The 49,250-nt window shown below is 64.1% G+C and carries 45 protein-coding genes and 1 tRNA gene; 12 read left to right on the top strand and 34 right to left on the bottom strand.

Annotated elements, in window-relative coordinates; genetic code table 11:
- The 3 genes from ACK41X_RS05265 to ACK41X_RS05255 form a co-directional block, all read left to right on the top strand.
- Positions 1 to 836 (top strand): hydantoinase/oxoprolinase family protein (locus tag ACK41X_RS05265; RefSeq protein ID WP_409719987.1); only part of this gene is annotated, 836 nt, incomplete at its 5' end.
- Positions 833 to 2,968, top strand: coding sequence for a hydantoinase B/oxoprolinase family protein (locus tag ACK41X_RS05260; protein ID WP_409719985.1), 2,136 nt, complete (start codon positions 833 to 835; stop codon positions 2,966 to 2,968). The genes ACK41X_RS05265 and ACK41X_RS05260, both read left to right, overlap by 4 nt.
- A complete protein-coding gene (locus ACK41X_RS05255) occupies positions 2,965 to 4,785 on the top strand; it encodes a CocE/NonD family hydrolase (RefSeq protein WP_409719983.1) in 1,821 nt (606 codons plus the stop codon). The genes ACK41X_RS05260 and ACK41X_RS05255 overlap by 4 nt, the downstream gene beginning before the upstream one ends.
- Before the next feature lie 139 nt (positions 4,786 to 4,924).
- Here the strand turns inward: ACK41X_RS05255 and ACK41X_RS05250 are convergent.
- A tRNA-Lys gene (locus tag ACK41X_RS05250) sits at positions 4,925 to 5,000 on the bottom strand.
- An 803-nt stretch (positions 5,001 to 5,803) separates the two neighbouring features.
- Between ACK41X_RS05250 and ACK41X_RS05245 the strand changes: the two genes are divergently transcribed.
- Entirely contained in the window at positions 5,804 to 6,847 is a 1,044-nt protein-coding gene (locus ACK41X_RS05245) for a TAXI family TRAP transporter solute-binding subunit (RefSeq protein ID WP_409719981.1), read from the top strand.
- A gap of 202 nt (positions 6,848 to 7,049) precedes the next feature.
- Complete coding sequence (locus ACK41X_RS05240) at positions 7,050 to 9,065, top strand: TRAP transporter permease (RefSeq protein ID WP_409719979.1); 2,016 nt, start codon at positions 7,050 to 7,052, stop codon at positions 9,063 to 9,065.
- 82 nt (positions 9,066 to 9,147) lie between these two features.
- Here ACK41X_RS05240 and ACK41X_RS05235 read toward each other — a convergent pair whose 3' ends face one another.
- The 11 genes from ACK41X_RS05235 to ACK41X_RS05185 form a co-directional block, all read right to left on the bottom strand.
- Positions 9,148 to 9,564, bottom strand: a complete 417-nt coding sequence (locus ACK41X_RS05235) for a Spy/CpxP family protein refolding chaperone (protein ID WP_409719977.1) — start codon at positions 9,562 to 9,564, stop codon at positions 9,148 to 9,150.
- Between the two features lie 163 nt (positions 9,565 to 9,727).
- A complete protein-coding gene (locus ACK41X_RS05230; RefSeq protein ID WP_409719975.1) occupies positions 9,728 to 12,013 on the bottom strand; it encodes a spermidine synthase in 2,286 nt (761 codons plus the stop codon).
- Positions 12,014 to 12,133: 120 nt separating this feature from the next.
- Positions 12,134 to 13,735 carry a 2-isopropylmalate synthase gene (locus tag ACK41X_RS05225; RefSeq protein WP_409719973.1) on the bottom strand — a complete coding sequence of 534 codons (1,602 nt, stop codon included), beginning with the start codon at positions 13,733 to 13,735 and terminating at the stop codon, positions 12,134 to 12,136.
- Positions 13,736 to 14,111: 376 nt separating this feature from the next.
- Positions 14,112 to 15,023, bottom strand: a complete 912-nt coding sequence (locus tag ACK41X_RS05220; RefSeq protein ID WP_409719971.1) for a polyphosphate kinase 2 family protein — start codon at positions 15,021 to 15,023, stop codon at positions 14,112 to 14,114.
- 205 nt (positions 15,024 to 15,228) lie between these two features.
- Complete coding sequence (locus ACK41X_RS05215) at positions 15,229 to 15,921, bottom strand: NUDIX hydrolase (protein ID WP_409719969.1); 693 nt, start codon at positions 15,919 to 15,921, stop codon at positions 15,229 to 15,231.
- Positions 15,921 to 16,814, bottom strand: a complete 894-nt coding sequence (locus ACK41X_RS05210) for a PhzF family phenazine biosynthesis protein (RefSeq protein WP_409719967.1) — start codon at positions 16,812 to 16,814, stop codon at positions 15,921 to 15,923. Before ACK41X_RS05210 ends, ACK41X_RS05215 begins: the two co-directional genes overlap by 1 nt.
- A gap of 97 nt (positions 16,815 to 16,911) precedes the next feature.
- Positions 16,912 to 17,763 (bottom strand): pyridoxal kinase PdxY, encoded by an 852-nt coding sequence (gene pdxY, locus ACK41X_RS05205; protein ID WP_409719965.1) that lies wholly within the window; start codon positions 17,761 to 17,763, stop codon positions 16,912 to 16,914.
- 70 nt (positions 17,764 to 17,833) lie between these two features.
- The gene (locus ACK41X_RS05200) at positions 17,834 to 18,850 is read right to left on the bottom strand and encodes an ABC transporter substrate-binding protein (protein WP_409719963.1); all 1,017 of its coding nucleotides are present in this window, start codon (positions 18,848 to 18,850) and stop codon (positions 17,834 to 17,836) included.
- 103 nt (positions 18,851 to 18,953) lie between these two features.
- Positions 18,954 to 19,745 (bottom strand): ABC transporter permease, encoded by a 792-nt coding sequence (locus ACK41X_RS05195; RefSeq protein WP_409719961.1) that lies wholly within the window; start codon positions 19,743 to 19,745, stop codon positions 18,954 to 18,956.
- On the bottom strand, positions 19,742 to 20,593 hold the full coding sequence (locus ACK41X_RS05190; RefSeq protein ID WP_409719959.1) for an ABC transporter ATP-binding protein: 852 nt from the start codon (positions 20,591 to 20,593) through the stop codon (positions 19,742 to 19,744). The genes ACK41X_RS05195 and ACK41X_RS05190 overlap by 4 nt, the downstream gene beginning before the upstream one ends.
- A gap of 81 nt (positions 20,594 to 20,674) precedes the next feature.
- Entirely contained in the window at positions 20,675 to 21,169 is a 495-nt protein-coding gene (locus ACK41X_RS05185) for a DUF2165 family protein (protein ID WP_409719994.1), read from the bottom strand.
- A 63-nt stretch (positions 21,170 to 21,232) separates the two neighbouring features.
- Between ACK41X_RS05185 and ACK41X_RS05180 the strand changes: the two genes are divergently transcribed.
- From ACK41X_RS05180 to ACK41X_RS05160, 5 genes are all read left to right on the top strand, one after another.
- On the top strand, positions 21,233 to 21,478 hold the full coding sequence (locus ACK41X_RS05180) for a hypothetical protein (protein WP_409719957.1): 246 nt from the start codon (positions 21,233 to 21,235) through the stop codon (positions 21,476 to 21,478).
- A 1-nt stretch (position 21,479) separates the two neighbouring features.
- A complete protein-coding gene (locus ACK41X_RS05175) occupies positions 21,480 to 22,268 on the top strand; it encodes an ATP-binding cassette domain-containing protein (protein WP_409719955.1) in 789 nt (262 codons plus the stop codon).
- Positions 22,268 to 23,809, top strand: coding sequence for an ABC transporter permease/substrate-binding protein (locus ACK41X_RS05170; RefSeq protein WP_409719953.1), 1,542 nt, complete (start codon positions 22,268 to 22,270; stop codon positions 23,807 to 23,809). The genes ACK41X_RS05175 and ACK41X_RS05170 overlap by 1 nt, the downstream gene beginning before the upstream one ends.
- A gap of 110 nt (positions 23,810 to 23,919) precedes the next feature.
- Complete coding sequence (locus ACK41X_RS05165) at positions 23,920 to 25,644, top strand: thiamine pyrophosphate-binding protein (RefSeq protein WP_409719951.1); 1,725 nt, start codon at positions 23,920 to 23,922, stop codon at positions 25,642 to 25,644.
- 5 nt (positions 25,645 to 25,649) lie between these two features.
- Positions 25,650 to 26,198, top strand: coding sequence for a carboxymuconolactone decarboxylase family protein (locus ACK41X_RS05160; RefSeq protein ID WP_409719949.1), 549 nt, complete (start codon positions 25,650 to 25,652; stop codon positions 26,196 to 26,198).
- A 52-nt stretch (positions 26,199 to 26,250) separates the two neighbouring features.
- Here the strand turns inward: ACK41X_RS05160 and ACK41X_RS05155 are convergent, their stop codons facing one another.
- The 10 genes from ACK41X_RS05155 to ACK41X_RS05110 all read right to left on the bottom strand — a co-directional run bounded on the left by ACK41X_RS05155 (position 26,251) and on the right by ACK41X_RS05110 (position 35,646).
- Positions 26,251 to 27,198: a tripartite tricarboxylate transporter substrate binding protein gene (locus ACK41X_RS05155; RefSeq protein WP_409719947.1), complete on the bottom strand. Its 948-nt coding sequence runs from the start codon at positions 27,196 to 27,198 to the stop codon at positions 26,251 to 26,253.
- Between the two features lie 138 nt (positions 27,199 to 27,336).
- Positions 27,337 to 28,356 carry a ketol-acid reductoisomerase gene (gene ilvC, locus ACK41X_RS05150; protein ID WP_409719945.1) on the bottom strand — a complete coding sequence of 340 codons (1,020 nt, stop codon included), beginning with the start codon at positions 28,354 to 28,356 and terminating at the stop codon, positions 27,337 to 27,339.
- 139 nt (positions 28,357 to 28,495) lie between these two features.
- Entirely contained in the window at positions 28,496 to 29,245 is a 750-nt protein-coding gene (locus tag ACK41X_RS05145; protein WP_409719992.1) for a sulfite exporter TauE/SafE family protein, read from the bottom strand.
- A gap of 93 nt (positions 29,246 to 29,338) precedes the next feature.
- A complete protein-coding gene (locus ACK41X_RS05140; protein WP_409719943.1) occupies positions 29,339 to 29,809 on the bottom strand; it encodes an RrF2 family transcriptional regulator in 471 nt (156 codons plus the stop codon).
- Positions 29,802 to 30,110, bottom strand: coding sequence for a type II toxin-antitoxin system PemK/MazF family toxin (locus tag ACK41X_RS05135; RefSeq protein WP_409719990.1), 309 nt, complete (start codon positions 30,108 to 30,110; stop codon positions 29,802 to 29,804). Before ACK41X_RS05135 ends, ACK41X_RS05140 begins: the two co-directional genes overlap by 8 nt.
- Positions 30,047 to 30,505 carry an AbrB/MazE/SpoVT family DNA-binding domain-containing protein gene (locus ACK41X_RS05130; protein WP_409719941.1) on the bottom strand — a complete coding sequence of 153 codons (459 nt, stop codon included), beginning with the start codon at positions 30,503 to 30,505 and terminating at the stop codon, positions 30,047 to 30,049. The genes ACK41X_RS05135 and ACK41X_RS05130 overlap by 64 nt, the downstream gene beginning before the upstream one ends.
- A 92-nt stretch (positions 30,506 to 30,597) precedes the next feature.
- Complete coding sequence (locus ACK41X_RS05125) at positions 30,598 to 31,194, bottom strand: LysE family translocator (RefSeq protein WP_409719989.1); 597 nt, start codon at positions 31,192 to 31,194, stop codon at positions 30,598 to 30,600.
- A 32-nt stretch (positions 31,195 to 31,226) separates the two neighbouring features.
- Positions 31,227 to 33,056: a heavy metal translocating P-type ATPase gene (locus ACK41X_RS05120; RefSeq protein WP_409719939.1), complete on the bottom strand. Its 1,830-nt coding sequence runs from the start codon at positions 33,054 to 33,056 to the stop codon at positions 31,227 to 31,229.
- A gap of 139 nt (positions 33,057 to 33,195) precedes the next feature.
- Entirely contained in the window at positions 33,196 to 33,747 is a 552-nt protein-coding gene (gene ilvN, locus ACK41X_RS05115; protein WP_409719937.1) for an acetolactate synthase small subunit, read from the bottom strand.
- Positions 33,748 to 33,885: 138 nt separating this feature from the next.
- Positions 33,886 to 35,646, bottom strand: coding sequence for an acetolactate synthase 3 large subunit (locus tag ACK41X_RS05110; RefSeq protein ID WP_409719935.1), 1,761 nt, complete (start codon positions 35,644 to 35,646; stop codon positions 33,886 to 33,888).
- 307 nt (positions 35,647 to 35,953) lie between these two features.
- Between ACK41X_RS05110 and ACK41X_RS05105 the strand changes: the two genes are divergently transcribed.
- Positions 35,954 to 36,811 (top strand): RMD1 family protein, encoded by an 858-nt coding sequence (locus ACK41X_RS05105; RefSeq protein ID WP_409719933.1) that lies wholly within the window; start codon positions 35,954 to 35,956, stop codon positions 36,809 to 36,811.
- A gap of 69 nt (positions 36,812 to 36,880) precedes the next feature.
- On the opposite strand, the gene ACK41X_RS05100 is transcribed toward ACK41X_RS05105, so the two are convergent.
- Positions 36,881 to 37,972, bottom strand: a complete 1,092-nt coding sequence (locus tag ACK41X_RS05100) for a caspase family protein (RefSeq protein ID WP_409719931.1) — start codon at positions 37,970 to 37,972, stop codon at positions 36,881 to 36,883.
- A gap of 54 nt (positions 37,973 to 38,026) precedes the next feature.
- Complete coding sequence (gene miaA / locus ACK41X_RS05095; RefSeq protein ID WP_409719929.1) at positions 38,027 to 38,935, bottom strand: tRNA (adenosine(37)-N6)-dimethylallyltransferase MiaA; 909 nt, start codon at positions 38,933 to 38,935, stop codon at positions 38,027 to 38,029.
- 14 nt (positions 38,936 to 38,949) lie between these two features.
- Between miaA and serB the strand changes: the two genes are divergently transcribed.
- Entirely contained in the window at positions 38,950 to 39,849 is a 900-nt protein-coding gene (gene serB / locus ACK41X_RS05090; protein ID WP_409719928.1) for a phosphoserine phosphatase SerB, read from the top strand.
- 177 nt (positions 39,850 to 40,026) lie between these two features.
- Here the strand turns inward: serB and ACK41X_RS05085 are convergent, their stop codons facing one another.
- The 10 genes from ACK41X_RS05085 to ACK41X_RS05040 form a co-directional block, all read right to left on the bottom strand.
- Positions 40,027 to 41,574, bottom strand: a complete 1,548-nt coding sequence (locus ACK41X_RS05085; protein ID WP_409719926.1) for a Do family serine endopeptidase — start codon at positions 41,572 to 41,574, stop codon at positions 40,027 to 40,029.
- Between the two features lie 187 nt (positions 41,575 to 41,761).
- Positions 41,762 to 41,947, bottom strand: a complete 186-nt coding sequence (locus ACK41X_RS05080) for a DUF2065 domain-containing protein (RefSeq protein ID WP_409719924.1) — start codon at positions 41,945 to 41,947, stop codon at positions 41,762 to 41,764.
- A gap of 24 nt (positions 41,948 to 41,971) precedes the next feature.
- Positions 41,972 to 42,913 carry a protease modulator HflC gene (gene hflC / locus ACK41X_RS05075; protein WP_409719922.1) on the bottom strand — a complete coding sequence of 314 codons (942 nt, stop codon included), beginning with the start codon at positions 42,911 to 42,913 and terminating at the stop codon, positions 41,972 to 41,974.
- A gap of 9 nt (positions 42,914 to 42,922) precedes the next feature.
- On the bottom strand, positions 42,923 to 44,086 hold the full coding sequence (gene hflK / locus ACK41X_RS05070; RefSeq protein ID WP_409719920.1) for an FtsH protease activity modulator HflK: 1,164 nt from the start codon (positions 44,084 to 44,086) through the stop codon (positions 42,923 to 42,925).
- 84 nt (positions 44,087 to 44,170) lie between these two features.
- Positions 44,171 to 44,725, bottom strand: a complete 555-nt coding sequence (locus tag ACK41X_RS05065; RefSeq protein WP_409719918.1) for a dihydrofolate reductase — start codon at positions 44,723 to 44,725, stop codon at positions 44,171 to 44,173.
- Entirely contained in the window at positions 44,722 to 45,516 is a 795-nt protein-coding gene (locus tag ACK41X_RS05060; RefSeq protein ID WP_409719916.1) for a thymidylate synthase, read from the bottom strand. Before ACK41X_RS05060 ends, ACK41X_RS05065 begins: the two co-directional genes overlap by 4 nt.
- A 146-nt stretch (positions 45,517 to 45,662) precedes the next feature.
- The gene (locus ACK41X_RS05055; RefSeq protein ID WP_409719914.1) at positions 45,663 to 46,649 is read right to left on the bottom strand and encodes a tripartite tricarboxylate transporter substrate binding protein BugD; all 987 of its coding nucleotides are present in this window, start codon (positions 46,647 to 46,649) and stop codon (positions 45,663 to 45,665) included.
- Between the two features lie 163 nt (positions 46,650 to 46,812).
- Positions 46,813 to 48,321 carry a tripartite tricarboxylate transporter permease gene (locus ACK41X_RS05050; RefSeq protein ID WP_409719912.1) on the bottom strand — a complete coding sequence of 503 codons (1,509 nt, stop codon included), beginning with the start codon at positions 48,319 to 48,321 and terminating at the stop codon, positions 46,813 to 46,815.
- A 6-nt stretch (positions 48,322 to 48,327) separates the two neighbouring features.
- Positions 48,328 to 48,816 carry a tripartite tricarboxylate transporter TctB family protein gene (locus tag ACK41X_RS05045; RefSeq protein ID WP_409719910.1) on the bottom strand — a complete coding sequence of 163 codons (489 nt, stop codon included), beginning with the start codon at positions 48,814 to 48,816 and terminating at the stop codon, positions 48,328 to 48,330.
- A 143-nt stretch (positions 48,817 to 48,959) separates the two neighbouring features.
- A partial coding sequence (locus tag ACK41X_RS05040; protein ID WP_409719908.1) for a chromate transporter occupies positions 48,960 to 49,250 on the bottom strand: 291 nt, incomplete at its 5' end.

Below are 49,250 nucleotides of genomic sequence, written 5' to 3'. Positions count from 1 at the left end.
TGACCGAGGCGGCCTGGGCGATCCGCCAGATTCTCGACAGCAAGATGGCCGATCTGTTGCGCCGCATGACCATCGAACGCGGCTACGATCCGCGCGACTTCACGCTGCTGGCCAATGGCGGCGCTGGCCCGTCGCATGCCTGGGTGCTGAGCGAGGAGTTGGGGCTCAACAGTTTCATCGTGCCCGCTGCGGCGACCGCCGAATCCGCCTACGGCACCGGCAATTCCGATCTCGGCTTCACGGCTGAGCGTCCGGCCTATGCGCGCATCTCGCCTGGCGCGATACCCACCGCAGTCCAGCTTGCGCATGTGACCGCTGCACTGCAATCGGCGGTTCAGGAGGTGAAGGCCAATCTCGCGCTGGCCGGGCCGAAAGGCGGCATCAAGATCGAAACGTTCATTGCCATCAAGTTCCGCGGCCAGACCAATCATCTCGACATTGGATTCGAGGGCGACGACTTCACAATCGACACGTTCCGCACCGTCGCGGCGACATTCGAACAGCAATACGAGACGCTGTTCGGCCGCGGCGCGGCGTTCTCGAATGCCGGCTATGAACTGATCTCGATCCGCGCGATGGGTACCGGCGCCCTGCCGCCGCCGGCGCTCGCCACCAAGGGCGAGCGCTTCGAGCCGCGCGGCACGCGGCCCGTGGTATTCCGCGAGGCCCGGCGCTCCGTCGACACCGCGATCTACCGCACCTCATTCCCGAAAGAGGGAGAAGCCGCACAAGGCCCGGCCATCATCGAGTTTCCCGGCCAGAGCGTGGTCGTTCCGCCGGGAGCAAATGCAAAGTCCGATCGCTTCGGCAACATTCATGTGAGGCTCGCACAATGAGCGAGATCGGCGCTGTTACATTCGAGGTTATCCGCAATCGCCTTGTCGCGATTTCCGAAGAGATGCGGATCGCACTGCAAGCCGTCTCCGGATCGCCGACCGTCACCGAGGCATCGGACTTTTTCACCGGCCTGTTCCTGCCGAATGGCGCCGTGGTGTCGATGGGCTTCCAGGTGTCGTTCCAGGCCCCGGTCTGCGGCCAGGTCATCCGGCATATCAACGGCAAACCGCAGCTCAAGGTGAAAAGGGGCGACATCTTCATCGGCAACGATCCCTATATCGGGGCTCTGCACCAGAACGACGTGCAGATGATCGGCCCGATCTATGCGGGGGACGAAATCATCGCCTGGGCCGGGGTGGAAGCTCATGAAACCGATGTCGGCGGCATGGATTTCGCGAGCTGGTGCCCGAAGGCGAAGGAAGTCTGGCAGGAAGGCATCCGCATCCCCTGCGTGAAGCTCGTCGACCAGGGCGAAATCCGCGAAGACGTGCTGGAGATGATCGTCACGGCATCGCGCCTGCCCGATCAGCTCGGACTCGATATCCGCGCCTTCATCGCCACCGTGAATGTGGCGAACCGCAGGGTCGGCGAACTGGTCGAGCGCTATGGCGCGAAGGTCGTGACCGAGGTGATGCGCCGCATGATCGCCTCGTCCGAGGCGCGGTTGCGCGCCCGCCTCAAGGAGTTGCCGGACGGCACCGTGCATGCCGCCGACTTCATCGAGCATGACGGCCACCAGAACATTCTTTACAAGATCGACTGCAAGGCGACAAAGAAGGGCGATACGCTGACGCTCGACTTCTCGGGCTCGAGCAGGCAGGCGCCGGGCTTCATAAACGCGACCCGCTCCGGCCTTGTTGGCGGCTGCGCCGGCGGCATTCTCACGACGCTCGGCTTCGACATCCAGTGGAATCAGGGTCTGCTCGATCCGGTCGAGATCGTGGCGCCGGATGGGCTGATCTGCACCGCGCAATTCCCCGCTCCGGTCGGCTCGGCGACGGTCGAGTCCATCTGGTCGGTCAGCAATGCGGTAATGGCGGCGCTGAACAAGCTGCTCGCGACCTCGCCGAAGTACCGGCATCGCGCCCAATGCATCAGCGACGGCTGCATGGCGACCTTCAATCTCGGCGGCATCAATCAATATGGCGAGCCGTTCGGGCTGCATCTGATGGACCCCCTGGCCGCGGGTTCCGGCGCTTTTGCCAGCAAGGACGGCATCGATGCGGGCGGCCCGATCACCTCGCCGGTCTCCTGTATTGCCGATGTCGAGCGCAACGAGCAGGTGGTGCCGCTGTTCTATCTGCATCGCAAACTCACGCCCGATACCGGCGGCGCCGGCAAATTCCGCGGCGGTCTGTCCGCCGAGGTTGCACTGACGCTTGGCGGCATCGAGAAGGCGATGGCCCTGATCATGACCCATGGCGCGGAGTCGCCGAACACGGCCGGTCTTTCCGGCGGCTGGCCGGGCTCGACCGTGGTGCAGTCGATGGGCTGGGGCGCGATCGAGGGCGGGCTGCTCAATGATGGCGGCAGATGGGAGCGCTTCGGCCCAAAGCCAGGCCTGATGCCGATGACCAATCGCGATGTCTTCTCGGTGATCTGGCAGGGCGGCGGCGGCTGGGGCGATCCGCTGGAGCGCGAGGCAGCGGACGTCGCACGCGATGTCGCATCCGGCGCCGTCAGCGTGGAGACCGCGCGTGAAATCTACGGCGTCGTGGTGAATGGCAAGGGCGCCGACGAGGCCGCGACCGAGCGGCAGCGCGAAGCGATCCGCAAGGCCAGGGTCGGCAATTTCGATACCGATCCGGCCAAACGCAGCGCCGCACAGCCGGTCGCGTCCCTGAGCGAGGGCCTGTTCGTGGTGCAAGACGAACGCGGCACCCATGTCGTGAGCCGCGCCGGCTACATCCTTGCGACCAACTCGACCGCGTGGCGCAAGGGCGCAAAATCCGTCACCTTCGAAACGCTCCCGGAACGATACCGCATCGACCTGCATGCCGATTTGTGCTGCACGGTGCATTACTGCCCGGCGAGCGGGACGCAGCTTGCGGTCGACTTCCATCGCAAGGGCGAGCCGCCGGCCGACGATCTCGTCCTCGACCTCAAGACCCTGCCGGAACTGGCCGCATGAACAATGTGCCTAATCCATTCCTGACCGCGGCCGGCGACGATTTGCCGACACAATATGACCGGCCGCCGGACTTCGACGGATTCATCGAAGAACGCGACGTCAGGGTGCCGATGCGCGATGGCGTGCATCTGTCGGTCGACATCTACCGACCCGAAACCAAGACGAAGCTTCCGGCGCTGCTCGCCTTCGCCATCTACAACAAGGATTTGCAGGGACCGGATGTCGCCGAGGCGCTGACGCCGCAGCCGTCATGGGCGCCGCTCTGGACCGGCTGGCTGGAAGCTGGCGACACGCGCTTTCTCACCTCGCGCGGCTATATCCATGTCATCGGTGCGCCACGCGGTATCGGCAAGTCCGAAAGCGGCGGCTCACGCGAATTCGACAGCTACGATCTGATTGAATGGATCGCCAAGCAGCCTTGGTGCGACGGCAATGTCGGTATGATCGGCATCTCCGGATTCGGCGCCGAACAATTCAATGTCGCAAAGCAACAGCCGCCGGCGCTCAAGGCGATTTTTCCGTTCGACCCGCGCGGCGCCTACGGCACCCTCGGCAGCTTCCGCGAGGAATATCACGGCGGCGTGCTGCATCTCTTCCGCTATCTCCTGTCGATCAATCTGGTCGCCCACCAGAACAAGGGCCAGCCCGGCGCATTGCCTCCGGAGCGTGAGGCGCTCTGGCGCGAGGCAATGGCCAATCCCGACTTCAAGATCTATCCGCATGTCTACAACATCCTGACCCAGAAGGGTCAGCATCTACCCGCGATCTTCGACTTTCTCATTCATCCCTATGACAAGGAGGAGATTGTCGAGAAGGCGGAAGCCGATTTCGGGAAGATCAAGATTCCCGCCTATACCGGCTCGGGCTGGTACGCCTACGGCTACAAGACGCATCTGAACGGCGCGCAGAACTGGTTCCGCAATATCGACGTGCCGAAGAAGCTCGCTTTCGGCGGACCCTCGCATCTGGAACGGCCCTTCCGGTCCTTTCATCAGGAGATCTTGCGCTGGTACGACCATTGGCTGAAGGGCATCGACACCGGCATCATGGACGAGCCCCCGGTGAAATACTGGGTCATGGGCGCGAATGAATGGCGGTACGGCCAGGACTGGCCGCTGCCCGAGACGCAATGGACCAAGCTCTATCTTTCGAGCTGGGGACGGCTGCGGCCGCAGCCCTTCCTTCCGTCGAGCACCGACGGGCGGCTCGCGCCCGACGCCTTCGTGCAGATGCCGCTCACCCAGACCACCGAGGTGCAGCGCCTGCGCTATATGAGCGAGCCGCTGCCGCAAGACACGCTGATCGCCGGCCCGATCGTCCTCACCCTGTTCGCCGAGATCGATCAGGACGACACCAACTGGATCGTGGTGCTGAGCGATGTCGGCCCCGATGTGTCCGTGCGCACCGCGCGCGAGGGCGAGCGCAACGTGCCGCGCGATCTGCCCGAGCGCGAACTTACTCGCGGCTGGCTGAAAGCCTCGATGCGCGAACTCGATCCGAAGCGATCAAAGCCCTGGAAACCCTGGCACAAGCTGACCCGCGCCGCGAAAAAGCCGGTCGTGCCGGGCCAAGTCACCGAATATCAGATCGAGCTGATGGCGACCGCAAATATGTTCAAGGCCGGGCATCGCATCTGCCTCGACATTACCAGCCTCGACGTGCCGACCGGCGTCGGCGGCGCCACCAACGTGGAATATATCCCCTATCACATCTGTTCGAGCCGCACCGTGCTGCACAAGGTGCATCACGACGCGCGGCACCCCTCGCATCTGCTGCTGCCGGTGATTCCTGTCAGCGAAAATCCGCAGCCCCGCTGACCAGCCGCAAGCAGCGATCTGGCTGCCATTCAGGGCAGCCGCGGTCCGCGCGGCAGCTCTTGACGTGAGGAGCTGCGGCGCCCCTGCCGGAAAACGGGACGTCGCGCGGTTGCGCGAATTGTGACGAACTTCCTAAGATTGGTGGGTGTACAAGGATTCGAACCTTGGACCCGCTGATTAAGAGTCAGCTGCTCTACCAACTGAGCTATACACCCGGGCCACTTACTCGCCGTCAGGCGAAAGCGGGGCTCGTTTAGCAAAGCCGCCCCGCGCTGTCCAGCAACGCCATCGCCCGCTCCTTAATATCCTTCGAGCGCTCTTTGTGACGCGGGGTACGGCTGTCGACAGCCCTTCCGACAGAACCGGCCAGGGTACCGGCCGTCGGCCTGGCCAGCGCTCGCCTGACCCGCCTTGGCTCAAGCGCGCTTATGATAGGGCGGCAGACACCTGACGCTGCGTCGGCACGGTTCGGCAAGCCGCCACCGGAGGCTACCGGCCCGCGCCGCAGGGCACAAAATAGAAAGGCCGCCGGGCGGGGGAACCCGGCGGCCTCCGGTTAGGCGGCGATCGGTGGGGGCTGGGGGGCTTGAATGACCGCCGCTTCCGTAGCTCAGAGCGCGCTTTTGCTCAAAATCCCCTTGCTCAGAGCGCCCGCATGTTCACATGCCCTTATGTCACACGCCCTTGTTTGCATACTGGCCGGTCGCCATGCGGCTTGAGCTCGCCCTGCGCGCCGGTATTGCCCGCGCCCCCAGAACTCCCGAGGGCCGCGGTTCGACACCTGAAACTCACGTTAAGTAAAGCGCTCGCAGACCGTGCTTCAACTTAAATATCGGACAGGTTCGAGCCGAGACCGCCGCGCGATACGCGGCGAATTGCCACCTCAACCTCGGCTTTTGCGCCTCGGCGGCTTTCTCGGCTACACTTGTCCAATCACCGGAGGAACTCCGGCACGCCGGGCAACCGGAACAATAAGAAACCGGATCACCGGAACGATAAACAGACAGGGAGAAACGCAATGCAGCAGATGAAACCCAGGCATTGGCTGGCGCTTTCGGCGGCCGGATTCGCAGCGGCCATCATGGCGACGGCCGTTCCGGCTCAGTCGCAGGAGCGCAAGTCGATCCGCTGGTCCACGTCGAGCGTCGACTCGTATGGCTACAAGGTCGCTGCCGCGATGACCAAAATCGCCGAAGAGGCGCTCGGCGGCGAATATACCGTGACCGTCAACCCCTACCCCGCGACGACGGCGGCGATGAAGGCTGCAATGGATGGCAATGGCGAGATCGGCTACACCGCCGATGTCGGCATGACCCAGCTCTATGCCGGCGAGGGCGGTTTCAAGAACTATACACCGGGCAAGGGCAAGCTCGTTCACACTTGGTATGCTTATCCGATGGAATCCTTCATGGCAGTGCCTGCCGACAAGGCGGCACAATTCAAATGCCTGAAGGATCTGTCCGGAAAGCCGACCTTTTTCACGCCGGCCGGCTTTATGAACTGGCTGAATTTCCAGCGCATGTACAAGGCGCTGGGTTACGACTTCAAGCATGTCCAGATCGATCCGAAGACACAGTCCGACGCGCTGAAGGGCGGCACGATCGCAGCCTCTGTGGCCTACACCACCTCGGGCGCTTCGCTCGCGCCGTACTGGAAGGAGACCGAGGTCCGCATGGATGTAACCATCGTCAATCCATGCCCGGACGAGATCGAAAAATTGAAGGCCGCCGGCCTATCGATCACCGATGTCAGCCCGAAGGTGTTTGCCAAGGATGTCGGCGTACAGAACATCCAGGGAGTGCCGATCCTGTTCGCCTATAACATGCGCGCGGATATGCCCGAGGATGTGGTCTACAGGCTGCTCAGCGCATTCTACAAGAATCGGGATGCGCTGGCGAAGCAGGACGCCGGCTTCACGCCGCTCGCCAAGGACTTTGTCGGAATGCAGGTGGCCGGTATCAATGCCAATCCCGACATTCCGGTCCATGCCGGCCTTGCCAAGTTCCTCAAGGAACACAACGCTTGGAACGACAAGTGGAAGATCGCAGCCAGCGGCAGCTGATTGCTGACTGACGACACTGCGGGGGCGAGGCGGATGCGCGGGCAGGCGCATTCCCTCGCTCTTGTCGCATCCGGCGCGAGGGAACGAACGGCGGCGCAGCCTTCCGCGCGAACGTGAGGGCAGGCCCCGTCAGGCGCGGGCAACCGCAACCACAAACTTTTAAAAGAACAAGAAGCGTCTTGCCTACGAGAGGGGACGGGCAATGCGATCGGCAATAGCGACGAGGCTCAAGGGGCTCAACGGCCCAATCCTGCTTTTCTCGACCGTCCTGCTGGTATGGCTGCTTTGGTATTTCTACACCGGCTATGGCGGTCCGCAGGAACTCGCCTCCCGTCTGATCCCGGTCGCGGTGATCCTGCAGATACTGATCATGTATCGCGGCGGCTATTTCTACAGCTGGCTGCCGGCACGCGTGAACGATGTTCTTGTCGTTATCTACATCGCCATTGCGCTCTATGCGTTCTGGCATTTCTGGTGGGAATTCGAAGAGATCGCCATATATCGCCAGGGGTCTTACACAACACAGGATTACATCGCCGGCCTCACCATGTTCCTTCTGGTGATGGAGCTGTCGCGCCTCGCGCACCCTGCTTTGTTCTGGATCAACCTGACGCTCGTTCTCTACACGATCTATGGCTATCTCAGCCCCTTCGACTTCTTCTGGCATCCCGGTACGACATTCTATCGCGTCGTCACGTCCAGCACCGTCGAATTGTCGACCGGAATCTACGGCATCTACGGCCAGCTCGCGCTGACGCTGATCGCGGCGTTCCTGCTGCTTGCAGCGGCGGCGCGCGGATTCGGCGCCCAGAGCGCCATGATCAACGTGATGCGGCGCCTCGCCGGACGCTCGCGCCAGATGGTGCCGCAAACCGCAGTGATGGGCTCGCTCGCGGTCGGCACGATTTCGGGCTCCGGGTCGGCCAATGCGGTGGTGGTCGGCTCCATTACCATTCCGCTGATGAAACGCTACGGCGTCCCGGGCACGTTTGCCGGTGCGGTCGAGACCTCGGCGTCGATGGGCGGCCTGCTGATGCCGCCGCTGATGGGCGTCGGCGCATTTCTGATGTCGGAATTTCTCGGCGTGCCTTATTGGGACGTGGTGGCGCGCGGCTTCACGCTCGCCATAGTCTATTATCTGTGTCTTGCGCTCGCGATCTACCTGATCTGCGTGCGCATCCTGCCGCGCGACGAAATTACGCCGCCCGTTGTCGTGACCTACGATCAGGCGAAGACCTCAATCTTCTTCATCTCGGTGCTCTTCCTGATCTTTCTGATGGGCTATGTCGGCATCGGCGAATTGCGCGCCGCCCTGTTCACCGCAGGCTTCATGTTCGCGGTGCTGATGCTGGCCTTTCTGTATTTCAAGTATGTGCTGAAAGACCCGAACGTCGCAGAGGAATCGCTGTTCGAGAATATCTGTCTCAGCATCGAGACACATGGCGACATGACGTCCTATCTGACGCTCCTGTTGGCTACGCTCGGCATCATGATCGGCCTGTTCACGGTGACGGGCTTCATCAATCGCATGGGCGCGACGCTGCTCGATCTCGGAGCCTGGAACATCCTGGCGATGATCGCCATGGCCTATATCTTCGGCTGGCTGGTCGGCGCCGGACTGCCGCCGACCGCGACCTATATCATCGGGGCCGTCATCATCGTGCAGCCGCTGGTGAGCCTCGGCGTCAACCCATGGGTCGCCCATTTCTTCGTGTTCCTGATTTCGGTCTGGGGCGAGTTGTCGCCTCCGACATCGCTGACCGCCGCCGTTTCGGCGCGAATAGCGGAAGCATCCTTCATGAAGACGATGTGGGAGGCGCTGAAGATCTGCCTGCCGCTCACGTTGATGACCTTCGCGATCTTTACCCGCTCCAACATGGTCGTCACCACCGGCTGGAGCCAGTTCGTGGATTCCGTGCTGGTGCTGATCGGGACATCGGGGACGGCCTTCGCGATGTTCGGACGCACAACGACCGTGAAGCCGCTCGACTGGCTGATCCGGATCGTCATTGCCGTCGTGTCCTGCGTGGTGCTGTTCCACCCCAATGACACTGTTGCGCTCTGGACTGCACCGCTCTGCGCAATTCTGGTAATCGTCGGCATCATCCGCCATGCCAGCGTCGCTCCGCCCGAGGCGATGCCGGATTTGCCCGATCCCGGCGACACGTCCGGAAACCTCGACACACTGGTGGCCGAGGCCAAGCGCGATTTCGGCTGAGGCCCGCGCGAAGAGGCGCAAACGAAAAGGGCGGCCTTCGATCAGGCCGCCCTCGCCCCACTCCCCCGCAGGAAACCGCGGGTTACATCAGGCGTGCGGCCAGCCGGCCGAACCCCATCGCGCGCGCCAGCGAAACGGCCTCGCGCTTCTGCTCATCGTCGAGCGAATTCACCAGCGGCCTCGCCGCCGACGCCAGCCGTCGCAGCGCGGCGGCGCTCACGGCCAATTCGGTCGCCCGCGCGCCGACACCGCTGAAGAAGCCGGTTTGGCCGGATGCGTCCGCGACCTGCTGCCGGTCCCCCTCGCTGACAATTGCGCGGAGTGCGGCCTCAACGCGGGGCCAATGCTTTTCCTGTTCCGGCGTCAGACGCAGCGCAGCCTTGAGGCGGGCAATCCCGGCCTCCATCCGTGCACTCGGCTCTGCAAAGGCCGGACGAGAGGTTGCGGTTACGGAAATCAATGCCAGCGCCAGCAGGCCGGCGCCTAACGCCTTCCACATTCTTGATGTCCCCGAATGTCTTGAATTGCTGCATTGCGGGGTAGCGCAGGACGGCGCAGGCGGCAATCAGGAACCGGCGCTCGATGGTTAAATATCGATCAAAATATCTTTCGGAATCCGACACTTAATGCGGCATTCGTGGGGCACACGCCACGCTCCGGCCCTACTCCGGCGAGCTCCGCTTGCCGAAGCGCAGGCGCCAGATCGCCGCCAGGATATTCGAGTAATCGTCGGTCCAGGCGGTGACCGACCCATCCGCAACCTGAGGCCGCCACTCCGGCCGAGCGGACAAGATGCGGATATCCTCCGGCCTGCGCGCCACCACAGCGACCACCGAGGCGGCGTACATGTTGCGCTCATGGTCTTCCGGGCGGACCGTCGCATCGCGGCGGACGATGGTGGTCAGGCCGTGCGCCGCGCCGACCTCGGCGATCACGCTTGCGAGCTCCAGATAACGGTTGGAAATATGGAAGGCGATCGCGCCGCCCTCGTTGAGCCTGGCCAGATATTGGCCCAGCGCCTCCCTGGTCAGGAGATGCACCGGAACCGCGTCGGATGAGAACGCGTCGAGCACGATCAGGTCGAATCGTCCAGGCTCTTCGGCCAGTGTCAGCCGCGCATCCCCGAGAACAATGTCTTCCCCACCCCCGCATTCCGACAGGAAGCGGAACTTCGCAGGATCGCGCGCGATCCGCACCACCACGGGATCGATTTCGAAGAAGCGCCAGCGCTCGCCGGCTCTGGCGTGACACGCCATGCTGCCGCTGCCGAGTCCGACCACCGCGACGGCACCGAGCGTGCCGTTCCGCTCGCGCATCGCAGCGATGGTTTCGGCGATCGGTCCGCGCTGATAGTAATAGGTCAGCGGCTCCGGCCGTCCGGTATCCGGGGTGCCGTCGTCGTTCGTCAGGCGCTGGACGCCGTGCAGCGTGGTGCCGTGAAACAGCAGACGGAAGCGGCCGTCGGTGGAATCGGCAATCTTGTGCACACCGAAGAAGCTGCGCGCCGTTTCCGCCTGCACGAAGCCGGGCCGGTACAGCGCGGTCGCAACCAGCACCAGCGCCGTGGCAAGCGCAGCCCTCATGCTGTCGCGGGCATTCAGAAGGATATAGCCCGCGGCCAGGATCAATCCGATCTTCCAGGCCACCGCGAGACCGGGCGGGATTTGCAGGCCCATCACATAAGGCAAGAGCAGCAGGGCGAGCAGCGCGGCAAACACCAATCCGCCGCGCAGCCAGGCTCGCGCACCGTTGTCGAAAGAGCCGGGCCGGCACAGTAACGCAAGCACCATCAGGACCGGGTATTCCCACACATCGGGGAAGACATAAGGCGCAAGGAGCCCGGCGAAGATGCCGCCGAGCACGCCGCCGACCGATATCCAGAGGTAGAAGCCGGTCAGATAGCGCGCATCCGGCCGCTTCAGGTAAAGCTCGCGGTGGCAGATCATCGCCGTGACTGCGAGCAACGCGAGGTCCAGCGCCAGAACCAGCAACCAATATTTGCTGTGCCCACCGAACATGCCGATAGCAAGCGGTGCAATCAAGAAGGGCTGCAGCCGCACCATGAAGCGATGCGTCGCCACCCCGCCCGCGCGGAACGTGAAGATGAAAGTCGCGAGGAAGATCGCAAGCGGGATTACCCAGAGGAACGGCGCGGAGGCGATGTCGGTCGAGATATGCGAGGTCACCGCGATCAGCATCGCCGACGGCACGAACGCCAGCGCGATCCAGGCCGCGATGTCGCGAAGCGATGGCGCGGCGCCCCGCACCTCTTCGGCGCCAGCCGACACAGGCCGCATGGTCGCGGCCATCATGGCGCCGGCGACTGCGATCATCGCCATCAAAAGACCGAAGCCGGAGCTCCAGGCGAGGGATTGCGAGCGCAAGGTCAGAAAGGGCTCGATCAGTACCGGGTAGGCCAGGAGCGCAACGAAAGAGCCGAGATTGGAGGCGCCATAGAGAAAATACGGATCACTGGCCTGCGGATGGCCGGTGCGCGCGAACCAGGCTTGAAGCATCGGCGCATTCGCCGCGACCGCAAAAAACGGCAGCCCGATCGAAAGACCGAACAGCCCCATCAGCCACAGTGCTTCGCCTTCGGCCGGAGGCTTGCCAAATCCGGACGCAAGCCCGAGCGGCAGCGCGAAGAGAGCCAGCGCGAACACGCAAAGATGGATGCAGGCCGCGACACGCGGGTCGAACCATTTCGTCAGACTGTGCGCATAGGCATAGCCTGCGAGCAGCATGGCCTGGAAAAACACCATGGCCACCGACCAGACGCCGGGCGAGCCGCCAAGCAGCGGCAGCACCATCTTGGCGAACATCGGCTGCACCGAGAACAGGAGCAGAGCCGACAGGCAGATGGTCGCCGCGAAAACCGGCAAGGTCAGGCCGATCAGGGAGAGCACCCCCGCGGCCCGCCCGCTGTCGCTGCGTTCGATTGCTGTCATGTGAAGCCCGCCGCCGTCCTAAAGGCGGCAAACTGCCAGCTCAGCCTTAAGATTATGCTGACCGACTTGCTTAAACTTGCGTTGCCCGGATGCGTTCAAAACGCACCCGGGTCAATCGGCTTAGCCCACATCCATCGAATGAATGCGGCGGCGGCCCTCTCCGGAGCGGCTCTGTTTGCTCATCAGTTTGTTGAGCGCGCCGAGATAGGCCTTGGCCGAGGCAACCAACGTGTCCGGATCGGCGCCGCGCGAGGTCACCGAATAATCGTCCTGGGCCAGGCGGACCGACACCTCGGCCTGCGCATCGGTGCCCTCGGTGACGGCATGGACCTGATACAGCTCCAGCACCGCCTCGTGCGGCACGATCGCCTTGATGGCGTTGAAAATGGCGTCGACCGGACCGTTGCCTGTTGCCTGTACCGTCTGCTGGCGGCCGTCGATGTCGAGTTCGAGCGTCGCCGATTGCGGACCCCGGGTGCCGGCGATCACCGTCAGCGAGGTCAGCTTGATGCGATCGTGCTCGTGCGCGATCTCCTCGTCGACCAGCGCCTCGATGTCCTCATCGTAGATGTGCTTCTTGCGATCGGCCAGCGCCTTGAAGCGCACGAAGGCGTCTTCGAGCTGGTTCGAGGACAGCTTGTAGCCCAGCTCTTCCAGCTTGTGCTGGAAGGCGTGGCGGCCCGAATGCTTGCCCATGACCAGCGAGGTCTGTTTCACGCCGACGCTTTCCGGCGTCATGATTTCGTAGGTCTGGGTATTCTTCAGCATGCCGTCCTGATGGATACCGCTCTCGTGGGCGAACGCATTCCGCCCGACGATCGCCTTGTTGTATTGCACCGGGAACGAGGTCGCGGCCGAGACCAGCTTGGAGGCGCGCGTCAGCATGGTGGCGTCGATGCCGGTCCAGAACGGCAAGACGTCGTTGCGGGTCTTGATCGCCATCACGATCTCTTCCAGCGCCGCATTGCCGGCGCGCTCGCCGATACCGTTGATCGTGCATTCGATCTGGCGGACGCCGGCGCGCGCTGCGGCCAGCGAATTGGCCACCGCCATGCCGAGATCGTCATGGCAATGCGCCGAGAAGATCGCCTGATCGGCATTCGGCACACGCTCGCGCAGCATGGCGAACAGGGCGAAATATTCTTCCGGCACGGTATAGCCGACGGTGTCCGGGATGTTGATCGTGGTGGCGCCGGCCTTGATGGCCGCCTCCACGCAGCGGCACAGGAAATCGTGGTCGGTGCGGGTGCCGTCCTCGGCCGACCATTCGACATCGTCGGTATAGTTACGGGCGCGCGTCACCTGCGCGATCACCATCTCGTAGACTTCGTGCGGCTCCTTCTGGAGCTTGTATTTCATGTGCACCGGAGAGGTAGACAGGAAGGTATGGATGCGCTTGCGCGCAGCCGGCTTGATGGCTTCGGCACAGCGGTCGATGTCTTTCGGCGCAGCCCGCGACAGGCCGCAGACCACCGCGTTCTTGGTGCGCCGCGCGATCTCTTGCACGGCGGCAAAATCGCCTTCGGAGGCAATCGGAAAGCCGGCCTCGATGACGTCGACGCCCATCTCGTCGAGCAGGGCCGCGACTTCGAGCTTTTCGTCATGGGTCATGGTGGCGCCGGGGCATTGCTCGCCGTCGCGCAAGGTGGTGTCGAAGATGACGACCCGGTCCTTATCGGAACGGGTCTCGACACGGGTATCGGCGGTTTTGGCCGTGGTCATGAAATGAAGGTCCTTGTCTCGTCCTGCGCCGCTGCCGGGCGCCAATTCAGGGTTTCCGTCTGCCGACCCCTGAGCGCCCAGGCAAACATGCCCAGCCGGCCCTCAGGGGCGCCTAAGGAGCAGAAGACCGCCGAGAATGAGGGCAGCACCCGGCCGGGCCATGGCGGCCCCCGGTTTCGTCGCGCGATGGACGTCCTGCGCGGACATGCTGAAAACCCTCGAAAAGCAGAACGTTACGGTGCCACAGCCATGCTTAACGCGATGTTAACCGGTGGCACTGGCAGGGGCCTTTTAGCGGAGCTGGTGCGGTTTGCGCAAGCGGTCTCCCCGCCCAGCATCGGCCAGAATCCCGAAGGCGTGGGCGCAGCCCTCGCTCTCAGCCCTTCTTGCCGTTTTTCTTCTTCTCCGGCAGTTCCTGCGCCAATGCCGCCCGCGCCTCCTTCAGTTCGCTGCGCGTGGCATCGCTGACCTGCGGATATTGCAACGCGAGGTTCTCGAGCCCCTCGACCAGGGCCGAGGCCACGACCAGCCGGGTGAACCATTTCTTATCCGCCGGCACCACGAACCACGGCGCATGCGGGCGGCTGGTCTCGCGGATCGTCTCCTCATAGTAGCGCATATAATCGTCCCAGCGCGCGCGTTCGGCGACGTCGCCCATATTGAATTTCCAGTTTTTGGCCGGATCGTCGATGCGCTCCAGGAAGCGCTTCGCCTGCTCGTGCCGCGAGACATGCAGAAAGAATTTCAGCATCAGCGTGCCGTTGCGCGCCTGGTACTTTTCGAAGGCGCGTATGTCCTCAAAGCGTTCCTTCCAGATGTCCTTGCCGACGAGTTGCGGCGGCAGCTTCTGCTTCGCGAGGATTTCCGGGTGCGCGCGCACCACCAATACCTCCTCGTAATAAGAGCGGTTGAAGATACCGATACGGCCGCGTTCCGGCATCGCGATCGTGGTCCGCCACATGAAATCGTGGTCGAGCTCGTGCGAGGTCGGCGCCTTGAACGAATAGACCTGGCAGCCCTGCGGATTGACGCCCGACATGACATGCTTGATGGCGCCGTCCTTGCCGGCGGCATCCATCGCCTGGAAGATCGCGAGCACCGCCCAGCGATCCTGGGCATAGAGCATGTCCTGCAGCTGCGAGAGCTTCTCGATGCTCTCGCGCAGCATCTCGCGCGCTTCGTCCTTCTCGATGGCAAGACCGGCGCAGTCGCCCGGATCGATGTCCGACAGGCGGAACCTGTCCGGATTGTCGATGCGGTATTTGCGGGCGAGGGCTTCGATCTTCATGGCTGGTGTCCCGGTTCCGACGCTTGTATCCCTTCTCAACAGGTATTCTTACAAGCGTCGGAACCAAAGGGACACCAGCAACTATTCGAGTCTGGTGCGGCGTTCGATTTGACGTTCCTACGATCGACTTGCCGCCAATGCTTGTAGGAACGTCAAATCCGCTGCACCACCACTTCACTGCGGGGCGGCGCATTTGACAAGCCCATCAGCGTGCTGCGCTGCGCAAGAAGGTCTGGATGAAGCCGGGCATCGCCGGATGGATGTCGCCCGGCCCCCGCGCGACATGGACCTCGGCCAGCTCCGGATCGGGTTCGCTCGCGATATGCCCGCGAATTCTTTCGCAAAGCGCCGCAGCCGGTTCGCGCGCGCGCATCGGCTTCAGCAGCGCGACCAGCGGACCCGCAAGGATGCAATGCCAGCCGGAATCGATATCGAATTGAGCGGCATCGAGACCGGTCTCCTCCTGCACTTCCCGGCGCACGCTGGCTTCGAGATTGACCCACGCGCCTTCGACATCGTTCAGGTCCGGCGTGCCGCCGGGAAAATAGATTTTCCCCGCATTCATGGTGCCGTTGCTCATCACGCCCATGACGAAGGCGCCGTCCGATCCCTGCAATGCCCCGAGCGCGAAGCAGTTGCGCACGCCATCGTCCGCAAAGCCGAAGTCGCGCCAGGCCATGAAACTTGCGAAATCGGTCTCGAAATAGCGCGCGCGCAGGCAATCGCCGTCGATGTCCTGCGCATGCGTCAGCAGAACGCGGCCGTTCCACATGCCGGGCTTGATGCGGCGCGTGGCTTCGAAATGCGCGTCGATCGCTGCGCGCTGGGTGCGGGCAAAGTCCCAGTCGAAATCCGCCACCGCAAGATCGAGCCGCTCGATGCGAAGTATGTCAGCCATCATGCCTCGATATGGCCGTCGCTGACGAGAATGGCGCCGCCGCCGATGGTGGCGCGGGTGAGCATTCCGCCCTCCATCGTCATCCCGAGTTCGATCTGGCTCGGCCGGCCCATCTCGTAGCCCTGCTCGACGACAAAGCGATGCTCGCCGTCGGCAGGACGCGCGGTCTCCGCGACCACACCGGCGAAGGCGGCAGCGGCCGCCCCGGTTGCGGGATCCTCCCGGATGCCCAATCCGGGCGCGAACATGCGCGCATGAAAATGGTGGCCGGGCTCGGCGGTCTCGCCGCAATAGAGATAGACGATCGCGCGGCTTTCCCTGCCGAACACCGCCTCGAAGTGCTGCGCAGGTTCGGCCCGGCCGATGGCGTCGAGATCGCGCACGGGCACAAAATGCGCAGGCACCCCGGCGGACCAGCGCGACGGCGCGCCGAAGCCGATTTCATCCTCCTTCAGCGACAGTGCCGCAGCCGCCTCTGCCGCCGCAACCGGGATGCCGACAGGCTCGGGCAGCCTGGGCAGGACAAAGCTGGCGCGACCGCGATCCTTGCCCTGCGCCTCGACGCTGCAATGGACAAGGCCGACGGCCTCCTCCAGCACAAAATCGTGCGCGCCGCGATTGTAGCCGCTCATGCAGCCGAGCAGCACCGCGGTGCCGACGGTCGGATGTCCGGCGAACGGCAGTTCCGCCGCGGGCGTGAAGATGCGCAACGCGGCGCGGTTGTCGGGATCGGCGGGTGCCGTGACGAAGACCGTCTCGGCGAGATTGAACTCGCGGGCGATCGCCTGCATCGCGGCCTTGTCGAGGCCGTCGGATTCCAGCACCACCGCCAGCGGATTGCCGGCGAAGCGCTGTTGCGTGAACACGTCGAGGGTGACGAAGCGGCGGCGCATCGACCGAGGTCTCCATTCTGCGCTCATTCCCGCGAAGGCGGGAATCCAGCGCAAGGACTCTGGGTCCCGCCTCCGCGGGACCGAACGCCAGAGTGCTTTAGCCCAACATCTCCGCTTCGAAAATCTCCGACGGTGCGACCAGTTCCTCCTGCGCCTCGACCAGCAGCATCTCCCGGGCACCGCGCACCTGCGTGCGTTTCAACACCCCGAACAGCGACGAACCCGCGCGCGACAACGCTTCGCCGGCAGACCCGCTGCGCAAAAGATGCGCAAAGAACAGCGCCGCAATGGTATCGCCCGCACCATTCACCATGATCGGCAGGCGCGGCGTGCGCAGGCGAAACGCGCCGTCCGGCCCGGAGGCAAACATGTCGATGGCATCGTCCGGGGTCTCGTCAGTCAGCACCGACGTCACCAGCACGGTGCCGATCCCCGTTGAATGCAGCCAGTCGACCGCGGTCCGCATCCCTTCCATGGTGCCGGAATCGAGACCTGTCAGCACACCCAGTTCAAACTGGTTCGGACAGACGACGTCGGCCGCTGCAAGCGCATGGAGGCGCATGAAATCGGGAATGCCTTCGCGCACATAGATGCCGCTTTCGGCGTCGCCAATCACCGGATCGCAGCAATATTTCGCGGCCCGATTGGCGCGCTTGACCCGGGCAACGGCGTCCAGGATCGCCTCCCCGATGTCGGCGGAGCCCATGTAACCGGAGATCACGCCGTCGCACGCGGCGAGCGCTCCGCGCTCCGCGATGCCGGTCACCACATCGCGGATCAGCGCAGCGCCGAACACCTCGCCCTTCCAGCTCTCATAACCGAGATGGTTGGAGAATTGCACGGTGTGGACCGGCCACACCTCGACGCCGATCCGCTGCAGCGGGAACACCGCCGCGGAATTCCCGACATGGCCATAAGCGACGTGGGACTGGATGGAGAGGAGATTCATGGTGAGCCGCACATTATCCGCAGCTCACCCCTCCCCGCAATGCGGGGAGAGGAAGAACGTTTGCGGGAGACTACTTCGCCTTCAGCGCCTGTTCGACGAATTTGTTGGTGTAGGTCTTCGACAGGTCGATCTTGGCTTTCGCCACCGCTTCCGACGACTGGCTGAACACGTCGAGCACAGCTTTCGCACCCTTTGGGTCCATCAGGCCGGTGCGCGAGTACATCGGCAGCGTGGCCTTCAGCGCCTCCAGATACAGCGTCTTGTCGGCGCCGATCAGTTCGGGCGGCATTTTCGCCATGATCTCTTCCGGCGAATGCTTGTGAATCCAGTTCAGCGTGTTGACGATCGCCGTGGTCAGCGCCTGCGCCGCCTTCGGGTTTTTCTCGATCCAGTCCGCCTTGGTGTAAAGCGCCCCGCCCGGATATTCGCCGCCGAACACCTCGAGCGTATCCTTTTCCGAGCGCGTATCGGACAGAATGCGCAAATCCTTGTTGCGGCCCTGCAGCTGCGTCACCGCCGGATCGAGCATCACCGCGGCGTCGACCGAGCCCTGCTCCATCGCCGCAACGGCGGTCGCGCCAAGCCCGATGCCGATCACACCGACCGAGCCGGCGTCGACACCGTTCTTCTTCATGAGGTAATTCAGGAAGTAATGCGTCGATGAACCCGGAGCGGACACACCCACCTTCTTGCCGGCAAGATCCTTGATCGAGGTGATACTCGCAGTCTGCTTCGGCGACACCACCAACACGAGGCCGGGATAGCGGTCATAGACCACGAAGGATTGCAGATGCTGGCCCTTGGCGGCGAGATTGACGCAATGGTCGAAATAGCCCGACACCACGTCGGCCGAGCCGCCGAGCACCGCGGTCAGCGCCTGCGAGCCACCCTTAAAGTCGACCATCTCGACATTGACGCCAGCCTTTTCGTATTCGCCAAGCTGCTTGGCCAGCACGGTCGGCAGGTAGCACAGGCAGCTCGCGCCGCCGATGGCGATCGTGACCTTGGACTGCGCGAAAGCCGCACCCGACATCAGCGCCAGCGCAAACATCGACGCGGCGAGCCGCCCGAAAAGCCGAGCCGTCATGAAAGTCCTCCCGTACGGATTGGCGGCCTTTGGCCCGGCCGCATTTGATGGTTCAACGATAAAACACTGCGCCCAGCCTGCAAAGTCCGGGCGTGCACCAGGGTTAGGTCCGCGTATCCGCCGCGGCCGGACGCCAGACCAGCAGGCGCTTTTCAACCAGCGTCACAATGCCGTCGATCACGATGACGAAGGCGGCGAGCACGAACATTCCGGCGAACACGCCTGCAATGTCGAAGGTTCCCTCCGCCTGCAGGATCAGATAGCCGAGGCCTGCCGCGGAACCGAGATATTCGCCGACCACCGCGCCGACCACGGCAAAGCCGACCGAGGTATGCAGCGAGGAGAACATCCAGGACAAGGCCGAGGGCCAATAGACATGGCGCATCAATTGCCGCTCGTTCATGCCGAGCATCCTGGCATTGGCGAGCACGGTCGGGCTCACCTCGCGCACGCCCTGATAGACGTTGAAGAACACAATGAAGAAAACCAGCGTGACGCCGAGCGCCACCTTCGACCAGATGCCGAGCCCGAACCACAGCGTGAAGATCGGCGCCAGCACGATGCGCGGCAGCGCATTGATCATCTTCACATAGGGGTCGAAGATCGCCGCGATCAGCGGCTGGCGCGCGAACCAGAAGCCGACCAGAATGCCGGCCACCGAGCCGATGACGAAGGCGAGCGCCGCCTCGGTCAGCGTGATCCACAGATGCCGCCAGATCGTTCCGGTGTGGAACCATTGCCAGATGCGCGCGAACACGTCGCCCGGCGTGGAAAAGAAGAACGGCGGGACCAGCGGTTTGCCGTCCGACATCGGCACGGTGGTGAGGAGATGCCAGGCCAGCAGCGTGACCACGAGGACGAGGATCTGGCAGCCGAGCAGCGCGACGCGGTTCATGACTCGCCCTCCGTCTGCGCGTAGCCCTTGAGCACCTCGTCCTTCAGCACGTTCCAGATTTCGCGGTGCAGGTCATGGAAGCGCTTTTCGAGTTTCACTTCGGAAATGTCGCGCGGGCGGGCGAGCGGCACCGGCCATTCCCCGATGATGCGGGCGGCCGGCCCGGCCGACATGATGACGACGCGGTCGGACAAGGCGATCGCCTCCTCCAGATCGTGGGTGACGAACAGCACCGCCTTGCGGTCCGCGCTCCACAGATCGAGCAGGAGGTTGCCCATGATCTGCCGCGTCTGCGCATCGAGCGGGCCGAACGGCTCGTCCATCAGCAGGATTTTCGGATCGCGGATCAGCACCTGGGCGAGGCCGACGCGCTTGCGCTGGCCGCCGGACAGCATATGCGGATAGCGGCCGGCAAATCCGGCAAGCCCGACCCGCTTCAGCCAGCCTGTGGCGCGCTCGCGCGCCTCATCCGACGGCACGCCGGCGGTCTCGAGCCCGATCGCAACATTCTGCAGCGCGGTCTTCCAGGGAAACAGCGAATCGGCCTGAAACAGGTAGCCCGCCTGCCGGTTCAGATCGGTGAGGACGCTGCCGAAAATGTCGGCCTCGCCGGAGGAGGGCGAAAGCAGCCCCGCCGCCACATTCAGAAGCGTTGATTTGCCGCAGCCGGTCGGGCCGACAATGGCGACGAATTCGCCGTCCGAGACCGCAAGGCTCGCCGCGCTGACGGCGGTATAGGTGACGCCTTTGCCGAGCCGGAAGGTGATGGTGACGTCGCGCAGCGCAATTGCGGGGGCGACAGGCTTCGCCTCCGCCGGCAAAGCCCCGGCCGCCGCCTTCCCCGTCACGAGTTTCCGCTCCCCCGTCCGCGCGTTTGCGTCAGACATTACCCGGCAAGCGGATGTGCGCAAGCATGATGCACGCGCGGCTCACGCAAGTTCCTCGTCTTTCTGCATGACGAAGATCAGCACCGCAAGCAGCGTCATATAGAAGCGGAAGGCGGCCTCCTGCCCGTTCCAGGTCTTGGACTGCCACATCGCAAAGTATTCCCCGCCCACCACCATAAAGCCGAAGAACCACACCATGAAACCCATCGTGGCGCCGGCCACCATCCAGGCCTTGGCCCGCTGAAATCCGGCCGAAGGCGCGCGCAGCGAAAGCAGCATGGCGATGGCGGCCACCGCGAGCAGCAGGAACACGATCCCTTCGGCCGCGATGATCGCCGCATAGGCGAGCCTCCACAGCGCCGGATCGGTGATGGCCCGATGCATCAGCCTGTTGCCGGGAAATGTGGTATCCATCGAGAGAACGTGTTTCACGAACTCATAATTGGTTCCGTAATCGACAATATTGTCGTAGGTCACGATGAACGCGAAGGCGGCGAGCGCTGCCGTCATCGCAATCTTTGCAAGCCGGACGATCAGCATGATGAGCCCCCTCTCCCGCCGCCAGCCCTGCCTTTATGCGCGCCGGGGAGATTCGCCTCAATGACGGAACGGCGCCTCTTCATCCGCATCGAACTGACCGCAAGCGCCAGGGCCCGCGCAGAGGCAGCCGGGCTCGGTGTCAATGCCGCGGCGAGCCAGAGCCTGGACGACCGGGTCCAGGTCGGCGACCGGCTCTCGTTCGGCGGCGAGCCGGCCGACGATTTCGTGGTGCTGCGAAGGCGCTACCTGATCGGCAGCGGTCCTGCAATCCTGGTGCTGGACGTCGACCACCCGGCGCGGAATTGAGATGGCCGGCGCGCCGCTGATCGCCTTCGAAAACGTCTCCAAGCGCTACGGGGCCGAAAGCCCGCCCGCGCTTGACGATGTGTCCATCGAAATCGCGCCCGGCGCGTTTGTCGCCATCGTCGGGCAATCCGGATCCGGCAAGTCGACACTGCTCGGCCTGATCAACCGCCTGATCGATCCGAGCGCGGGCGTGGTGCGGTTCGAAGGCGAGGACGTTCAACGCGTCGACCCGATCGGACTGCGCCGGCGCATCGGTTATGTGTTCCAGGATGTCGGCCTGTTCCCGCATATGACGCTCGCGGAGAATATCGCGATCACCCCGCGCCTCATCGGCTGGGACATGACGCGCCGCAAGGGCCGCGCCGACGAGCTTCTCGATCTCGTGCAATTGCCGCCCGCCGATTTCCGCGACCGCTTCCCGGCGGAATTGTCGGGCGGCCAGCGCCAGCGCGCCGGTGTCGCCCGCGCGCTTGCCGTGCAGCCGCATGTGATTCTGATGGACGAGCCCTTCGGCGCGCTCGATCTGCGTACCCGCGATGCGCTCTCCCGCGACTATCGCAAGCTGCACGATGCGCTCGGCCTCACCACCGTCATGATCACCCATGACGTGATCGAGGCGGTGCTGCTGGCCGACCGCATCGCCGTGATCCATGAGGGCAAGATCGCGGCCTATGGCACGCCGCACGATCTGATGCGCGATCAGGCGAACCCGGATGTGCGCGCGCTGATGGACATGCCGCGCCGGCAGGCCGAACGGCTCACCGCGCTGATGCGCAAGGGCAGCGCGTGATGTTCGCCGATCCCGCCTTCGCCGATGCCTGGTCGCGGCTGCCGGATTACCTCGGCCAGCATGTCATCGTCAGCCTGACCGCACTCGCGCTCGGGCTCGCGGTCAGTCTTCCGCTCTCGCTCTATGCAGTACGCCGGCCGCATCTGCGCACCGTCCTGCTTGCGGCCGCGAGTATTGTGCAGACGATTCCGGGCCTTGCGCTGCTGGCGCTGTTCTATCCGCTGCTGCTCGGCATCGCCTCGCTGACCGCCGAATATCTCGGCTTCGACTTTTCCGCGCTCGGCTTCCTGCCCTCGGTGCTCGCGCTCGCGCTCTATTCGATGCTGCCGGTGATCCGCAACACCATCACCGGCATCGACGGCGTCGATCCGGCGCTGCTGCGCGCCGCACAGGGCGTCGGAATGACGGACCGGCAGTCGCTGTTCATGGTCGAATTGCCGCTCGCCATGCCGGTGATCATGGCGGGCATCCGCACCGCAGCGGTCTGGGTGATCGGCACCGCCACCTTGGCGACGCCGATCGGCCAGACCAGCCTCGGCAATTACATTTTCAGCGGCCTGCAGACGCAGAACTGGGTCTTCGTACTGTTCGGCTGCGCGGCGGCGGCGATGCTCGCGCTCGCGGTCGATCTCCTGTTGTCGCTGATCGAGCGCGGTGCGGCCACGAGGCAACGCGCACCCGTTATTGCCGGCGTTGCCGGTATCGCGCTGGTCGTTGCGCTCGCGCTTGCGCCCTCGCTCGAAGCGCGCAAATCCGGCTATGTCATCGGCGCCAAGACCTTTTCCGAGCAATACATCCTCGCTGCCCTGATCGGCCAGCGCCTGCAGGCGAATGGGCTTTCGGCCTCGCCGCGCGAGGGGCTGGGCTCCAGCATCATCTTCGACGCGCTCGCCGCCGGCGAGATCGATGTTTACGTCGATTATACCGGCACGATCTGGGCGAACGTCATGAAGCGCGACGACATCATGCCGCGCAAGGAAACGCTCGCCGAGGTCGCGCGCTGGCTGAAACAGGAGCGCGGCATCGCGTTCGCCGGCGCACTCGGCTTCGAGAATGCCTATGCGCTGGCGATGAAGCGCGGCGAAGCCGAGCGCCTCGGCATCACGAGCCTTGCCGATCTCGCACGGCACGCGCCGCAGATGACCATCGCCGGCGATTACGAGTTTTTCGGCCGGCCTGAATGGGCGGCGATCCGCGAGACTTACGGGCTGGATTTCAAGGCGCGCCGGGCGATGCAGGCCGAGTTCATGTATCCCGCCGCAGGCAACGAGGTGGACGTGATTTCGGCCTATACCAGCGACGGGCGCATCGCCCAGTATGATCTCGTGGTGCTCGACGACCCGCAAGGCGTGATCCCGCCCTATGATGCGATGCTGCTGGTGTCGCCGAAGCGCGCGGACGACGCGGTCCTGCTGGCGGCGCTGAAGCCGCTGGCAAATGCCATCGACGTCGAGACCATGCGCGAGGCGAACCTGCGCGCCAGCAGCGGCGAGGCGCCGGAACAGGTCGCGCGGTGGCTGGCGAACCGGTTGCGGAAATAGCATCACAAATCATTAATCATCCGCGCAGACCCTCGCCATCGGCAACGAAATGGCAAGGCGGCCGCAGTCCAGTGGCGATTCGTCAGTTTCGGATTCACAGGCAAAAGCATATGGCGCCCGGCACCGATTTCATTCTCGACGCGCTGGTGCGCGAGAAGATCAGCCACCTGTTCATGGTTCCGGGCGGCCTGGTTGACCCCTTCCTGCCGGCGCTCGGCCGCTTTCCGCAGATCAAGCCGATCGTGGCGGCGCAGGAAGGTGGCGCGGCCTACATGGCCGACGGCTATGCGCGTGCCAGCGGCCGCTTCGGTGCGGCGCTTGGCATCGGCGGTCCGGGCCTCGGCAACATGATCACCGCGATGGCCGCCGCGCGCACAGATTCCTCGCGCGTGCTGATCCTGAGCGGCGAGGTCGCGGTGGCGATGGAGGGCCTCGGCGCATTTCAGGATGCGAGCTACGAGACGCTCGACGATCCGCTGCTCGCAGCGCCGGTCACCCGCTTTTCGACCTCGGCCGACGCGGTGCAAAATCTCAATCACCTGTTCCGGCGCGCGCTCATGGAAATGATGGGGCCGCCGTCGGGGCCTGTGCATCTCTCGCTGCCGCACGATGTGCTGACCGGGACTGTCTCCGTTGCGCATGAGCCCATCGATCCGGCTTTATGCCATCCGCACGGCATCGACGCAGAAATGGCGGGCCGGGCACTCGCCGCCTTGCGCGGTGGCGGCACGGATGGTCCGGCGGTGAGGATCGCGATCCTCGCCGGTGCCGGCGTCGAACATGCGGCGGCGGGCGACAAGCTGATCGCGCTTGCGGAGCGCTTCTCAATTCCGGTTGCGACCACATTGCGCGCCAAGGGCGTATTTCCTGAAGATCATCCGCTGTCGCTCGGCGTGTTCGGCTATGCTGGCACCCGCCACGCCACCCAAGCTCTGCTCTCATCCGGGATCGACCTCCTGATCGTGCTCGGCTCCGGACTGAATGAGCGCGACACCATGCACTGGTCGAGCCGTCTCGCTCCGGCGCGGGGCATTGTCAGCGTCAACCTGTCGGCGAAGGCACTCGCGATGGAGACTGCGCGCGGCCTCGGCGTGATCGGCGATGCCGGCGCCTTCCTCGACATTCTGGCCGGCGCAAGCAACGCGACGGCGCTGGAGAAAGGCGTGACCGTCCGCAAGGAATGGATCGCCGCGGTCCGCTCCGGCCCCCGCTTCTACGACACCGATCACCTCGACAGCGACGCTGTGCCGATCCATCCCGCGCGCGTGGTCGGCGCCTTGCGCAAGGCGTTGCCGCGCGACGGTATCCTGCTCGTCGATTCCGGTGCGCATCGCGCCTTTGCGGGACATTACTTCGACGCCTATACGCCCTGCACCTACATTTCCGCGACCAATCTCGGCCCGATGGGCTGGGGCATTCCAGCCGCGATCGGTGTAGCCTGCGCGCGGCCCGGCACGCGCGTCGCGCTGATCACCGGCGACGGCTGCATGCAGATGCACGGCATCGAGATCGCGGTCGCAGCGCGCTACCGGTTGCCCGTCACCTATGTCGTGCTCAACAATGCCGCGCTCGGCAATGTCTGGCTGCGCGCGCATACACTCGGTCCGGTTCCCGACGAACTGACCCGGATTCCGGATCACGACTGGGCAGGATTCGCCCGCGCGCTTGGCGTCGCGGCGGAAACGGTCCGCGATCCGGACCAGATCGCGCCGGCGCTGGCGCGCGCGGTCGCAACCGATGGTCCCTGCCTCATCGACTTCAAGACCGAGCGCAATGCGCCGACGCCGGTCTACGATTTCGCGGAAGAGGCGCGCCGCTGGTCCTATCACGAGTAACGGGCATGGCCTCGCTCCCCTTCGATCCGGACAAAGCGTCCCCGGCCGATCGCGCGATTTACGAACGGTTGAAGGCCCACCGCGCAGCCGTCGGCGCGCCCTTTACCGGCCCATATCTCGCACTGATGAATCATCCGGTGCTCGCCGAGAAAATCGAGGCGCTGGGCTATTTACTGAAATTCGAAGGAGCGCTGCCGCGCGAGGTCTATCAATTCGTCGTCCTGTCGGTGGCGCGCGCCTGCGGCGCGGCCTTCGAATGGATCGATCATGTTGAGCATGCGCGCGCAGCCGGAATGCCGAACGACGTGATCGAAGGCATCCGTACGGAAAGCGATACGCCGCTGCCTGAGCCGTATCAGACTGCGGCTCCGGTGGTGCGCGCCGCGCTGAGATGGCAGGACGTGCCGGAGGATGCGCAAGCCGCGGCGATTGCAAAATTCGGGACCAAGGGCTTTGTCGAACTGGTCGTGGTGACCGGCTTCTATCAGATGTTCTCGGCGATCAACGAAGGGTTCGCGGTCAAGCCGCCGGCCGGCAGCACGCCCGCCTTCTGAAAGACGCCGGCGCCTGCCCTGCCGCAACGGCCGTCGGACAGGAAGATCGGCTTTAATTCTTCAGCGCGGGAAACTTCTCGACCAGATCGCCGATCACCTTGGAGACCTTTTGCATCTGTGCGGCAAAGTCAGGGCCGTCGAGATATGCGATGGTCTGCCCGGATTTGGTCATGGCTGCGCGGAAGCCTTCAGACTTCACCGTATCCGCGCAGGCCTTGCGATAGCGGGTCAGAATGTCAGCCGGCACGCCCTTGGGCGCGAACAGGCCGAACGGCGTCGCGAAACCCTCGCCGAAGCCGAGTTCGTAGGTGGTCGGCACGTCCGGCAGCAGCGGAATGCGATCGCGCGCCACGATGGCGAGCGCGCGCATGTTGCCGACGCCGCCAGCATCGCCCGACATATGGACGTCGATATGCTTTCCCATCAGCGCCGTGCGCGCCGGCGCATCGCCCCGGAATGGCACCGAAGTCAGCGTGACGCCAGCGCGCGAGGACAGATCGAGCATCTGCAGATGCGGAATGCTGCCGGGACCGGGGTGGCCGTAGGTGAGTTTGTCGGGGGTCTGGCGAGCCTGGTCGAAGATGTCCTTGAGCGAGCGGTAGGGGCTGTCGGGCGCAACCACGATGACCGTCGGCGTGATCGACACCTGGCAGATATAGTCGAAGGACTGCACGCCGTAGCGCAGATCGCTGCGCAGATGCGGCCGGCCGGTGATCACGCCCATCGCGGAAAAGCCGAGCGTCGCGCCATCCGGCGCCGCCAGCGCCGTTGCGGTCGCGCCGATGGTGCCGCCCGCGCCGTCGCGGTTGACGACGACGAAGGACTGGCCGAGGTCCTTCGACATTCCCTCCGCCAGCAGGCGCCCGACGATATCGGTGACGCCGCCTGCGGGAAACGGAACAATGAGCTCGATATTGCGCGCGCCCTGTGCGGCTGCCGCGACCGGTATCAGTGCCGAAACAATCAGCGCAGCGATGCAAGTCGCAATCTTGCCGAACATGGGCTTGGCCTCCCCGGACGGCCGAAGTCGACTGAATCGCAGGCATAAAGGCAAGCGAAATATCAGGTGCTACGCAGCGCGAAAACGAGAAAGGGCCCGCCGGAGCAGGCCCTTTGCATATCCGTCCTCCGGAATGAATCAATTCCGCGCCTTGTCGACCAATGCCCTTTGCTTGATCCACGGCATCATCTCGCGCAGCTTCGCGCCGACCTGCTCGATGTCATGCTGGGCGAGCTTGGCGCGGGTCGCCTTGAACGAGGTCTGGTTGACCTTGTTCTCCAGCATCCAGTCTCGTGTGAATTTGCCGGACTGGATGTCGGCGAGCACGCGCTTCATCTCGGCCTTGGTCTCCGCCGTGATGATGCGCGGCCCGGTGACGTACTCGCCGTATTCGGCGGTGTTGGAGATCGAGTAGTTCATGTTGGCGATGCCGCCTTCGTAGATCAGGTCGACGATCAGCTTCACCTCGTGCAGGCATTCGAAATACGCCATCTCCGGCGCATAGCCCGCCTCGACCAGCGTCTCGTAGCCGGCCTTGATCAGTTCGACGAGGCCGCCGCAGAGCACGGTCTGCTCGCCGAACAGGTCGGTCTCGCATTCTTCCTTGAACGTCGTCTCGATGATGCCGGCGCGGCCGCCGCCGATCGCCGAGGCATAGGAGAGGCCAAGGTCATGCGCGTTGCCGGAGGCATCCTTGTGAATCGCGATCAGGCAGGGCACGCCGGCGCCGCGCTGATATTCGCCGCGCACGGTGTGGCCAGGGCCCTTCGGTGCGACCATGAGAACGTCGAGATCGGCGCGCGGCTCGATCAGGTTGAAATGCACGTTGAGGCCGTGGGCGAACAGCAGCGCCGCGCCCTCCTTCATGTTGGCATGCAGGTGGTCGCGGTAGATGTCGGCCTGCAATTCGTCCGGCGTCAGCATCATGATGACGTCGGCCCATTTGGCGGCCTCGGCCACTTCCATCACCTTGAAGCCCTCGCCTTCGGCCTTCTTGGCCGAAGGCGAACCCTTGCGCAGCGCAATGGCCACGTCCTTCACGCCGGAATCCCGCAGATTGAGGGCGTGGGCATGGCCCTGGCTGCCATAGCCGACGACGGCGACCTTCTTGCCCTTGATCAGGTTCAGGTCGGCATCCCGGTCGTAATAAACGCGCATCATCAACCCCTGAAGTGGCGGCTCCCGGCCGCTTCGCTCATAGTGGCGCCGGAGGCGGTTCCGGCGCGGTTCGCAGGGGGTTCTAGGGGGATGGGGACGGCCCGGCAAGCCCTGAACAGAGGCCGGCAGACCCGCCGGGTTACAGCCAGCCTGCCAGCTTCAAAAGCGACCGAAGGCTCAGCCCCAGAATGAGACAGCCAACCATCGCCATCAGAATCCGCGCCGGTATGATCCGCGTCAGATAGCCCGCAAAGGGCGCGACGATCAGGCCACCCAGGATGAACGGGATCACCGGGAGGATATCCATGAAGCCAAGGCTCACCGCAAAGGCAGCCGAGGTGACCACCGTGACCAGAAACTCGGTGAGATTGACCGAGCCGATCACAAAGCGCGGGGCATGCCCGCCGCCGATCAGGGTGGAGGTGACGATCGGCCCCCATCCGCCGCCGCCGATGGCGTCGAGCAATCCGCCGAAAAAGCCGACCACCGGCACGCCGCGCCAGTTCGGCGTCATTTCGAGAGCGAGCCGCACCGCCTTGAAAAGGATAATGAGGCCCATGATCGCGAGATAGAGCGTGATGAAGGGCAGGATGATTTTGCCATCCACATTCGAGAGTACCGTCGCCCCGATTGCCCCGCCAACGGTGCCGGGGATAGCGAGGCGCTTGACGATCGCCCAGTCGATATTGCGTTGCGCCCAGTGGGAAGCGCCGGAGGCGGCGGTTGTGAAGATTTCCGCGATATGCACCATCGCGCTGGCTTGCGCCGGCGCGACGCCGAAGCTGAGCAGAAAGGTGGTTGCAGTCACGCCGAAGGCCATTCCGAGCGCGCCGTCGACGAGCTGAGCGCCCATACCGACCGCAAAAAACAGCCACCAGGTCGTATCCAGAAACCAGCCCGAATCCACCGCCGTCCCCCGTTGCGATCCCGATCGGACAACAACAGCATCTAATTCTGACTAAATCAATCAGAATAGTATTATTTATACAGAGGGCTTTGGAGGCGATTTTTCTTCGGCGGCCTGCGCCAGCGTTGTTTCTTCGAGGATTTTCGCCGTCGCATCACGCGCCGCAATCAGCGCCGGCCGAAGCTGGCAGATGCGCAAATCGACGCAGTCCGGGCATTGCCGAAAAGCGGTCTGGCTTGCGCAGGGTGCCAGCGCCAGTGGCCCGTCAATGTGACGGATGATTTCCGCCAGATTGATGTCCCTGGGTGCGCGGCTGAGCAGAAAGCCACCCTGCTTGCCGCGGGTCGCGACCAGCAGGTTGGCCCGCTTCAGCTCGGAGAAGATCTGCTCAAGGAAGGCCCGCGGGATTTTCAGATCCACCGAGATATCGCGCACCGACACCGGGGCGGCGCCGCGGCGGCCAGCCAGGTAGATCATCGCCCGAAGAGCATATTTGGCGCGGCGCGAGAGCATGCGGTGAATGTCTTTGAAGACGGCCTCAGACATCGATGTTGGGTAAGGCTATGTCGAAGCCAAGCAACGCCCCGAGATTGCGATGAACGGTTCGCATGACATCATCTGGCGCGCGTTCAATCAATCTCAGCATTCTGCCGTCGCGCTCGACCGTGCGTATCTGGTCGACCAGAACCAAACCCTTGGTTTTCATTCCAGCCGGAAGAGCGACGTTGAAGGGCCAAAGCGACGGTTTGGAGGTGATCGGGCAAACGATCGCCCGACCCGACCTCAGGTGATACTCGGCCGACGTAACAATAAGACCGGGTCGCCGTCCCGACTGTTCGGTACCGATGACCGGATCAAAATTGAACCAGGCAATATCACCGGCTCGGAACCATCTTTATCGTCGTTCCGGGTCGTGTTTCGGTGTTGCGGGGGACCGCTCAGAATATCGTCCAGCGATATCTTGCCGCGCGAATATTCATCGTCGATGATTTCCGATCCGACATCCGGTCCCCAATCGACGGTTTCGGGTTCGTGGCCTGGACCAAGACGGTCAATTTCGGCGAGCATCTCCTGCAACAGACTTTTGGATGTCTTCGCCGTCGATGGCGGCCTAACCCGAAGCTCCCGCCCTTCGACAGTGACATCGACTTCGCTGCCCGCTTGCAGCCCGGCGGCCTCCACAGCTGCCTTCGGCAACCTCAATCCGAGACTATTGCCCCATTTCGCGACCTTGACCCTCATGGCCCGCTCCTTCGAATATGCAATGTATATCCGAAGGCTGCGGAGCGCCAGTACTCGTCAAAACCGCGCCTTCGCTCGCGCGTCCGCGCCGCTCAAATCACCATGGGCACGATGCTCGCAACCAGCAGCAGCGCCATCGCGATGTTGAAGACGCGGGCATGTTTCGGATCGCTCAGCACGCGCCGCAGCGCGACGCCAAAACCGGTCCAGGCGGCCACTGCGAGAACAGTCGCGACCGCAAACACCGCCGTCAGCAAACCGAAATCGGTCAGCCAGTGCTCCGGCCGCACATAGATCGCGATGGCGCTCAGCGCGATCACCACCGCCTTGGGATTGACCCACTGAAACAGCGCTGCCTGCAGGAAGGTGATCGGTTTCGCCACCTCCGCGTCGTCGCCCGCCGACGGGGCCGATGTCGCAATCTTCCACGCAAGCCAGACGAGATAGACCGCACCGGCGATCTTGAGCGCGGTCTGCAGCGGCGGATAGGTCGAGAAGATCGCGCCAAGACCGGCGGCACAGCCGATCAGCAGCACGACAAAGCCAAAGGTGACGCCGAGGATATGCGGGATCGTACGCATGAATCCGAAGTTCACGCCCGACGCCGTCACCATGATGTTGTTCGGGCCCGGCGTGAACGCCATTGCCGATGCAAAAACGACCAGCGCCAGAAACATCTCGACCGGCATCATCTCGCCGACCCCTTCCCATTGCACCGCATTCACGCCGGCGCGTACGGCTTCGTCGCGGCAGGAGCAGGTGCGCCGCCGAGCACGCGCAACGCATTGACGATGACCGCGACGTCGATCGCTTCCTGCAGGATCGCGCCCTGGACCGGCGGCAGGTATCCGAGCGCGGCAACGATCATTGCAAGACCCGACAAGCCGATTCCGGCTATCACGCTTTGCAGCGCAATGGAACGTGCGCGCTGCGCAATCCAGACTGCGGGATACAGCCTTGCAAGATCGTCGACCAGCAGAACGACATCGGCGGCCTGCGCTGACGCAGCGGCGCCCCGCGCACCCATGGCCAGGCCGACATCGGCGGCAGCCAGCGCGGGCGCATCGTTGACGCCGTCGCCCACCATCAAGACTGGACCGTTTTTGCGCTCCGACAGCACCACCAGCACCTTCTGGTCCGGCGTCAATTCGGCGCGCACACCGTCGATGGCAAGGCCCGCGGCCACGGTTTTCGCGACATCGGCGCGATCGCCGGTCGCAAGCACGATGCGCTCGACGCCGAGATCGCGCAGACGGCTCAAAAGGTCGCCGGTGCCGTCGCGCAATCGATCGGTCAGCACGACGATACCCGCGTGATCGCCATCGATAGCGACATGAACGATCAACGAACCGGCCGGCAGGCCCGCGCGGCGCGCGATCGGCTTGCCGATCGCAGCCGATACGAAGCGCCGCCCGCCGACCGCAACGCGATGGCCGCCGACGATGCCGGCGACGCCCTCGCCTGGCGTCTCGGAGACGTCGACGGGTACGGCCAGCGCAAGACCGCGCATGCGCGCATCTGCCACGATCGCAGCCGCCACCACATGCGGCGAGGCCTGATCGAGCGAGGCCGCGAGGCGCAGCAACGTGGACGGTTCGACCGGTCCGGTCGGCAGAATTTGCGAAACCTCGGGCCGGCCGACGGTGAGCGTGCCGGTCTTGTCGATCACCAGCGAACGGATCCGTCCCATCGTCTCCAGCGCAGCGCCACTCTTGATCAGAATGCCGGTGCGTGCCGCGCGCGACATGCCGGACACCCAGGCGATCGGGACGGCGAGAATGAGGGGGCACGGCGTCGCCACCACCAGCACCGCCACCGCGCGCACGGCATCGCCGCTGCCGAACCAGGCCGCGCAGGCGAGCGTCACCGTGACAGCCAGGAATACCAGCGAATAGCGGTCGGCGATCCGCGCCATCGGCGCCCGCGACCGCTGCGCCTGCTCCACAAGGTTGACGATCGCGGCATAGGTGCTTTCGCTGGCGCGTCGTGTTGCAATGAGATCGAAACTTTCGCCGGCATTGGTCGAGCCGCTCATGGCTTCGCTGCCTGCGCCGAGTTGCACCGGAATCGATTCGCCGGTAAGCGCGGACTGGTCGAGGAACGCCGTCCCCGCCGCGACCGTGCCGTCAACTGGCACGATATCGCCGCGCCGGATCAGCAGCAGGTCGCCTGGCGCAATCTCGTCGATCTGGATTTCCTCCAGCGCGCCGTCGCGATGGCGCATCGCATAGCGCGGCACCCGCTCCAACAGCGCCGACATGTCGCGCCGGGCACGGCCCTCGGCAAAGCGTTCGAGATATTGTCCACCCGCATACATCAAGGCGACAATCGCAGCGGCAAGATTTTCGCCGACCAGAAGCGCAGCACTCATCGACAGGGCTGCGACGATATCGAGGCCGATCTTGCCGGCGCGCAGGCTCTGCCAGATTTCAACGATAAGGGCGGCAAGGACCGGGACGACGCCCGCAATGAAGAAGGCGTTCGACCAGGTCTCCGCGCCGGCTGTCCAGGCGGCCAGGCCCGCAACGAGACCGATGATGGCAACGGCCATCAGGACGGGGCGAAGCGCGGACCCGGAGATTGCATTCACCTTGCGTCACTTTGCGGCGGCTACAATGACGATAGAAGACCGCAATACAGGACGTTTGCCGCTGCAGGCAAACGGTAGTTCCGTCCGGAGTTTATCGCGGCTACATCGCCTCCGGGCCGCGGCCGATCGCAACCACGCCGGTGCGCGAGACCTCGACGAGGCCGAGCGGCAGCATCAGCTCGACGAACTGGTCGATCTTGTCGCTCTTGCCGGTAATCTCAAACACGAAGCTTTCGGTGGTCGCGTCGATCACGCGCGCGCGGAAGGCGTCGGCAAGGCGCAGCGCCTCGACCCGGTGATCGCCCTTGCCACGCACCTTCACCATGGCGAGCTCGCGCTCGAGCGATGGGCCGACGACGGTCAGGTCGGTTACGCGATGTACCGGCACCAGCCGCTCGAGCTGATGCTTGATCTGCTCGATCACCATCGGCGTGCCGCGGGTGACGATGGTGATGCGCGAGAGGTGCTTTTCGTGCTCGGTCTCCGACACCGTCAGCGAGTCGATGTTGTAGCCGCGGCCCGAGAACAGGCCGATGACCCGGGCGAGCACGCCCGGCTCGTTGTCGACCAGCACCGACAAGGTATGGCGCTCGATCACCTGCGCCGCGGGCGCGGCAGGATAATGCGAGGTGGATGGTACGTTTGCGTTCACGACTGTTGATCCTTCTTTACGGCGTCATGCGCGGGCTTGACCCGCGCATCCATCATCTTCGCGAAGCGATGGATTGCCGGGGCATAAGGCGTCAACGACGCCGTCTTCGACGGCTATGCCCGGCAATGACAGAAACGCCTACACCAGCATCTTGCCTTCTTCGGTGATCGCCTCGTTGAGATCGGCCGCGGCATCGCCGAGGATCATCTCGTTATGGGCGCGGCCCGACGGAATCATCGGGAAGCAATTCTCATTCTGGTCGACCACGCAATCGAAGATCACCGGCTTGTCGACCGCGATCATCTGCTTGATCGCATTGTCGAGATCGCCCGGCTTCTCGCAGCGGATGCCGACCGCATGATAGGCCTCGGCGAGTTTCACGAAATCCGGCAATGCCGCCGAATAGCTCTCCGAATAGCGTCCGCCATGCAGCAATTCCTGCCACTGGCGCACCATGCCCATATATTGGTTGTTCAGAATGAAGATCTTGACCGGCAGCCGGTACTGAACCGCGGTCGAGATTTCCTGCATGGTCATCAGCACCGAGGCTTCGCCGGCAATGTCGATGACCAGCGATTTCGGATGCGCCATCTGCACGCCGACCGCCGCCGGCAGCCCATAGCCCATGGTGCCAAGCCCGCCCGACGTCATCCAGCGGTTCGGCTCCTGGAACTGATAGAACTGCGCCGCCCACATCTGGTGCTGGCCGACCTCGGTGGTGATGTAGGTGTCCTTGTCCTTGGTCAGCTCGAACAGCCGCTGGATCGCGTATTGCGGCTTGATGACATCGTCCGACATCCGGTAGCTCAGCGACTTGCGGGCGCGCCACTTGTCGATCTGCTTCCACCAGTCGGCCATTGCCTTCTTGTCGGGCTGCGCCGAGGAGGTGCGCCACATCCGGGTCATGTCTTCGAGAACATGGGCGCAATCGCCGATGATCGGCACATCGACCTTGACGTTCTTGTTGATCGAGGACGGATCGATATCGATATGGATTTTCTTGGAATAGGGCGCGAATGCATCGAGCCGCCCGGTGATGCGGTCGTCGAAGCGCGCGCCGATGCAGATCATCAGATCGCAGCCATGCATCGCCATGTTGGCTTCGTAGGTGCCGTGCATGCCGAGCATGCCGAGCCATTGCGGGTCGGCCGCTGGATAGGCGCCGAGCCCCATCAGCGTTGACGTGATGGGAAAGCCGGTGAGCTTCACCAGTTCGCGCAGCAGGTGGCTCGCCTCCTTGCCGGAATTGATGACGCCGCCGCCGGTATAGAAAAGCGGGCGCCTGGCCTTCGCCATCATCTCGACCGCCTGCTTGATCTTGTCCAGATCGCCTTTCAGCTTGGGCGTATAGGTCTTGTGCTTGATGTTTTGCGGGCCGGAATAGACGCCCTTGGCGAACTGGATGTCCTTCGGGATGTCGATCACCACCGGGCCCGGACGTCCGTTCGCCGCGACATAAAAGGCCTCGTGCAGCACCCGCGGCAGATCGGCGATGCTTTTGACGAGATAATTGTGCTTGGTGCAGGGCCGGGTGATGCCGACGGTGTCACATTCCTGGAACGCGTCGTTGCCGATCAGATGGGTCGGCACCTGCCCGGTGATGCACACGATCGGGATCGAATCCATCAGCGCATCGGCGAGCCCGGTCACCGCATTGGTGGCGCCGGGTCCGGATGTCACCAGCACGCAGCCGACCTTGCCGGTGGAGCGGGCATAGCCCTCGGCCATATGGACCGCGCCCTGCTCGTGGCGCACCAGCACGTGTTTGACCCTGTCCTGCTGGAACAGCGCGTCGTAGATCGGCAGCACCGCCCCGCCCGGATAGCCGAAAATGTGCTTGATGCCCTGATCGGCGAGCGCCTCGATCACCATTTCGGCGCCGGTCATTTCCTTGGTCATGGTCACTGCTCCACCTGACTTCGCTGTCCTGATCCTGGGTACCGGAATGAAAAAAGGGCCGTCCGGCCCTTCGATACGGCGCACCGCACGGCATGGGTGACGTCAGCCACCCCCGGCGATGCGCCTTCCTACAACAAGATGCGACATAAAATTGCGCAACATCGTCGAACCCAGAACAAAGATTTCGTGGGGATATAGAAGGTCTTCGGCCTCCGGTCAAGCTGCCGCAGCGCATGACCCGAACCGCCGAACGCTGTAGTGAAGCAGCCTGAAAGGCAAGCAAACCGTCGGCGCGGCGGACCGACCCATGCCCCAAGACAATCCTGCGAATATCGCCCTGCCAGCCGGTTCGCCGGCCACGGATCAGGCCGCGGCCGGCTCCCGGCCGCGGCTGACCGCCCGCGCCTTCATCCTCGGCGAGCGCATTGACACCGCCGGCCTCGAGCGCAGCGACGTCATCAATACGGTGCCCCTCGCCTTTCGGGTCGGCGAGGGCTATGCGGTGCTGTTCCGCTATGGGGTCGCGGTCCTGATCGGCCTGTCGCCGATCGAGGAAGACGAGACCATCCGCGGCCTTCGCCCGCGCATTGTCTCACCTGCCAGCCAGGTCGAGGACGAGACCGCGATCATCGAAATCACGCCGGACCAGGACGACCAGATCGATCCGGGCGGCACGATCAAGGTGCGCGATCTTGCGCCGGCGCGGCTCGTGGTGATCGCCGATGCGCTCGCCAAGAATGTGGTTCTTGCGCATCAGGAACGCGCGGTCAGTCAGGTTTTCGATATCGTCGAGCCGCTCGCCGCCAAGCTCGCAGCCGGCGGACGCACCCCGACCGACCGCAGCAATATGCTTAAAGTGATCGGCCAGTCGCTGTTGGTACGCCAGCGCCTCACCGGCCGCGTCGAGGTCGAAGAAAAGCCGGACGTGTTGTGGGATCGCTGGGATCTGGAGCGGCTGCATGCCCGCCTTGTCGACGAGTACGAACTGAAGGAGCGTGCCGCGGCGCTTGCGCGCAAGATCGATGTGGTTGGCGAAACCGCGCGCGCGCTGACCGACCTGATCGACGCCGCACGCAGTCTGCGTCTTGAGATCGCGATCGTCGCCCTGATCGTGGTCGAGGTGCTGTTCACCTTCTACGAGTTCTTCAAGCACCTGTGGAGCTGACCGCATTCGCGATGCACGATCCGTGTGGAGCGCGCGTGAAACGCCCGCGCCCCGGAACGAACATTGCGGTCAGTCTTTCGAATTGTCGGCCTCGGTCGAGTCGGCGCCTTCGCGCGATGGCTCGGCGCTGACCGAAGCAGCTTCGGCTGCGGGCTTGCCGGCGTCCGCTGGCGGCACGGGTTCGGGAGCGAGCGCCGGTGCTGCGGCTTTCTTTTCAACGGGCGCAGCGGGCGTCGCCTCCGGGACCGGCTGCGAGGCCGGCACGGCGGCTTGCGGCGCCGGAGCCACAGGCTCCGGCGTCGCCGCTTGCGGTGCGGCAACGGGCCGCTCAGCCCCGGGCTCGGACTCAGGCTTGGACTCAGGCTTGGGCTCAGGCTTGAACTCAGGCTTGGGCTCGGGCAATGCTGCGACGAAATATGCCCCGTCCTCCGCGGACAAATAAAATGACGGAACCTGTTCGCCCGCAGTCGCGCCGATGACGTCGGCGCGCACACGCCTCATCAGCGCAGTCAGTTCCAGACCGGGCTCCCCGATATGTTTCAGGAGCGCCGCGGTGAAGGGAGAGTTGCGGCCTTCACCGTCGCCGACCAGACGCCCGGCGCCGGTGGCGAAGCTGACCAGAATGTTCTTCGGCTCTTCTACCTGGCGCTTCACGCCGGCCGGCAATTGCTGCTTCTGCGCTTCGCCAAACGGATCGTTCCGCGCGCCATCGATAAAGACCATGCCGGCCTTTTCGACGCCGTCAAGCTGCTCGAGAATTTCCGGCAAGCTGATGGCGCCTCTTGCGATATCGGCCAGCGAACGGGCTTGACCGTCGGTGGCAAGCAGCCAGGTGACACCGTCGGACTGCAACGCATGTCCGGAATAGAATACGACAGCCACCTCGGCGAGCCTCGCCCTGTCGCCGAATTGCTTCAGCCGGCGGCGCATGTCGGCAACCCGCGCATTGGCCAGCGTGGTGACGTTGAAACCGGCGCGCCTCAAGGCATCGCCCATGTCGGCGGCGTCATTGGCGGGATTCTTCAGCGGCACGACATTCTGGTAAATCGCATTGCCGATAACCAGCGCAACCTTCTTGTCCTGCGCGAAAGCCGGTTGCGCGGTCAGGAGCCCGGCGGCCACAGCGGCGGCTCCGGCGAATTGGAGAATCCGGTTCGTCATGGCGTCCTCTCACTTCACGGCTGGACTCTTCGTCGCGCGCCGTCCGCGCCGGGTTCACGTCTGCAGCAAAGTTTCGAGGCTCGCCATCGCCGCGTCCGGCGTGAGCCACGCCCAGCCCGGCATCTGATTGCGGAACCAGGTCACCTGCCGCTTGGCATAGCGGCGCGTATCCATGATCGAGCCGTCCACTGCAGCTTCGAGCGAAATCTCGCCAGCGAGATGGCGGCGCAGCCACGGCACGCCATGGGCCTTCATCGCCGGCAATGTATCGGGCAGGTGCCGCGCGGCGAGCGCCCGCACCTCGTCAAGAGCCCCCCCGCTCAGCATGGCCTCGAACCGCTTCTCGATCCGAGCCTTCAGCTCGTCACGCGCGGGATTGAGAAAAATCTTCACCGCGGATTCGGGATCGACCAAAGGCGGCAATCCTTCCCGATGCCACTCGGACATCGTGCGGCCGGTCGCGTCCAGGACTTCCAGCGCGCGCAGGATGCGCGAGCGGTCGCGCACCATGATGCGAGCCGCGCCTTCAGGATCGCGCCTGGCGAGTTCGGCATGCAGCGCCTCCACGCCCTCGTGCGCGAGCCTGTTGCGCAAGGCCTCGCGGATCGCCGGATCGACCGGCGGGATCGCGGCAAGCCCGCTCATCAACGCCTTGAAGTAAAGACCGGTGCCGCCGGCAACGATCACCGGCCGGTCCGGCGGCAGCTCCGCAAGCAATCGCGCAGCATCGGCGAGATAGGCACCGACCGAATAATTCACGGCGGCGTCGACATGCCCGAACAGATAATGCTGGACCCGCGCCTCGTCCTGCGCATCCGGACGCGCGGTCAGCACGCGCAAATCGCGGTAAACCTGCATGGAATCGGCGTTGACGACAACGCCGCCGATGCGCGCGGCGAGCGCCAGCGCGAGCGCGGACTTGCCGCTGGCGGTCGGCCCTGCGATAAGCACGACCCTCTTCATCCAGACACCCGACGATGACTCACGTCGCAACCCTTATTGCCGCTCCCGGTGCCCGCCTTGACGACGGACTCGTGGCACAGGCGCGTGCCCTGCTTCCCGCAGCCGCGCCGGCAGAATGGCTCGATCCCGGCGTCGCGGCCGACATAGCCTTTAGCCTGGATGCGGCAACCGACCAACGCTGGCTCGCCGACCACCTGCGCGCGGCGATGGGCGATGCGCCCATCGATGTCGGGGTGCAGCCGCGCGCGCATCGCCGCAAGAAGCTCCTGATCGCCGACATGGATTCCACCATGATCGCCCAGGAATGCATCGACGAACTGGCCGATCTGGTCGGCCTGAAGGCGCATGTGTCGGCCGTCACCGAACGCGCCATGCGCGGCGAGATCGCGTTCGAGCCGGCCTTGCGCGAGCGCGTCGCGCTGCTGAAAGGCCTGCCGGTTTCGGTGGTCGACGAGGTCATCGCAACGCGCATCACCCTGATGCCCGGTGCGCGCGCGCTGATCGGCACGATGCGCGCCCAGGGTGCGCATACGGTCCTCGTCTCCGGCGGCTTCTCACTGTTCACGCGAACGATCGCGGCGATGATCGGTTTCGACGAAAACCACGCCAATACGCTTCTGGTGGAAGACGGGCGGCTGACCGGCTTCGTCGAGGAGCCGGTGCTCGGCCGCGAGGCCAAGCTCGATACGCTGCTCGACGTCGCGCGCTTCATGCGGTTGCCGCTGGAGCTGACGCTTGCGGTCGGCGACGGCGCCAACGATCTTGCCATGATCGAACGCGCGGGCCTTGGCGTCGCCTATCGCGCCAAGCCTGCGGTCGCGGAGGCAGCCGATGTGCGGATCGACCACGGCGACCTGACCGCGCTGCTCTATCTGCAGGGCTACAGGCGGGGCGAGTTCGTCGGGGAACACTGAACGGTTATTACGGAGCCACAAGCGGCGGTCACGCGCGTCTTCGACGCGCGATGCCTTGCGAAACCGCAATCCCCTCAACAGCGCAGCAATTGCAGCCGGATTCCGGGTGCGGCGCACGCAGCTTTACGCTGGCTGCGCAAACTTGGCGGCGATGCGCCGACCCGGAATGACGAATGCTTACTGAAGGCTCAGAGTCACGAAGCGCAATTCGCCTTCGGGATTGGCGACCAGCAGCAGCGCCAGCTTGCGGCCATCCTTCTTCAGCTTGTCGACCTTGGCCTGGAAATCCTCGGTGGTGCCGACCGGTTCCTGCGCCACCTCCACGATGGTGTCGCCGGCATTCAGCCGCTTCTCGGCGGCAGCCGAATTCTGGTCGATGCCGGTGATGACCACGCCCTTGACGCTGTCCTTGATCTTGAAGCGCTTGCGCAGGTCCGCGGAAATATTCGCGAGTTCGAGACCGAGCGCCTTTTTCACAACGCTCTTGTCGTCGGGCTTGGCATCGCTCTGCACCGAGGCCGGTTGCGGCTTCTCGGCATCGTCCAGGCGGCCGAGCTTGACCCTCTTGGTCTCCTCCCTGCCCTTGCGCAGGACGACGACCTCCACCTCCTTGCCGACCGGCGTATCGGCCACGATCCGCGGCAGGTCGCGCATCTCCTTGATGTCCCGGCCGTCGAACTTGATGATGATATCGCCGGCTTCGATCCCTGCAGGTTTTGCCGGACCCTTGTCGTCGACGCCGGCGATCAGGGCGCCGCGGGCCTGTTTCGGGCCGAGGCTTTCGGCGATGTCGTCGGTGACCTGCTGGATGCGCACGCCGAGCCAGCCGCGCCGCACTTCCTTATATTCTCGCAGCTGGTCGATAATGCCCATCACCACTTTCGAGGGCACCGCAAAGCCGATCCCGATCGAGCCGCCGGACGGCGAAATGATCGCGGTGTTGACGCCGATCACCTCGCCCTCGAGGTTGAAGAGCGGGCCACCGGAATTACCGCGATTGATGGCGGCGTCGGTCTGGATGTAATTGTCGTACGGACCGGACTGGATGTCGCGGTTGCGCGCCGAGACAATGCCGGCGCTGACCGAGCCGCCAAGGCTGAACGGGTTGCCGATCGCGATCACCCATTCGCCGAGCCGCAGCTTGTCGGAATCGCCGAATTTCACCGCCTTGAGCGGCTTTTCCGGATTGATCTTGAGCAGCGCGATATCGGTCTTGGGATCGCGGCCGACGACTTCGGCCTTCAGGCGCGAGCCGTCGTTGAACACCACGTTGATCTCTTCGGCCTCGGCGATGACGTGATTGTTGGTCACCACAAGGCCGCTCTCGTCGATGACGAAACCCGATCCGAGCGACGAGGTGCGGCGTGGCGCCCGGTTTTCGCCCTGCCCGCCGGGCCCGCCGGGCCCGCCGGGCCCGCCGCGCCGGTTCTCAAAAAAGTCCCGAAAAAAATCTTCGAATGGCGAACCCGGCGGAAGCTGCGGAGACTGGCCCGGCCCCTGTTCTTGCTGGCGCGGACTGCCCGGCGTCTGCCGGCCCTCCACGCGCTGGGAAGTCGAAATGTTGACGACTGCGTCAATCACCGTCTCGGCCACGTCGGCAATCTTCTCCGGCCCGCGCGCTTGGGCCGGAGCCGGAAGGGCCGGTACCAGCAGCGCTGCGGCCGTGAAGCCCACGACGGCGGAGCCGCGAAAGGCGTTGATAATCCTGGCGAAAGAAGCCGTCATGGCAACAAAGTCTCCTGCTAGACGAGCGTCAAACACTGCTCCTGTCCCGGCTACGAAGCAAGAACAATACCGGTACTCAAACGTGGACGTGATTGCGGCGAAACTGCGCCGAACGTCGCTTTTCGCTTTTCGCTCCACGTCCCACGAGCCATCGTCGCAATGCCACCCGCAATGGGCCTAACACCGCTCAGCCGCGAACCAGCCAGATCACGAGAATCCCGATCAGCGCGGAGGCAATGCCGACGCCGCGCAGAATTTGATCAGGCGTGTCGAGGACATTCGCCATGGCCTGTTTTGCGGCGCTTGGAAACGCCGCAAACAGCAAGCCTTCAAGCGCGAGCACAAGCCCGATCGCGACGATGAAGTCCCACATGCCCCGCTTCTATAGATCGCGGCGTTACCTGGCGGCTGCGGTCGGCGAACCCGGCGTAGCCGGCGCCACCGGCTCCCGCGGCGTCCCGTTCACCATGCGGCCGGACGGATCGACGAAGAAGCGGAAAAACTCCGAATCCGGCTTCAGCACCAGCCGCGTCTCGTTGCTGGCCAGACCCTGCTCATAGGCCTGCATCGAGCGGTAGAAGGCGAAGAAGTCCGGATCCTTGCTATAGGCCTCCGCGAAAATCCGGTTCCGCGTCGCATCGCCCTCACCGCGGATCTGTTCGCCCTGGGCCTGCGCTTCGGCGAGCAGCACGGTCACGTCACGATCGGCGCGCGAGCGGATTTCCTGCGCACGCTGCGCGCCCTGCGCACGGAACTCGGCGGCTTCCCGCTGACGTTCCGTCTGCATGCGCTGATACACCGCCTGGCTGTTGGCGTCGGGCAGGTCGGCGCGGCGGATGCGCACGTCCACCACATTGATGCCGTAACGCTGAGCCTCGCGGTCGAGCTGCTCGCGGATGCGGCGCATCAGCTCGTCACGTTCGTCTCGCACCAGAGCCTGGAAGGACGATTCGCCAAGCACCCGGCGGAGCGCGGCGTTAAGCAGCGTCGACAATTGCGAATTGGCAGCCGGCACGGTGCCGATCGCCTGATAGAAGCGCAGCGGATCGACGATCCGGTAGCGGGCAAAGGCATCGACCACCAGACGCTTCTGGTCGGCGGCGATGATTTCCTGCGCCGGATTTTCCAGATCGAGGATCCGCTTGTCGACATAGACCACGCTGTCGACGAACGGCGCCTTGAAATGCAGGCCGGGTTGCGTGATGACCCGGATCGGCTGACCGAGCCGGATCACGATGGCCTGCCGCGTCTCGTACACGGTGAAGATCGAGCTGTAGCCGACGAAGGCTGCAACGATTGCCAGAACCAGCAACACGCCGCCAAGGATACCGAGTTTCATGACTGCCTCCTAGCGGCGCTGCTGCGCTTGCGGTTGCGGCTGCGGCTGCGCCGCCCGCGGCCGGTTCTGGTCGAGCGACAGATAGGGAATGACACCCTGTCCGCCGCCGGCCGCGGCTCCCGCATCGAGAATGATCTTCTCGGTGCCGCCAAGCAGCCGCTCCATGGTCTCAAGATACAGACGCTGGCGCGTCACCTCCGGTGCCTTGGAATATTCCTGATAAACCTGATTGAAGCGGGCGGTCTGACCGGTCGCTTCCGCCACCGTCTGCTCGCGATAGGCCTCCGCATTCTGCAGGATTTGCGCCGCGCGGCCGCGCGCTTCCGGCACCACCCGGTTGGCGTAGGTCTGCGCCTCGTTCTGCAGGCGTTCAAGGTCGGCGCGCGCTGCCTGAACGTCGCGGAAGGCGTCGATCACCTGCTGGGGCGGATCGACCTTCTGCAACTGCACCTGTGTGATAAGGATACCCGACTGGTACTCGTCGAGCGTCTTCTGCATCAATTCATGGACGGCATTTTCGATATTCTGGCGGGCGCCGGTCAGGATCGGCTGAATGTTGGAGCGGCCGATCACCTCGCGCATCGCGCTCTCGGCGACCGCCTTCACCGTTCCTTCCGGAAACTGGATATTGAACAGATACTGGCCGGCGCCGCCGTCGGTCTTGACCTTCCACAGCACGGCGAAATCGACATCGACGATATTCTCGTCGCCGGTCAGCATCAGGCTTTCTTCGGGCACGTCGCGCGTGGTCGTGCCGCGGCGCGCATCGTCGACAACGCGCATTCCGATATCGATGCGGTTGATGCGTTCGATATTGACCTTCTGCACCGCGCCGACCGGATAAGGCCAGGTATATCCCCAGCCTGCGGGCGCATCGCGGACATACTTGCCGAAGCGCATGACGACGCCGAGTTCTCCCGGCTGCACAACGAAGAAGCCTGAAATACCCCAGAGGAACAGCGCGACGATCAGAGCGGCGACGACGCCGATCTTGCCGCCGAAGCTGCCGCCCGGCAGGACGGTCTTGAGCTTATCCTGACTGCGCCGCAACAAATCTTCCAGATCCGGCGGCTGGGCGCCGCCGCTCGATTGCGGACCGGAGCCCCAGGGCCCTTTCGGTCCCGAGCCCCATGGGCCCCCGCCGCCACCACCGCCCTGATTGCTCCACGGCATCTGATCCTCCTTGGCGCGGCCGTCCGGCCTGCGCCGATCCAATTCGATGTGTTTCGGGCGGGTTATAGGGGACGGCCCTGCCCCTTACAACGCGCGCTCATGCCGCGCCGCCGCCTCGTATTGCACAATAGTAAAGCCATATTCATCGTCCGGACCCTTCGGCTGCGGCTGCCGCCCGGTTTCGCGCCACGCCTTGGGGTCGATGGCTGGAAAATAGGTATCGCCCGGCGGTTTTGCATGGACCAGCGTCAATATTAAACGGTCGGCGCGCGGGAGGGTCTGCGCGAAGATTTCCGTGCCGCCGATCAACGCGATGGCGTCCGCGCCCCGCCGCAGGGCGTCGCCGCGCGCGGCGGTCAGCCCCTGATCGAGACCCGGCGCGACGAGAACCCCGGGAGCGGCGAAATCTCGCTGCCGGCTGATCACGATGTTGGTGCGGCCGGGCAGCGGCTTGCCGATCGACAGAAAGGTCTTGCGGCCCATCAGGACCGGCTTGTTCAGGGTGACGCGCTTGAAGAATTGCAGGTCGGACTTGATCCGCCACGGCAGCTTGTTGTCGCGCCCGATCACGCCGTTCTCGGCGACGGCGACGACGAGGTCGAGCGAGATAGGCCGGAGCGCCGAACGGCGTTCGTTCACACCGCGACCTCGGCCTTGATATGCGGATGCGGGTCGTAGCCGTGCAGTACAAAATGCTCGAAACGGAACGCAAAAATGTCCCGTACCGAAGGATCGAGCGTCATCACCGGCAACGCGCGCGGACTACGCGACAATTGCAGCTCGGCTTGCTCGCGGTGATTCAGATAAAGATGCGCATCGCCCAGCGTATGGATGAATTCGCCGGGCTTCAGTCCCGCCACCTGCGCGACCATCAGGGTCAGCAGCGCGTAGGAGGCGATATTGAAGGGCACGCCGAGGAAGATGTCGGCCGAACGCTGATAGAGCTGGCAGGACAGCCGCCCCTCCGCGACATAAAATTGGAACAGGCAATGGCACGGCGGCAGCGCCATGCTGCCGATGTCGGCCGGATTCCAGGCGGTGACGATCAGACGCCGCGAATCCGGATTGCGTTCGAGGTCGCGCATCAGGCCCGCAATCTGGTCGATGGTGCCGCCGTCTCGCGCCGGCCACGAGCGCCATTGCCGGCCATAGACGGGGCCAAGGTCGCCGTTCTCGTCGGCCCATTCGTCCCAGATCGTGACGCCGTTATCGTTCAGATATTTGATGTTGATGTCGCCGCGCAGAAACCAGAGCAATTCATGCACGATCGATTTCACATGCAGCTTCTTGGTGGTGACCAGCGGAAAGCCGTCGCGCAGGTCGAAGCGCATCTGATGGCCGAACACCGAGAGCGTGCCGGTTCCGGTGCGGTCGCGCTTCTCCACGCCGTGGCGCAGAACATGGTCCATCAGATCGAGATATTGCTTCATCGGTGGGTCCGGATTGCCGTCTGGAGCCTATCAAAGCGTTTCGATGCTGGACCGCAAGCTATCCGATTCCCCACATGAAAAAGGGCGGCCCGGATTCCCTTGGCCGCCCCTTCACGCAAATTTCGCTGAAATTCTGCGCAAGCCGCTTATTGCGTGATACCCGAGGCCTGGATCACCGGGGTCCAGCGGTTGATTTCACTGTCAACCAGCCTGGTCAGGGCTGCCTGGCCGCGCCGGTCGGGCCCCGGAATGTCGCTGCCGAGCTCGGCGAGACGCTTGCGCACGCCCTCGTCGTCGAGCGCCTTGGAGAGCGCGTCCGACAGCTTGTCGAGCGCCTCTTTCGGGGTGCCCTTGGGCGCGAACAGCGCGTTCCAGGCCGAGACCTCAAACTCCGGCATGCCGGCTTCCTTGGTGGTCGGCACATCCGGAAGCGCGGGATTGCGTTCGGGCGTACCGATTGCATAGGCCTTGATGTTGCCCGCCTTGATCTGCGGCACCAGATTGACGATCTGGTCGCACATGTAATCGACCTGGCCGCCGAGCAGCGCGTTGAGCGCCGGACCCGTACCCTGGAACGGAACCGCGGTCGGCTTGACGCCAAGCACCGAGTTCAGGAGCAGGCAGCTCGTGAACGACACCGAGCCAACGCCGGCATGGGCGGCATTCACCTTGTCGGCATTCGCCTTCACGTAAGCGGCGAATTCCTTCAGATCCTTGGCCGGAAAGTCTTTCTTGGCGACGATCAGCACCGGCGTACCGGCGGCAAGTCCGATCGGCTCGAAGTTTTTCAACGGGTGATAGGCGAGCTTCGGATAGAGCGCGACCGCGGCAGCATGGGTTCCCATATGGCCCATGATGATGGTGTAGCCGTCGGCATTGGCCCGCATGGCACGGGTGGCCCCGGTGGTGCCGCCGGCACCGGCGACATTTTCGATCACGATCTGCTGGCCGAGCGTCTTCGACATGTGGTCGGACACGATCCGGGCAACGATATCGGTCGGGCCGCCCGCAGCAAACGGGACGATCATGGTGATCGGCCGGGACGGGTAGGTCTGAGCCTGCGCGGGCACGGCGAGCGCGCCAAGCGACGCAAGAGCGGCAATAGCGCCGGTCAGTCGGAAAAGAACACGCATGGGGGTTATTGTCTCCGTTGTCGTTTCCTCGCGATTGCCGCAGACAGTCCGGCCCGGCGCCGGTCGCCAGCAGCAAATCGGGCGGCGTTTGAGCCAAACGCCGCCCGAAAATCAAGCTCTCAAATAGGACTAGGCCGGCCGGCGGCCGTGTTCCCCGGGCGCCTCAGCCCTCCTCGACGAACACCTGGTCGCGCTTTTTGCGGATCATCGGCAGCACCGCGATGATCAAGAGGATTGCCGACAGGATCAGCAGCCCCGCCGAAATCGGCCGTTGCAGGAACACCATGGCATCGCCGCGGGCGATCAGCATGGCGCGCCGCAGATTCTCCTCCATCAGCGGGCCGAGCACGAAGCCGAGCAGCATCGGCGCCGGTTCGAAATCGTGCTTCACCAGCCAATAGCCGATCAGCGCGAAGGCTGCCGTGAGATAGACGTCGGCCGGCGCGTTGTTGACCGAATAGACGCCGATGCAGCAGATGATCAGGATCATCGGATAGAGCAGCCGGTACGGCACGCGCAGCAGACGCACCCACAGCCCGACCAGCGGCAGATTGATGATCACGAGCATCAGGTTGCCGAACCACATCGAGGCGATCATGCCCCAGAACAGCTCAGGTTGCTTGGTCATCACCTGCGGGCCCGGCACGATGCCGTGGATCGTCATGGCACCGACCATCAGCGCCATCACCGGGTTCGGCGGGATGCCGAGCGTGAGCAATGGGATGAACGAGGTCTGCGAGGCCGCATTGTTGGCCGTCTCCGGCCCCGCGACGCCTTCGATGGCGCCGCGGCCGAAACGCTCAGGATGCCGCGAAACCTTCTTCTCCAGCGTATAGGAGGCAAAGGACGCGATCACCGCGCCGCCGCCGGGCAGAATGCCAAGCGCGGACCCAAGGATGGTGCCGCGGCCGATCGCCGGGGCCGAAGCCTTGAGGTCGGCCCAGGTCGGCATCAGGCCAGTGATCTTGGCCTGAACGATCTCGCGATTATGCGTGACTTCGAGATTGCGCAGCACTTCGGCAAAACCGAACACACCCATCGCGATTACGACAAAGCCAAGCCCGTCGGCGAGTTCGGGAATGTTGAAGTTCATGCGGCCGGCGCCGGTTTCGAGGTCGGAGCCAACCATCGAGAGCACGAGACCGACCAGGATCATGGCAATCGCCTTGACCACCGATCCCTTCGCCAGCACCACCGCGAAGATCAGGCCGAGCACCATGAGTGAGAAATATTCCGCCGGCCCGAACAGAAGCGCGATGCTGGTCAGCGGCGCCGCTGCGGCGGCGATCACAACGGTCGCAACGCAGCCTGCGAAGAATGAGCCGATTGCGGAGATCGCGAGCGCGGGGCCGGCGCGGCCCTGCTTGGCCATCGCGTGACCGTCCAGCGTTGTGACCACGGACGCAGATTCGCCCGGTATGTTCACAAGAATGGCGGTGGTCGAGCCGCCATACATCGCGCCGTAATAGATGCCTGCGAGCATGATCAGAGCGCCGACCGGCGGCAGGCCGTACGTGATCGGCAGCAGCATGGCGATGGTGGCGACCGGGCCGAGACCCGGAAGGACGCCGATCAGCGTTCCGACCAGCGCACCGACCAGACACAGCAGCAGGTTCTGCGGCGATGCGGCGACGCTGGCACCGAACGCAAGATTGTTAATCAGATCCCACATGATGGATCACCGCGGCCAGAGTTGCAGCGGGAGGTTCAGTCCGTAGATGAACAACCCTACGGCGGCCGCCGTCAGGACAGCCGACCAGATAATCGCCTCGATCCAGCGCACCTCGTTTGAGGCGGCGGCTGCGATCATCAACGACAGGAAGCTCGAAAGAACAAGGCCCCATGGACGCACGGTCGCGCCGAAGAAAAGAATCGAGGCGATAAACAGCGTCGGTGCGCGCATGCCCCATTTTTGCAGCGGCGGCCCGTGTGTGACCAGACCGCTCACAATGATGATCGCCGAAACGCCGACCAGCAGCCAGCCGAACAATCGCGGCGCGGTACCGGGGCCGAAAGCGAAACCGCGCATGCCGGGAAGATCGCTGCCGGCCCAGAGCGAAAACAGCGCGAACAACAGCAGCGCCATGCCGCCCCAGAAGTCCTGCGGATTTTTTATGAGCCCCCTTGCCTGCGGATCGCCCGCCGGTTGCCCAACACTATCGGCCATACGCTCGCTCTCCCCCAAACGCCCGGTAGTTCTACGGTGCCAGCTTGCTCTTCGCTCAAGCCGCGACTTTTGTCTAGCGCTGTTCTAGCAAATTGGTCGCACCCACAGGAACCGGCAAAATGCGGGCTCTGTTCAGCGCCGCTTCATATCCATCCGAATCCGCCAAGGATGGCGGCGACGATGAACACCCATAAAGGATTCAGCCGGGCGAAATATCCGATCGCGGCCGACGACACCGTGATCGCAACTGCAATCCAGCTTGTGTCGGTGGCGAGCGCCATGATCCACGCGCTGGCCGCAAGCAATCCAATGTAGACCGGAACCAGCCCCTCCTGTACCGCAATCCGAAATTTTGCAGCGCGAAATCGGTCCCAGACCTTGGTGATGAAAAATGTTGCGATGCAGGTCGGCCCGACCATTGCAAGTGTCGCAAC

It is taken from the genome of Pseudorhodoplanes sp. (assembly GCF_046289595.1).
GTDB lineage: Bacteria > Pseudomonadota > Alphaproteobacteria > Rhizobiales > Xanthobacteraceae > Pseudorhodoplanes.
Note: the sequence above shows the minus strand (reverse complement) of the source record. Positions and strands in the feature narration are given on the sequence as shown.

Bases quoted from the DNA above. Each gene is read 5' to 3' on its own strand.
- ACK41X_RS05130 (WP_409719941.1), bottom strand. From the start codon at position 30,505: ATGAGGGTCAAGGTCGCGAAATGGGGCAATAGTCTCGGATTGAGGTTG.
- ACK41X_RS05180 (WP_409719957.1), top strand. From the start codon at position 21,233: ATGACGGAACGGCGCCTCTTCATCCGCATCGAACTGACCGCAAGCGCC.
- ACK41X_RS05050 (WP_409719912.1), bottom strand. From the start codon at position 48,321: ATGTGGGATCTGATTAACAATCTTGCGTTCGGTGCCAGCGTCGCCGCA.
- ACK41X_RS05215 (WP_409719969.1), bottom strand. From the start codon at position 15,921: ATGGCTGACATACTTCGCATCGAGCGGCTCGATCTTGCGGTGGCGGAT.
- ACK41X_RS05235 (WP_409719977.1), bottom strand. From the start codon at position 9,564: ATGTGGAAGGCGTTAGGCGCCGGCCTGCTGGCGCTGGCATTGATTTCC.
- ACK41X_RS05230 (WP_409719975.1), bottom strand. From the start codon at position 12,013: ATGACAGCAATCGAACGCAGCGACAGCGGGCGGGCCGCGGGGGTGCTC.
- miaA (WP_409719929.1), bottom strand. From the start codon at position 38,935: ATGAAGAGGGTCGTGCTTATCGCAGGGCCGACCGCCAGCGGCAAGTCC.
- ACK41X_RS05045 (WP_409719910.1), bottom strand. From the start codon at position 48,816: ATGGCCGATAGTGTTGGGCAACCGGCGGGCGATCCGCAGGCAAGGGGG.
- ACK41X_RS05170 (WP_409719953.1), top strand. From the start codon at position 22,268: ATGTTCGCCGATCCCGCCTTCGCCGATGCCTGGTCGCGGCTGCCGGAT.
- ilvC (WP_409719945.1), bottom strand. From the start codon at position 28,356: ATGCGCGTTTATTACGACCGGGATGCCGACCTGAACCTGATCAAGGGC.
- ACK41X_RS05195 (WP_409719961.1), bottom strand. From the start codon at position 19,745: ATGAACCGCGTCGCGCTGCTCGGCTGCCAGATCCTCGTCCTCGTGGTC.
- ACK41X_RS05105 (WP_409719933.1), top strand. From the start codon at position 35,954: ATGCCCCAAGACAATCCTGCGAATATCGCCCTGCCAGCCGGTTCGCCG.
- ACK41X_RS05080 (WP_409719924.1), bottom strand. From the start codon at position 41,947: ATGTGGGACTTCATCGTCGCGATCGGGCTTGTGCTCGCGCTTGAAGGC.
- ACK41X_RS05110 (WP_409719935.1), bottom strand. From the start codon at position 35,646: ATGACCAAGGAAATGACCGGCGCCGAAATGGTGATCGAGGCGCTCGCC.
- ACK41X_RS05165 (WP_409719951.1), top strand. From the start codon at position 23,920: ATGGCGCCCGGCACCGATTTCATTCTCGACGCGCTGGTGCGCGAGAAG.
- ACK41X_RS05260 (WP_409719985.1), top strand. From the start codon at position 833: ATGAGCGAGATCGGCGCTGTTACATTCGAGGTTATCCGCAATCGCCTT.
- hflC (WP_409719922.1), bottom strand. From the start codon at position 42,913: ATGAAACTCGGTATCCTTGGCGGCGTGTTGCTGGTTCTGGCAATCGTT.
- ACK41X_RS05060 (WP_409719916.1), bottom strand. From the start codon at position 45,516: ATGAAGCAATATCTCGATCTGATGGACCATGTTCTGCGCCACGGCGTG.
- ACK41X_RS05155 (WP_409719947.1), bottom strand. From the start codon at position 27,198: ATGTTCGGCAAGATTGCGACTTGCATCGCTGCGCTGATTGTTTCGGCA.
- ACK41X_RS05055 (WP_409719914.1), bottom strand. From the start codon at position 46,649: ATGCGTGTTCTTTTCCGACTGACCGGCGCTATTGCCGCTCTTGCGTCG.
- ACK41X_RS05245 (WP_409719981.1), top strand. From the start codon at position 5,804: ATGCAGCAGATGAAACCCAGGCATTGGCTGGCGCTTTCGGCGGCCGGA.
- ACK41X_RS05255 (WP_409719983.1), top strand. From the start codon at position 2,965: ATGAACAATGTGCCTAATCCATTCCTGACCGCGGCCGGCGACGATTTG.
- ACK41X_RS05125 (WP_409719989.1), bottom strand. From the start codon at position 31,194: ATGCCGGTCGAGATGTTTCTGGCGCTGGTCGTTTTTGCATCGGCAATG.
- ACK41X_RS05100 (WP_409719931.1), bottom strand. From the start codon at position 37,972: ATGACGAACCGGATTCTCCAATTCGCCGGAGCCGCCGCTGTGGCCGCC.
- ACK41X_RS05240 (WP_409719979.1), top strand. From the start codon at position 7,050: ATGCGATCGGCAATAGCGACGAGGCTCAAGGGGCTCAACGGCCCAATC.
- ACK41X_RS05210 (WP_409719967.1), bottom strand. From the start codon at position 16,814: ATGCGCCGCCGCTTCGTCACCCTCGACGTGTTCACGCAACAGCGCTTC.
- hflK (WP_409719920.1), bottom strand. From the start codon at position 44,086: ATGCCGTGGAGCAATCAGGGCGGTGGTGGCGGCGGGGGCCCATGGGGC.
- ACK41X_RS05120 (WP_409719939.1), bottom strand. From the start codon at position 33,056: ATGGCCGTTGCCATCATCGGTCTCGTTGCGGGCCTGGCCGCCTGGACA.
- ACK41X_RS05220 (WP_409719971.1), bottom strand. From the start codon at position 15,023: ATGAAGATCGAAGCCCTCGCCCGCAAATACCGCATCGACAATCCGGAC.
- ACK41X_RS05085 (WP_409719926.1), bottom strand. From the start codon at position 41,574: ATGACGGCTTCTTTCGCCAGGATTATCAACGCCTTTCGCGGCTCCGCC.
- ACK41X_RS05140 (WP_409719943.1), bottom strand. From the start codon at position 29,809: ATGTCTGAGGCCGTCTTCAAAGACATTCACCGCATGCTCTCGCGCCGC.
- ACK41X_RS05160 (WP_409719949.1), top strand. From the start codon at position 25,650: ATGGCCTCGCTCCCCTTCGATCCGGACAAAGCGTCCCCGGCCGATCGC.
- ACK41X_RS05225 (WP_409719973.1), bottom strand. From the start codon at position 13,735: ATGACCACGGCCAAAACCGCCGATACCCGTGTCGAGACCCGTTCCGAT.
- serB (WP_409719928.1), top strand. From the start codon at position 38,950: ATGACTCACGTCGCAACCCTTATTGCCGCTCCCGGTGCCCGCCTTGAC.
- ACK41X_RS05200 (WP_409719963.1), bottom strand. From the start codon at position 18,850: ATGACGGCTCGGCTTTTCGGGCGGCTCGCCGCGTCGATGTTTGCGCTG.
- ACK41X_RS05175 (WP_409719955.1), top strand. From the start codon at position 21,480: ATGGCCGGCGCGCCGCTGATCGCCTTCGAAAACGTCTCCAAGCGCTAC.
- pdxY (WP_409719965.1), bottom strand. From the start codon at position 17,763: ATGAATCTCCTCTCCATCCAGTCCCACGTCGCTTATGGCCATGTCGGG.